We start from the raw sequence: 56,059 nt of genomic DNA on the forward strand, positions 1-56,059 counted from the left end.
CCGCGGCCGGTCCGTCGCGTTGTGCGCGCTGTGGGGATAGGTCTCGTCGAAGATGAAGTCCTGTCCGTCCTTCCACACGCAGTCCACGTCATCCACCTGGATGCGACACGCCGGATCGTTCGGCGTCTGCAACCCCAGGTGATACCGGAACGAGCAGGCCATCGGATCCGCGTGCAGCGACAGCTCCGCGCCCGCCGGCAGGATCGAGAACATCGCCCCGCGGATCTGCGGGACCTGCGCCAGCAGGGCCACCGTGCGCGGGCACAGCCGCTGCGCGGAGCGGTGCGTCGTGCCGTACCACTTCAGGTAGAACTTGCTCCAGCCGCGCTTGTAGAAGGTGCGGAAACCGACGTCGTAGTAGCCTGCCGAACCCGCCGCCTTCGCGGCCTCGAACGCGCCCGCCGCCTCGAGCGCCAGCGCCTCGTCGCGGATCACGCGCCAGTTGGCGCGCAACAGCCGGATGCCGTCGAGGTAGTCGGCCTGCAGCACCGGCTGGCGCGCCGAGGCCCGCGTCGTCATGTACATCAGGCAGTTGAGCGGCGCGAAGAGGGGCCAGCTCTTGCGCAGGTACTGCGTGAAGCTCTCGTAGCGGCGACGGCCGCGCCACCGGTAGACGTAGGCGATGCAGGCGGCGACGTACGCCGCCACGGCCATCAGGCCGAGGGTGCTGAAGCTCATGCTCATGGAACAGGTGTGACGCGTTGGGCGCCGGTGGCGCCCTGGGTAGGGTCGGTGGGATCGGTGCGCTTGGTGTGCCCGAAGTGCTTGATGCGCACGATGAAGCCATCCACCAGGCTGAAGAGAGGAAGCGACTGTCCCGTCGCCCGTCTTTCCGGCTCCTTACCGCCGATGGAGGAGGGGTCAGTCCTTGCCGACCTGCTTCAGAGGGAGCTCAGAGGGAGCTCAGAAGGAGTTCAGAGGGAAACAAGCGGTGTACGGTAAGGAGTCAGTAAGACACCGGCGTCGAGGATGCGGGCTCCAATCACCGCCCCTCTCGGGAACTTCTCATGGCACCGCAGACACGATTCCTCTCGCATGCGCCCCGGGCGCTCATCCGCGCCGTCTTCTCTTCCGCCGCGGTTCTCTGCGTGTCGGCACCGCTGTCCGCGCTGGCCGCGGGAGCGGGCGGTCCCGGCGGTCCTGGCGACAAGGACGGCGATTCGTCCTGGGGCCTGGGCGTCGGCGCGGTGATCTCGCAGAAGGCCTACACGGGTTATGACCGCAAGACCCGGGCGCTGCCGATGATCAGCTACGAGAACCGATGGGTGAAGGTCGCCGGACCGGGTCTCACGGTCAAGCTGCCGAGCTGGACCATCAACCCGTCGCAGCGCGTCGACTTCGGCCTGGTGGCCAGGCTGGACCTGAGCGGCTACGAGCAGGACGACGCCCCCATCCTCAACGGCATGGCCGAGCGCAAGGGCGGCCTGTGGGCCGGCGCGAAGGCGGAATGGAAGACCGACCTGTTCGAGCTCGGCGGTGAATGGACGGCCGACGCCTCCGGCCACAGCAAGGGCCAGAAATTCGCGCTGACGCTGGAGAAATCCTGGCGCGTCGGCCAGCAGGTGATGCTGACGCCGCGCCTGGGCGCGAACTGGGTCGACAAGAAATACGTCGACTACTACTACGGCGTTCGCGCCGCCGAGGTCCGCGCCGGCCGCGCGTTCTACCAGGGCAAGTCGACGACCAATGCCGAGGTGGGCCTGCGCACGATGTACCTGTTCAACCCGCACCACGCGATGTTCCTCGACCTCAGCGTCACGGCGCTGGGCAGCGGCATCAAGGACAGCCCGCTGGTCGACCGTTCGACGGAGAATCGCCTCTTCGTGGGTTACCAGTACCGCTTCTGATGCCCGAGGGACGCCGCGCGGCGGCCGGAGACTGCTCGACGTGAAACCCGGATGGATGAAGAGCCTCGCCTTCAAGGTGATGGTGGCGTACGTCGCCGGGGTCGTGCTCACCGTCGCGACGCTCGCACTCGTCTTCAAAGGGCTGACGAGCCTGCGCGGCCCGCTCTACTTCGACGAGAACATCGCCGAGTTCGCCGAGGAACTCGCCGAGAAGCTGGAGTTCGACGCGTCCGGCGTCCCGGTCGGCTTCAATCAGCAGGAGCGGCAGCGCGACTGGATGTTCGGCGTGCTGAAGGACGACCTGGCGTACCGGCTGCTGGATGCGTCGGGTCGCGTGGTGCTGGCGTCGTCGACGCCGGAGGCCTTCTGGATCGCGAGCGGTCCCGGCGCGCGGCAGCTCAAGCAGGGCAGCTTCGCCTTCGAGTACGCCGGCCAGCCGATGCGCGGCGCCACCGAGGTCGTCGTGCGCCATGGCCGCTCCTGGTACCTGCAACTGGCCGGCAGCGCGCGGCTCTTCGAACTCTTCCACCTGGATTTCGCGCTGCCCTTCATGGGCATCGGGATGCTGCTGTTCGGCTCGACGCTGCTGCTGGTCTTCGGCGTCTGCGCCTACGTGATGCTGCGGCGCGTGCTCCAGCCGCTGCATGAGGTCTCGGCCTCGGCGGCGGCGATCTCGCCGCGCTCGGTGCACGGGCGCCTGCAGGTCGACCGCGTGCCGACGGAGATCGTCCCGCTGGTTGAGAGCTTCAACCGCGCGCTCGAGCGCCTGGAGCGCGGTTATCGCGTGCAGCAGGAGTTCCTCGGCACGGCGGCGCATGAGCTCAAGACCCCGCTGGCGCTGATCCGCGCGCAGGTGGAGCTCATGGCCGCGGGCCAGGGGCCGGACATGCTGCTGCAGGACGTCGAACACATGACGCGGCAGGTGCAGCAACTGCTGTTGCTGGCCGAGGCGAGCGAGACGCAGAACTACGTCTTCGCGCCCACCGACGTGGGCGGCGCGGCGCGCGAGGCCGTGGACTACCTCACCCGGATGTCGACCGCGCGCGGCGTGGTGCTCGATGTCGTGGTCGGCGCCGCGGACCCGCCGGAAGATTCAGGCGAGCCGGGCAGGCTGCATGAGCCGGACAAGTTGGACAAGTCGCAAGCGCCGGTGATGTGGGACGCGGATCGGGCTGCGCTGTTCACGCTGCTCAAGAACCTGCTGGAGAACGCCATCCAGCATGCGCCGGCCGGCAGTCTGGTGAGCGTGGAGATCGAGGCCGACCGGTTGTCGGTCCGCGATCGCGGGCCGGGCGTGACCCCGCTCCAGCTGTCGAGGATGTTCGCGCGCTTCTGGCGCGGTGCGCATCGTCGCGACCACGGCGCCGGCCTGGGCCTGGCGATCTGCCAGGAGATCGCGGAGGCGCATGGGTGGACGCTGTCCGCGCAGCCCGAGGAGCCGGGGCTGCGGATGCTTGTGACAAGAGCCACCGGACTTTAGTTAGCTTCAGACGGATTGCGCTGAGCTTTCTCAAACACAAGCTACTTCAACGTGCCATCAAGCTCATGGATGGCTGCCGCCTGCGCTTTCCGTCGCTTGTCCGAAAGCGACATCGCTCCTGCAGCCATCAACGAAACCATGGCGATTCCGAAGGCAAAACATGCAAGGATGAAAAGCCGGGCAGCGTGCGCTGTGTAGATAGGAAAGTTGACGTCGGAGGTGAACGTAGTTGCCCCGGCCGCCAGAGCCATCGTTCCAAGACCAGCACCGGTAAAAAGCATCGCCGCGATGAGCAGCACCCAGCACGTGATCATGAGATTGACAGGAAAACGCTTTGCGTTCCCAACATCTACGATTTTTTCTGAGAAGGTGATCGACGCCACAAGCACTGCAGTGAGGAGTGTGAGGAATGCTTTTGCGAGGTCTTTAGATTCTGCATAGCTCCTCTCGAAGAATCGATTCACTGCCTGTGGCAAGCAGGCGGCGAAACCAGGCGAGTCGCGATCGTGGCGTACGTGCGCTGCATCAGAGCAAGTGGCCTGTTTCGGTAGGGCTTCCCACCACGGTTGAGTGATGAGGTACGCGATTGCAATGCTCGTGCCGAGGAGGAGCAGAACGATCCCAACTCGGCGCCAGAAAAGACGCATACGTCCTCCCGAACTGCAAGTACGAACAATAGGCCTGGTCGACTTTCTCGACAACTGCTTGCGTCATATCGTTTGTGGATCCCTTCCTGAGCGCGAAGTCTTCCGAACAACAGATTGCGGTAATCCCGTTGTTTCGAAACGCTCAGCCGCCGTAGCATTCCTTCCACAAAAGGGAGGAACTCAAATGCCGGTACAGGCAATCTATAGCTTCTTGACGTACCCGAAGCGAAACAACCCTGACGATCCACTGGCGCCGGGCGTGCAGATTCCGGTGGATGGTGGCAACAAGCTTGTCCGGATGTTGGAGGGGCTCTTTCTTCGGGCGCCTAAAGACTGCGTCGTTCCCATCATGTTCAGGGCCGACGATCAGGTGAACCCCGTCAGGGAGGAGTTGCTTTATCTACTGTCCGGCCCGTCGATCGAAACGGCCGCCCCGCTAGCGTTACGTCTTCAGCAATCGACGGCGGGAACATCCGGGATGGGATTGATGTTCATCAGTTTGGGCACTGACCCAGGGGCAGCCGATGGCGAGATCCGCGTGCTCATCTCTCGCTTCCCCGCCGACGAAGGCGTGGTCGCCGAGCGCTCCGATGTGGCGCTCACCGTGCAATTCGTTGAGCAGGTGTTCCTGAAGAGTGCCTTCTCTTACAAGGCCGCGACCTTCATCGCCAATGGACGCGTTGACCAACTTTGGACTGGAAGCATCGTCGATCGACAGATCAACCATGGGAGCAAGGCCGTCGCTGACTACTGGATCGTGGATTTCCTCTTGGCTGAGTTCAAGACCACAGCCGCCGCGGGAACGAAGCGCTTAGCCGCCGCACTGCGTGAGGCAATTAGCTCGACAGTCAGTGTTTCGATAAAGCAGGAGATCGCTGCAGCCGCGCAACTAGCTGGAAACATCCCGCACCGCGCGATGACGATCACAGGCTTCTGCGAAAGTTTCAGTTTCTCAGACCAGACCAAAGCAGCGGTGGTCGCATGCGTTCGCCCTGCTCGACTTCTCAACGATCGCTTTCGGTTCGATGCGGCAGAGTTCGCGAGGCACCTCGCCTACAAACAGGTCGAGCTGGATAACGGAGCCATTCTGACCGCCCCAGCAGATCGGTTCGACGCAGTCTTCGAGCGAACGCAGCGCCGCCAGCAGGAAACGTATTCGACGACGGGAGCAGTGGTCGATCAGCGGCTAAGGAAGACGAAATGACAACTGACGAAGTGCTCAACGAGTACATAGATCGGCACATCCGGCTATTGACGCCGCTCGCGGAGGCGCTGACCTTGCACCTTCAGGCGAGCCTGCAGGACATTGAGCGCATCGATCGGATTACTGCGCGCGCCAAGAGTCCTCGTCGTTTCTTTGAGAAAGCGATGAAGGCAAACACGGATGGCGGCGCGAAGTACGACCATCCCTTTGAGCAGATTCAGGATCTGGTTGGTGGCCGGATCATCGTGTTCTACAAGCAGGACGTAGAGGTGGTAAGCAGCGCCATCCTGCGCTACTACAAACCGATCGAACAGCGAGTGTTGATTCCTGAGCGAGAAAGCGAGTTCGGCTACTTCGGCAAGCATTTCATCCTCGCCTTGCCTGAGGAACTCTTCGAGGATGAAGCTGACCGCGCGCGATTGCCAGTTTTTTTCGAGCTTCAAGTGAAGACTCTCTTCCAGCATGCTTGGAGCGAAGCAGGGCACGATCTCGCGTACAAGCCCGACGTTGAACTAACGAGTCTTCAAAAGCGGATGGTGGCGCTTACTGCAGCGCAGGCGTGGGGAGCCGATCAGCAGTTCGCACAGCTGCATACGGACCTAAACGGGGCACCACGGCACGACGGGCACTAAGTGAACACGTGTGATTCTGGCGCGGTGCGCATCGTCGCGACCACGGCGCCGGGCTGGGCCTGGCGATCTGCCAGGAGATCGCGGAGGCGCATGGGTGGACGCTGTCCGCGCAGCCCGAGGACCCGGGGCTGCGGATGGTGGTGGCGAAGGGCTGAAGCGCGGAACGATGGCCGCGCGAAAGGACCGCGCCCCCCGACTCAGTTGGCGGCGACGCTGACGCTGTCCTCGTCGCGCAGTTCCCCGGCGGCCATCTCGTCAAACGACGGGCGGTACTCGGGGGCAGGTCTTGCCTGGCGTTCCTCGGCCTGCGACCGGGCGAGCAGGGCGCGACGCGCGGGATCCGCCTTGATCAGGCGTCTGGCGCGGCCGATCTCCGCCGCATGCTCGGGCCGGCGGCGCTCCCAGTCGGCCAGCAAGGGGCCGTGACGTTCAGGGAAGATGCACCACCATTCCACGATCGAAGCCGCGTTGTTGAGGTCGAGCAGCATGCCGGTACTCCGGGAGTTGGATGGCTCGATGATACTGTATTTTCATACAGTAGTGACTCAAAGATGTGGGTTCGTGGCCGCCGCCCCCTGTTGGGAGGGCTTGCGCGGTGGCCTCAGACGGCGCTGGCCCTGATCCGCGATTGGCCGAAGGTCACGGGCGCCTGCGCCAGCACGCTCACCGCCTGGAGCAGTCGCTCCATGTCGTAGGTCTTGTCGTAGAAGCCGGTGATGCCGGCGTCCACGCATCGGGGGCCGTATTCCGCCTCGTCGGCCGAGGTGACCATGTAGGCGATGCCCTCGTACCCCGCGGCGCGGAGCCGCTCCATCATCGCGAAACCGCAGCCTCGTCCGAGGTCCAGTTCCGTCAGCACCAGGTCGGGCGCGCACAACGCCGCCAGGAAGACCGCCTGGTCCTCATCGGAGGCCTGGCCCACCACGGTCGCGGTGGGCACTTCCCGCAGGCGCTCGTAGAGCGTCTTGCGGAAGGCGGCGGAAGGATCGGCGAGCAGAATTTTCATGGCGGTGTCCTTCGCGCATATTGGCACCGCTCCGCCACGATGTCTGCACCGTGGATGCCTCTGCGAGTGTCAGGCGTTGCCCTACTCGGCGGGTCCGCGTGAAGACGTTCACGATCCCTTGATGGGCGAGCATCGCACCGCCACGCCGGGCCGCTTCGGTCCTTCGGTGGCCCAGCGCCACAGCGACTCCGCCATCGCCTGCGCCGAGGCCGACAGCGCGCGGTCGCGCCGGCAGATCAGGTAGATGTGGCGCTGCAGGCCCTCGTCGGCGATCGGGCGCGCGATCAGGTCCGGGTGGTTGAAGTGGAACAGCGTCAACGCCGGCACCAGCGTCACGCCGTGGCCCGCGAGCACCATGCCGGCCACCGAGCTGAGCTGCTCGAACTCCAGCACCGGCCGCAGGGGCTGGAAGGGCATCGCGGCGTCCAGGGCCTGACGGACGCTGCTGGGTCGCGCGGCGTCCAGCGCCTGTCGCACGCTGCTGTGGCGCGCCAGACCGATCACCGCATGGTTCGCGCACTCCTCCAGCCGGGGCCGGCGGCGGCGCGCCATCGGATGGTCCCGCCGGCAGACCAGGTAGAAATCGTCGGACAGGAAGGGCTCGACCGACAGCTCCGGCGCGGTGGCGCGCACGGCGGCCAGCGCCAGGTCGGCGCGGCCCGTGCGCACGCGCTCCACGCAGCTTTCCGACAGCACGTCCGCGAGATTGAGCTCGATGCCCGGGTATTCCTTGCGGAAGGCCGCGAGGTACGGCGGCAGCCAGCCCGCCACGAGCGCGGGCAACGCGGCCAGCGCCACGCGGCCGCGGCGGCGCGCCACGTGGTCGCGCACGTCGTCGGTGGCGAGCCGCATGTCCTGCAGCAGGCGCCGCGCCGGGTCCAGGAACAGCGCCCCTTCGACGGTGGGCTCGACCGCGCGGGTCGTCCGGTCGAAGAGGCGGGCGCCCAGGCTGTCCTCCAGCGATCGGATCAACGCGCTGAAGGCCGGTTGCGACAGGTGACACTGCGCGGCGGCACGCGTGAAGCTGCGCAGCTCCGCCAAGGCGACGAAGGCGGCGAGCTGCCTGGCCGACAGGTTGGCCACCGCGGATCGATAGGTCGAAACGGTCGATGACGGACTCATTCGCTTCTCCGATCAGTTGATCCAAACAATCAAATTCTCCTATAGGCGGGTCAACTCTACAGTCGACGGCATGGAATCCGTCGCTGCGCCCGCTTCAACATCCCCGTCCACCTCTCTGCTTGTCGGCTGCGCCGCCGGCTTCTCCGGCGATCGCACCGACGCGGCACGCCCGGTCGTCAACACGCTGATCCGCCTCGGCGGCCCGGCGGTGCTGATCTTCGAGACGCTGGCCGAGCGCACGCTCGCGCTGGCGCAGCTCGCGCGGCAGCGGGATCCCGAGGGCGGCTTCGAGCCGCTGCTCGACGAGATGCTGCTGCCGATCCTCGCGGACTGCCTCGCCCATCGCATCCCCATCGTGGGCAACTTCGGCGCGGCCAATCCGCCCGCCGCCGCGCGCCGCGTGCAGGCGCTGGCGGCCGAACTCGGCGTGCGGGCGCCGGTCGTCGCCGTCGTTGGCGGCGACGCGCTGGAATCGCCCGAGCAACGTGCGCTGCTGACGCAGACCTTGGCGCGCGAGGGCCACGCGATCGCCGAGGACACCATCGCCTGCGCCAATGTCTACCTCGGCGCGGAAGGGATCGCGGAGGCGCTGCGCCTGGGCGCGGATGTCGTCGTCACGGGCCGCGTGGCGGACCCGTCGTTGACGGTCGGTCCGGCGCTCGCGTACTTCGGCTGGGCGCCCTACGACTGGGACCGGCTGGCCGGCGCGACGATGGCCGGTCATCTGCTGGAGTGCGGCGCGCAGGTCTGCGGCGGCTACTACGCGGACCCCGGGTTCAAGGAAGTGCCGGATCTGCCGAACGTGGGCTTTCCCATCGCCCGGATCCACGCCGACGGCAGTTGCACGGTGTTCAAGGCCGACGGCACGGGCGGCTGCGTCGACGAGCACACCGTCAAGGAGCAGCTGCTGTACGAGCTGCACGACCCCGCGGCCTACCTGACGCCGGACGTCGTCGCGGACATCGGCGAAGCGCAGGTGCAGGGTGTCGGTCTGGATGCGGTGCGGCTGTCGGGCGTGCGGGGTCACGCGCGGCCCGAGGCGCTGAAGGCGAATGTGTTCTTCGCCAACGGCTGGCTGGCGGAGGGCGAGATCTCCTACGCCGGCCCGGGGGCGGAGGCGCGGGCACAGCTCGCCGCGACCGTGCTCCGCGCCCGGCTCAAGGCGTGGGAACGGCAAGGTCCGCTGCGGGTCGATCTGATCGGCGTGACGAGCGTGCTGGGCGACGACCGCGGCGAGGCATTGGCTGGCCTGGACATCGGCGACGCGCGCGACGTGCGGCTGCGCATCGCGGCGAATCACGCGGAGCGCGCCACCGCCGAGCGCCTGACGCGCGAGGTCACGGCGCTGTACACCTGCGGTCCCGCGGGCGGTGGCGGCGTGAGGACGAATCTGCGTCAGCGCCTGGGTCTGAGTTCCTGCCTGTTCCCGCGACAACTGGCCTACCCGACGGTGACGCTCTCGTCGGAAGGCAGCGAGGGGGGCTGGGGCCGGAATGGTGCCTGGGGGTCCAGGAGGGATCCCCCATGCACCGTGGAGAGCCCGCGCTTGGCGACACGCACGACGGCGATGTTCCGCGGCGCCTGCGCATCGACCCCCCGCACCGTTGAACTCCGTCTCGTCGCCCACGGCCGCACCGGCGACAAGGGCAACCGCTCCAACATCAGCGTGATCGCCTGGCACCCGGCGCTCTACCCGCTGCTGGTGGAGCAACTCACCGAGGAGGCCGTCGCCCTCAGGTTCGCGTCCCGCCGGCCGAGCCGCGTGACGCGGTACCTGCTGCCGCACCTGCACGCGATGAACTTCGTGCTGGACGACATCCTGGATGGCGGCGTCAACGATGCACTGAATCTCGACAGTCACGGCAAGGCGCTGGCCTTCGTCGTGCTGGCGATGCCCCTGGAGGTGCCGGAGTCTTTGCTGCCGCTGCTCCGGCGACCGGTCCTGAATCACAACGACATGATGGAGATGACGCCATGACTTTTCCGACGCCGATCAGCCGAAGACAGACCCTGATGATCGCTGCGTGCGCCGCGGCATTCTCGGTGGGCGTGCCGGGTCACGCGCAGGCCCAGACGCAGGCCCAGAATCAGGCATCAGGCGCGGGCGGCTACCCGAGCCGGCCGATCACCTTCCTGGTCCCCTTTGCGCCGGCAAGCGCGACGGACCAACTGGCGCGGGCGCTGGGGCAGTCGGTCACGGAGCAGACGAAGCTGGCGGTCGTCGTCGACAACAAGGCCGGCGCCAGCGGCATGCTCGCGGCGCAGCAGGGCGCGCGCGCCGCGCCGGACGGCTACACGGTGCTGATCACGACCAACACGACGCAGGCCGCCAATCCGCATCTGTACCGGAAGCTGCCCTACGACCCGGTGAAGGACTTCGCGCCGGTGACCGGTCTGGGCAAGGGCGGCCAGGTGATGGTGGTCAAGGCCGACGGCCCGTACAAGTCCGTGGCGGACGTGATCGCGCACGCGAAGCGCGAGCCGGGCAAGGTGAGTTTCGGCAGCGGGAGCGCGTCGAGCCGCGTCGCGGGCGAGCAGTTCCAGCAGCTCTCGCACACGCAGCTGCTGCACGTGCCGTACAAGAGCAATCCCCCGGCGCTGACCGACCTGATCGGCGGGCAGGTCGACTTCATGATCACCGACACGGCGACCGGACTGCCGCAGATCAAGGGCGGGAAGGTGAGGGCGCTGGGCTTCTCGATGACCAAGCGCTCGCCGCTGCTGCCGGAGGTGCCGACGATCGAGGAGGCCGGCGTCAAGGGCTACGACATGAGCTACTGGTTCGCGGCCTACGTGCCGGCGGCGACGCCGGCGCCGGTGGTGCAGCGTCTGCGCGAACTGCTGATCGCCGCGCTGCGCAGCGTGCCGGCGAAGACCTTCTTCGATGGTGCCGGCGTGGACGCCTGGGCCAGCACGCCGGACGAGCTGCGCGTGTTCCAGGAGGCGGAGACCCGCAAGTGGGGGCTGATCATCAAGGCGGCGGGGATCGAGCCGGAGTGACGCCTCCCGGAGTCCGCCCGGCGCTCCTGCGCATGAAGGGACGACGCGCCCGGCCTACTTGCCTTTCTCGGACCACAGCACGCCGCCGGTCGCCCAGTCCTGACGCTTCACGTCGAAGAACAGGACGTCGACGCCGTCAGCGCTACCGCCAAGCACGCGGACGCAGGCCTCGGTGAGTTCCCTGGCCAGATCGGCCTTCTGCTGCGGGGTCCGGCCTTCGAAGAGTTCGACGCGGAGGGTGGGCATGGGTGTTCTCCTGGGAGTGTGGGGGATTCAGTTCCGGAAGCCGGGCGACAGCCGGTCCACGCGGCGCAGCAGCGCGGGCCATTCGGCGTCGCCGTCGCGTTCGGTGCCGTCGCCGATCCATTGGTGGTGGGTGAGCTTTGCAAGTTCGTCGCTGACCTGCAGCACGCGGCCGCCGGTCGCGGCCGCTGCGGCCATCGCGCGCAGCTGCGCCTGCGCGGCGCGCTCGAGGATGTGCATCAACAGGTAGGCCTCGGCCACCGAGCGGCCGACGGTCAGCGTGCCGTGGTTCTCGAGGATCAGACCGTCGAGCGCGCCGAGATTGGCGACGAGGCGGGCTTGTTCATCGGCGCCCAGCGCCAGTCCTTCGTAAGCGTGGCGGCCGAGCCGGCCGTGCAGACGCATCGCCCATTGCGAGGTCGGCTGCAGTCCGCCCGGGAGCATGGCCAGCGCGACGCCCCACGGTGCGTGCAGGTGGATCACGCATTCGACGTCGGGGCGGGCGGCGTGCACGGCGCCATGGATCGCGAAGCCGCTCGGATTGACGCGCCGGCCGGTGCCGTCGACGACGCGGCCGCGCACGTCGACCTTCACCAGGCTGGAGGCGCAGACCTCGTCGAAGCCGAGGCCGAATTCATTCAGCAGGTAGACGCCGGGCTCGCCGGGAACGGCGGCGGACAGGTGCGTGTAGATCGTGTCGTCCCAACCCGCCAGCGCGGCCAGGCGATAGGCGGCGGCGAGGTCGATGCGGACGTCGGATTCGGTGCGGGGGTGGGAAGGAGTGGGCACATTCATTTCTTGGCGGCGCAGAGATGCTTGCTCTTGGGTGACCAGCACGTCACCTTTTCGGCATTCACCGCGATGTAGAGACCCACGGCGATCAGGGGAACACAGACGAAGGCCTTCTTCCATCCCCTGACCACGCCGACCACCGATTCGCCCAAGCTGATTGGAATCCCACGCGCGAAGGCGAACACGATCGCAAAAACCACCGTCGTGCCACCAAGGAAGCGCGTCGCTGCGAACTCCCCAAAGATCATGCCGACCCCGACGCCAGTCACGACCAATGCGATCCCGAGCACCTTCTGAACGAAGGGCTTGCCAGACTGCTCGCGGATGAAACCCAGCAGACTCATCGCCCACCCTCGATATCCCGTGGCCACGCTAGGCCGCGCAGCACGATCTCCGCGAACCGCGCGAAATCGCTGCCGAAGTTGTACAGCCGCTCGTCGACTCCGGTGTAGACCAGGAAATCGCCATGCACGTCCACGATGACGTCGGCGTAGGCGTCATGAGCCTCACCGATCACTATCGCGGCACTGAGCCGCGGCCAGTAGGAAACCCAGTTGGGGTGAACGGGCTCAGGTGCGCGCAGGAAGTCGATGTTGCCGGCTCCGCATTCAATGCCCTCGCCAGACTCGCCCACGTTCAGGCCTCCGAATTCTTCCAGCAGGGCCGTTGCATAGGCCATGGCATTGCCGGCGACGACGAGCGCGGTTCGTGGCTGCGGCTTCCAACCTGCGCGCTTGAACAACTGCCGCACGTACGGATCGAAGGCCCAGCCTCCGGCTTCGGAGTCGGCCTCCCGTGGGTAGTCTTCAACCCAGTCTCCGTGAATCCAAGGCATTGGTGCGTGTAGCGATCGGTGCAATGCGGCGGAGTCTATTCGACGCACGACGCACGACGCACGACGCGCGGGAAGTGCTGGGCAGACTCATTCGTGGCTCGCCGGGCGCCTTCGATCGGCGTGAGATGTCCGAAATGATGGTGAAGGTCCGAGAGAAGCGCGGGAGGTCAAGAGCCCCTCGCGATGAACCTTGTTCGTGCCGATGGACCTCAAACCCCCGGCACGCACACCATCGCAATGCTCGCCCACACCCCGAAGCTGAAGTACGGCGTGAGCCACAGCGCATCGGCCTTCCACGCGACCCAGCTGCCGCTCGGGACGCGGCGGTGCCAGGCGTCGCGCGCGCCTTCGTCCAGGCGCATGTAGACGAGGCCGCGCGCGCGGCCCTCGCGGTAGCGGCGGCAGTACATCGGCACGTCCACGCTGAGCACATACGCGACGAAGCCCATCGCGCCCACGATGCCGAAGAGCGCCACCGCGTGGACCCAGCCGCTGCTGTTCAGCGCGATGACGCCGAGCAGGATCGCCATCCAGCTGAAGCCCGCCGCCCAGAGCGAGGACTCGACCGCTTGCGTGATGTGGTTCAGCGTCAGCACGCTGTGCCAGCAGAAGCCTTGCGCGATCACCATGAACAGCGGGATCGCCCACGCCGCCTTCTGGACCGCCGGCATGCCGGCGTGCCCGGCCAGTTGGTGGACCAGCAGACCCAGTTGGAACGCGAAGCAGATCTCCGCGATCGTGGCCGCGGTGCGGCCCAGGAAGATGCTGGAGAGGTGGGTGTCCACGACGACCAGTCGCTCGAGGTCCACCCGCGGAAACAGCGAGCGGTAGGCGCAGACCAGCACGTAGACGCCGGACAAGGCCAGGTGCAAGTGAGCCTGGAAGCCGTCGATCGGCGCGAATTGCAGCACCGCCAGCCACAGGCAGACGTTGAGCACGGCGATCGCGCGAAGGGCGCGCCACCAGGACAGCACGCCGGGATCGGCGCCGGCAAGTCCTACAGAAGAAATATTGCGAATTGATGACATCTCGCAGTGAGGGTAACCGCGACTCGATGGCCCAGGGAATGGCCCGGATGGCTCATTCGGCGCTATCGAAGGCCGGCCGACGGGCTTGGCGAAAGCGCCGCGGAAAAGGCGCCGGTGAGCCGCCGATGAGCCGCCGATGAGTCTTCGATAGGCCGCCGACAGATGGCGCGATGATGGACACCCCCTTTTCAGGAGAGCTCATGTTCGACCACGTCAAATTCGGCGTCCGCGACTATGCCGCGAGCAAGGCGTTCTATCTGCAGGCGCTCGCGCCGCTCGGCGTGACGATCGGCGGGGAGGGCGTTCCGACCTACGGCATCGAGATCTGCGGCAGCAACAACGCATCGCTGTGTCTGTTCCAGACCGAGGAACGGACGGCGCCGCTCCACATCGCCTTCGTGGCCCAGACCCGCGAGCAGGTCGACGCGTTCCATCGCGCCGCGTTGGCGGCCGGCGGCAAGGACAACGGCCCGCCCGGACTGCGTCCGAAGTACCACGCGAACTACTACGCGGCCTTCGTGATCGATCCGGAGGGGCACAACATCGAGGCGGTCTGCCACGCACCAGGCTGACCGGTCCTCGACGCTGCTTTCAGAGCGCTCTGCTCGAGGCGCGATCGTGGCCAGTCAGCCCCCGGAGAAGCCGCCGCGAAGCGGCGCTCAGAACCCGTACAGGCTCAGCGCGTTGTCGGTGAGCACGACCTCGCTCATCGTGTCCGAGGCCAGCCAGTCGGCGAGCCACCGTGGCGATGCGGACGTCGCCTGCGCCTGCTCATGGGCCGTGCACGGCCAGTCGCTGCCCCACACCAGCCGCATCGGACCCACGCGGTCCAGCCAGCGGGCCGCCAGGTCCTGGGCCTCGCACCCGGCCGCGAGGCGGTAGGGCGCGCTCAGCTTCACGTAGAGCCGGTCGTGTTGTCCGGCGACCAGGCCGCTGAACTCGGTCGGCGACGCCGGCTTGCCGAAGTGGTCGACGACGACCGTCAAGGACTCGGGAAGCTGGCGCAGCACTTCCGCGAGACGCCCGTGGTCCGTGTGGATCTGCAGGTGCCAGGACAGCGCCTCCAGCTGATCGAACAGCGGATGCAGGTCCTCGCCGATCCGGTGATCGGTGCCGACCAGGTTGAGCCGGACGCCGCAGACGCCCAGCGCGTCCATGCGGCGGAGCTCGTGGACCGCGAAACCCGGCGAGACGACGGCCACGCCGCGGAGCTGCGCGGGCCGCTCGGCCAGCAGCTGGAGCAGGTGGCTGTTGTCCGTGACGAGGAAGCTCGGCTGCACCAGCACGCCGTGCGTGATGCCGTTCGGTGCGACCGCCGCGTCCCAGGCCTCGATCGGCGCCGCGTAGTCCGGCACATAGCGCGATCCCGGCGCGCCCGCGGTCGTCAGCGCAAACGCGTGGAAGTGCGTGTCGACCACGCCCGAGAGGGGCTGGCCGGTGACCGCGCCCGAGCCGGGCGTGGCGGCGGCCTCGCTCGGGCCGATGGGGTTGACGGCGGGGTGGGGCGTCGGCATCATGAGCGAATTCTAGTCCTATAGAGGACTACATGAAAGCAGCTTTGCGAACACCGAGCACATCAGGTCCATCGGGCGCCTCCGACAGGGGGCTCGCCTCCACCGCCGGCGTCAGCCGCTATGCGCAGCTCGCGCAGGACCTCCGCCAGCGCATCATCGGCGGCGAGTGGTCCGCGGGCGCGGCCATCCCTTCGGAGACCGAGCTCGCGCAGCGCTTCGGCGTGGCGCTCGGCACGGTCCGGCAGGCCGTCGCCATGCTGGCGGCCGAGGGCATCATCCAGCGCGTGCACGGCAAGGGCACCTTCGTCACGCAGGGCTTGAACGGGCCGTCGCTGCTGCGCTTCTTCCGGTTCCGCGGTCCGGCGGACGGTCCGCCCACGGCGCAGGTCCGGCGCTGCCAGACCGTGCGCCTGCGCGTGGCCGAGGCCCAGGCGCTCGGACAGGAGACCGGCGACGCCGCGCTGCGCGTGAAGCGGGTGCGGCTGCTCGACGCGAAGCCGGTGCTCGCCGAGGACCTCCTGCTGCCGCTCGCCCGCTTCGCCGCGTTGCGCGAGCTCCCGCTCCGCGAGTGGGAGGACCTGCTCTATCCGATGCTGGCCCGCCTGTGCGGCGTGACGGTCGCGCGGGCCGCCGACGAACTGACCTTCGGCCATCTGGACGCCGCGACCGCGGCCCTGCTGGACCTGCCCGAGGGCGCGCCCGGGATCCGCGTCGACCGCAAGGCCTTCGACCTCGGCGGCCAGTGCATCGAGCTGCGCACCACCTGGGGTGACGCCACCGCCTTCCACTACAGCGCCGAGACGCGCTGATCCCCTGCGCCGAGAAGCGCGGGTTCCTTTTTCCCCTGGAGACCCACGATGATCCAACGACGCCATGCCGTGCTGACGGCGCTGGCCCTGGCCGCCCTGACCAGTTTCTCCGGCGGCGCCTCGGCGCAAGCCTGGCCGACCAAGCCGGTGACCTTCATGGTGAGCTACCCGCCCGGCGGCGGCGCGGACCTGATCGCGCGCCTGATCGCGCCCAAGGTCGGCGAGGCGCTCGGGCAGACCATCATCATCGAGAACCGCCCGGGCGGCAGCGGCCAGATCGCCGCCGGCGCCGTGGCGCGGGCGCCGGCCGACGGCTACACGCTGCTGTTCGACGCGTCCTCGTATGCCGTCACGCCGACGCTGTTCCCCAACTCGCCCTACAAGCAGGGCAAGGCCTTCAAGACGGTCGCGGTGACGGCGCTGTTCCCCAACGTCGTGCTGGTGAACGCACAGTTCCCGGCGAAGAACGCCGCCGAACTGGTGGCGGCGGCCAAGGCGAAGACGGATGCGGTGGCCTTCGCCTCATCGGGCAACGGCTCGGCGCAGCACATCGCCGGCGTGCTGTTCGAGCAGTCGGCGAAGGTCGAGATGATGCATGTGCCGTACAAGGGCGGCGGCCCCGCGCTGACCGACGTGATCGGCGGCCAGGTCCCCGTGTTCTTCGGCAACGTGGCCTCGACGCTGCAGTACGTGAAGCAGGGCAAGCTGCGCCCGCTGGCGGTCAGCGGGAAGAAGCGCTCCGCGGCATTGCCGGACGTGCCGACCGGCGCCGAGGCAGGACTGCCCGGCTTCGAGATGTACGAATGGAACGGGCTGTTCGCCCCGGTCGGCACGCCCGCGCCGGTCGTCGACCGGCTGTCCAAGGCCGTGCAGCAGGCGCTGGCCTCGCCGGAGGTGAAGGCGCGGATCGCCGAGCTCGGCGGCGACGCCTTCCACGGCGGCGTGGCCGAGTCGGAGAAGTTCGTCAACGCCGAACTCAAGCGCATGGCCACGCTCATCAAGGAGCGGAGCATCACCGTCGAGTGAGCGTTCCGCGGGGTGTTGCGCGCGCTACTTCGCGTCGCGCAACATGCCCAATCGGATGAGGCTCTCGGCGGTCGCCACGATCGCCTCCTCGTTGGACCGCGGCCGCCAGCCGAGCACGCGTCGCGCCTTGTTGCCCGAGGCGTTCATGTTCCGGTCGAGCAGCCAGGCGACGCTGCGCCCCGCGGGCGTGCCGCGCCCGATCAGCTTCACCAGCCAGCTCGGCAGCACCCGCGTCTTCACGCGGTGCGCGTCGGCGCCGAGCCGCCGCTTGAGCAGCTTCGCGATGTCGACCATCCACAGGCTGTCGCCGGCGGTGGCGAGGAAGCGCTCGCCGTTCGCGGCCGGGTCGACCATCGCGCGCAGATGCAGGTCGGCGACGTCGCGGACGTCGACGACGCCGGTGTTGATCTTCGGACAGCCGGGCTGGCCGTTCATCATCCGCTGGATGAGGCCGATGGAATGGGAGGTGTCGGGACCCAGCGCCGGGCCCAGCACCGCGACCGGGTTGATCGCCGAGAGCTCGAGCCCGCGACCTTCCTTCGCGATGAAGTCCCAGGCGGCGCGTTCAGCCAGCGTCTTGGACTTCTGATACGGCCAGACCTGGCCGGAGAGGTCGCTCCAGTCCGTCTCGTCGAAGGGACGGGACATCGGCCCGTGGCCGGCGCAGATCGCGCCGAAGGCGGAGGTCAGCACGACGCGCTGGACGCCGGCCTCCCGCGCCGCGCGCAGCACGCGCAGGTTGCCGTCCACCGCGGGGCGGATCCAGTCTTCCTCGCTCGCCTGCGTGCCCGAGGGCGTCGGCGAGGCGCCGTGCAGCACGTAGCGGCATCCCGCCACGGCCTCGCTCCAGCCGGCGTCGGCCGACAGGTCGGCGACGACGAAGGACAGGCGATCGCCGGGATCGGCGCCACCGACGCGCAGATGGGCGCGGACCTCGGCTTCTCGCTTCGCGGTGCGCAGGGTGGTGCGCACGCGGTAGCCGCCGGCGAGCAGCGCGAGGATGCAGTGCTGGGCGATGAAGCCGGTGCCGCCGGTGACCAGGACGAGGTCGCCGCGCGGGTCCTTCGGATCGTTCCGATGTCCCGGGTCGTCGAGGTCGTTCGAATTGCTCATGTCGTTCATGCTCTTCAAGTCTTCCACGGGGGTGGCCTCGTCGAGCGGTGCAGTCCGCTGCCCCGAGGCCGAAGACCGGCACGATAGGAGGCGGCGTCCGAACTGTGAATGCTTGAGCGTACGCATCACTTGCGTGATAGTTCGGAAATGCAGGCTGATCCGTTTTCCGACATCCTCAAGTTCACGCGCGCCGAGTCGCTGGTCACCGGCGGCTTCCGGGCCGGCGGGCAGTGGGCGATCCGCTTCCCCGCGCCCGACAAGATCAAGTTCTTCGCCGTCGTGAAGGGCCGCTGCTGGGTGCGCATCGAGGGCGAGCCCGACGCGGTCCTCTTCGAGACCGGGGACGTGGGGCTGCTGGCGGCGAAGCGGGCGTCGGTGCTGGCGAGCGCCCTGGACATCGAGCCCGTCGATGCGATGGGACTCTTCTCCGGCGCCGGCCGCTCGACGGCCACCTTGGGCGACGGCGAGGACTTCGCGCACCTCGGGGGTCATGTCTTGCTCGACCCGGCAAGCGGACGCCTGCTCGAGGGCGTCCTGCCGCCGTGGATCCACATCCGGGCGGCCTCGCCTCGGGCCACGGTGTTCCGATGGGTGCTGGCGCAGCTCGTCGAGGAGCGGGCCCATCCGCTGCCCGGCGCGCAGCTGGTGACGGAGCAACTCTCGCAGCTGCTGTTCATCCAGATCCTGCGCGCGCATCTGGAGGCGTCGGGCCCGATGCCCGCCGGGTGGCTGCGCGCGCTGGCGGATCCGCGCCTCGCGCCGGCCTTGCGCCTGATGCATGGCGACCCCGCGAGAAGCTGGCATCTCGAAGAACTGGCGAGCGCCTGCGCGATGTCGCGGACGACCTTCGCCGTGCGCTTCAAGGACGTCGCGGGCGTCGCTCCGCTGAGCTACCTCGCCGACTGGCGCATGCGACTCGCGGAGCGCGCGTTGAGGGAGGAGGACACGCCGGTGGCGGTGCTGGCGCGCTCGCTCGGTTATGCGTCCGAGAGCGCCTTCAGCAACGCATTCAAACGTGTCACGGGGAAGTCGCCGACGACGTGGCGGAACGCCGTGGCGGACAGCACGCGCTGAATCAGCCGCGCAGGCTCTTCATCACCACACTCGTGATCAAGGCGTGGGCGGCATCGAAGTCGCCCTCCGACAACTGCCGCTTGCCCATCACCACGGCGAACTGGGGGCCCAGGTCGGCATAGGCCTGGGTCGAGGACCAGATCAGGAACATCAGGTGCGTGAAGTCCACGCGCGCCACCAGGCCCTGCTTGGCCCAGCGCTCGAAGGTGCGCACATTGGCGCGCAGATGCGGCACGACGCTCTTGGCGAGCTTGTCGGCGTAGCGCGGCGCACCGGCCATGACTTCGCGCGTGAAGACCGCCGAGCCGCCCGGGCGCTCGCGTGAGAAACGCAGCTTGGCGCGAATGTAGGCACTGATCGCCGACTCGGGCTCGTGCTCCCTGGCCAAGGTGTCCATGCTCTCGAGCCAGGACGCCAGCACGCTGTCGAGCACGGCACCGTACAGCTCCTCCTTGCTCGCGTAGTAGTACAGCATGTTCTGCCGGCTGATCGACAGCGCCGCGGCAATGCTGTCGAGCGAGACGCCCTCGAAGCCGAAGCGCGCGAACTGCTGCTCCGCCTCGGCCAGGATCTGCGACTGCTTCCGGATGCGGGCCGCACTGACCTTGCGCGGCGGTGTCTGCAACTGTTTCTCCATGCACCGATTGTGGGCGGCAACGCCCCAGGACGTCTTCATCGGGTTTTTACGCGATGGTCAATTTTTTACTTCTCAGTAAATATCGCCGCCGTACTGATCGCCAACGGATGAGGTCGAGATGACGAACGTGCCATCGCCACACACATCGGACGACAGCCCTCCGGGCGGGATCCGCGCCGGACGGCTCGATGCCGCCGCCTACGCCCGCAACTTCGGCGACGCCCACCCGGCGCTGACGCGCGTGCAGGCGCTGATCGAGGCCGAGCGCTGCTACTACTGCTTCGATGCGCCCTGCATCGCGGCCTGTCCCACCGGCATCGACATCCCGACCTTCATCCAGCGCATCGCGCAGGACAACCTCCGCGGCGCGGCGCGCGCCATCCTGGAGGCCAACCCGCTGGGCGGCCTGTGCGCGCGGGTCTGTCCGACCGAGGTCCTGTGCGAGCAGGCCTGCGTGCGAGACAGGAACGAGGACAAGCCGGTGGAGATCGGCAGCCTGCAGCGCTACGCGACGGATGCTCACTTCTCGACGCCCGGCGCGCCGCTGTTCACACGTGCCGCCGTGACCGGCCGGCGCGTGGCCGTCGTCGGCGCGGGCCCGGCGGGCCTGGCCTGCGCGCACGGCCTGGCGCGACGCGGCCACGAGGTGGTGCTCTTCGACGCCCAGCCCAAGCTGGGCGGGCTCAACGAGTACGGCCTGGCCACGTACAAGACGGCGGGCGATTTCGCGCAACAGGAGATCGACTGGCTGCTGTCCATCGGTGGCATCGAGCCGCGCTGCGGACAGCAGCTCGGCCGTGACTTCACGCTCGACGAGCTGCTCGCGGGCTTCGACGCGGTCTTCCTCGGCATGGGCCTGGCGGGGGTGAACGCGCTGGGCATCGAGGAGCCGCAGCTGGACGGCCTGCGCGCCGCGGTGGACTTCATCGCCGAGCTGCGCCAGAGCAATCCCGCGCAGGTGCCGGTCGGCCGGCGCGTCGTCGTCATCGGGGGCGGCATGACGGCGGTGGACGCGGCGGTGCAGGCCCGTCTGCTGGGCGCCGAAGAAGTGACCATGGTCTACCGGCGCGGGCCGGCGTCGCTCTCGGCCTCCGACGTCGAGGTGCGTTGGGCCCAGACCAACGGTGTCACGGTGCGTCATTGGGCGAAGCCCACGGCGGTGCTGGGCGACGGCGGGCGGGTCATCGGCGTGCGCTTTGCCGCCACGGCGGAGCAGGGCGGCCAGCTCGTGGAGACCGGCGAGGCCTTCACGCTCGCCGCCGACATGGTGCTCAAGGCCATCGGCCAGACCTTCGTCGCGGAGCCCGTCGGCGCCGCGATCACGCTCGTCGGCGGACGCATCGGCACGGACGACGACGGGCGCACCAGCCACCCGCGGGTCTGGGCCGGCGGCGATTGCCGCCACGGCGGCCGCGATCTGACGGTGGAAGCCGTCGAGCACGGCAAGCGCGCGGCCGTGTCCATCGACGCCGCGCTGCGCGACGAGGCCGGCAGTTCCCAGGCACGCCCCCAGGAGGTCCACCGTGGCTGATCTCACCACCACTTTCGCGGGCATCAAGAGCCCCAACCCGTTCTGGCTGGCGTCCGCGCCGCCGACCGACAAGGAGATCAACGTCACCCGCGCGTTCGAAGCCGGCTGGGGCGGCGTGGTGTGGAAGACGCTGGGCGAGGATCCGCCTGTGGTCAATGTGAGCGGCCCGCGCTACGCCACGCTGATGTCGCAGGACCGCCGTGTCATCGGTCTGAACAACATCGAGCTGATCACCGACCGGCCGTTGCGCACCAACCTCGAGGAGATCGCCCGCGTCAAGCGCGCCTGGCCGGACCGTGCCATGGTCGTCTCGCTGATGGTGCCCGTGGACGAGATGGCCTGGAAGCGCATCCTGCCCATGGTGGAAGACGTGGGCGCCGACGGGATCGAGCTCAACTTCGGCTGCCCGCACGGCATGAGCGAGCGCGGCATGGGCGCGGCCGTCGGCCAGGTGCCCGAGTACATCCAGCGCATTGCCGAGTGGTGCAAGCACTACTCCCGGCTGCCCACCATCGTGAAGCTCACGCCCAACATCACCGACGTGCGCCACCCGGCGCGTGCGGCCAAGGCGGGCGGCGCGGATGCCGTCAGCCTGATCAACACGATCAACTCCATCATGGGCGTGGACCTGGACCGGCTCGCCATGTTGCCCAGCACCGACGGCTGGGGCTCGCACGGCGGCTACTGCGGCCCGGCGGTCAAGCCCATCGCGCTGAACATGGTGGCCGAGATCGCCCGCGATCCGCTGACCGCCGGCCTGCCCATCTCCGGCATCGGCGGCATCACCACCTGGCGGGACGCGGCGGAGTTCATCGCCCTCGGCGCCGGCAATGTGCAGGTCTGCACCGCGGCCATGGTGTACGGCTTCAAGATCGTGCAGGACCTGTGCGACGGGCTGTCCAACTACCTCGATTCGCGCGGCATGCGATCCGTGGAGGAACTGCGGGGCCGCGCCACGCCGACGGTGAAGGACTGGAACGCCCTGAACCTCAACCACGTGGAGAAGGCCGTCATCAACCAGGACAGCTGCATCCAGTGCGGTCGCTGCCACGTGGTCTGCGAAGACACCTCGCACCAGGCGATCAGCGCGACGAAGGACGGCAGGCGCCACTTCGAGGTCAAGGACGAGGAGTGCGTGGGCTGCAACCTGTGCGTCTCCATCTGCCCGGTGCCCGACACGATCACGATGCGCGCGCTCAAGCCCGGCGAGATCGATCGTCGTACCGGCCAGCCGGTCACCGGTACCTACGCCAACTGGACGACGCACCCGAACAACCCGCGCAGCCAGTGCGCGAGCGCGCCCGAGACCGTGCAGGGGGCCGCATGAACACGCCGGGCAACGATCAGCTGTCCAACGCCGACCTGGCGCCCACCCGGCCGGAGCAGCGCACCTGGCGCTGGTACCACTTCGCCGCGCTGTGGGTGGGCATGGTGATGTGCATTCCCGCCTACACGCTGGCGGCAGGACTGATCGAGGCCGGCATGTCCTGGCGGCAGGCCGTGCTGACCGTGTTTCTCGGCAACTTCATCGTGCTGATCCCGATGCTCCTGATCGGCCACGCGGGTGCCAAGCACGGCATCCCGTACGCGGTGCTGGCCCGGGCGTCCTTCGGCACGCGCGGCGCGCGGCTGCCGGCGCTGCTGCGGGCCCTGGTGGCCTGCGGCTGGTACGGGATCCAGACCTGGTTCGGCGGCATGATGATCTACACGCTCATCGGCACGATCCTGGGCCGCCCGCTCGACGCCGATCCGTTGCCGGGCCTGGGCATCACGGCCGGACAGCTTGTGTGCTTCCTGGCGTTCTGGGGGCTGCAGTTCTACTTCATCGTCCACGGCATCGAATCGATCCGCAAGCTGGAGACCTACACGGCGCCGATCAAGATCGCGATCTGCTTCGTGCTGCTGGGCTGGGCGTGGCAGCGTGCGGGCGGCTTCGGACCGATCCTCGACCAGCCCTCGCAGTTCGTCGACGGCGGCAGGAAGGCCGGGCAGTTCTGGGCCGTGTTCTGGCCCTCGCTCACGGCCATGGTCGGTTTCTGGGCCACGCTGGCGCTGAACATCCCCGACTTCACGCGCTTCGCCAGATCGCAGCGCGACCAGTTCGTCGGCCAGGCCATCGGCCTGCCGGCGCCGATGGGCCTGCTCGCCGCGCTGGCGGTGATCGTGACCTCGGCCACGGTGGTCATCTTCGGCAAGGCGATCTGGGACCCGGTGGACCTGGCCAGCCGGATGACGGGCGCTGCCGTGCTGATCGCGCTGATCGTGCTGCTGATCGACACCGTGAGCGTGAACCTCGCGGCCAACCTCGTCGGCCCGGCCTTCGACTTCTCGGCGCTGGCGCCTCGGCGAATCTCGTACCGCACCGGCGGCTTCATCACCGCCGGCCTGGCGCTGGCCATGATGCCCTGGAAGATCCTCGAGTCGACGCAGGGCTACATCTTCACCTGGCTGATCGGCTACTCGGCGCTGCTCGGTCCCGTGGCCGGCATCCTGATCGTCGACTACTACCTGATCCGGCGCACCGAGCTGCAGGTCGACGACCTGTACCGCGAGGGCGGGCGCTACAGCTACGGCTCGGGCTGGAACCGGGCCGCGCTCCTGGCCTTCGTGCTCGGCGTCCTGCCCAATCTCCCGGGCTTCCTGAACGCGGCGCTGCCGGCGCGGTTCGGCGATGTGGCGGAGCCCTTCAAGCTGATCTACACCTACGCCTGGTTCGTCGGCATGGCGATCGCGGCGGTGGTCTATCGCGTGGCCATGGGCGCGCGCGCAACGCCGGTACCGGCCAATGCCTGAGGAGATGTCGAGATGAACAACGCCTTGCTCATCCACGGCGCGACCGTGGTCAACGCCGACTGCGAAACCCGGGCCGACGTGCTCTGCGTGGAGGGCCGCATCGCGGCCGTGGGCGCCGCCGCCGCACGCGAGGCGCCGTCCGGCTGCGAGCGGATCGACGGTGCCGGCCAGTACCTGCTGCCCGGCGGCATCGATCCTCACACCCACATGCAGCTGCCCTTCATGGGCACGGTGACGCAGGACGACTTCTTCAGTGGCACCGCCGCGGGCCTGGCCGGCGGCACCACCAGCATCATCGACTTCGTCATCCCCAATCCGCAGCAGCCCCTGGTGGAGGCCTACCGGCAATGGCGCGAATGGGCCGGGAAGTCCGCCGCCGACTATGGATTCCACGTGGCCGTCACCTGGTGGAGCGAGAGCGTGCATGCCGACATGGGCCGGCTCGTGGCCGAGGAGGGCATCAACAGCTTCAAGCACTTCATGGCCTACAAGAACGCCATCATGTGCGACGACGAGACGCTGGTGAACAGCTTTCGCCGCGCGCTGGAGCTCGGCGCCATGCCCACCGTGCACGCCGAGAACGGCGAACTCGTCTACCTGCTCCAGCAGGAGGTGGCCAAGATGGGCATCACCGGGCCCGAGGGGCACCCGCTCTCGCGCCCGCCGATGGTCGAGGGCGAAGCCGCCAACCGCGCCATCGCGATCGCCGATGTGCTCGGGGTGCCGATCTACATCGTCCATGTCTCCTGCATCGAGGCCGCCGAGGCCATCGCCCGCGCTCGTGCGCGCGGGCAGCGCGTTTACGGCGAGGTGCTGGCGGGCCATCTGCTGATCGACGACAGCGTCTACCGGCACCCCGACTTCGCCACCGCCGCGGCCTATGTGATGAGTCCGCCGTTCCGACCCAAGATCCATCAGGAGTTCCTCTGGCGCGGCCTGCAGAGCGGCCAGCTCCACACCACGGCGACGGACCACTGCACTTTCTGCGCCGGGCAGAAGGCCGCGGGCAAGGACAACTTCGCCAGGATCCCCAACGGTTGCGGCGGCATCGAGGAACGCATGGCCGTGATCTGGGATGCGGGCGTCAACACCGGCCGGCTCACGCCGAGCGAATTCGTCGCGATCACGTCGACCAACTGCGCCAGGCTGTTCAACCTCTATCCGCAAAAGGGCGTGATCGCGGAAGGCGCCGATGCCGACCTGGTGCTCTGGGACCCGCAGGGCACGAAGACACTCTCCGCCAAGACCCACCACAGCCGCAACGACTTCAACATCTTCGAGGGCCGCACGGTGCGCGGCGTGCCGAGTCACACGATCTCCCAGGGCCGGCTCGTCTACGCGAACGGCGATCTGCGGGCCGAGCAGGGGAAGGGCCGCTACCTCAAGCGCCCTCCCTTCGGTCCCAACTTCAAGGCTGTGCAGGCGCGCGCGCAGGATCTCGCGCCGACTGCCGTGGTGCGATGAGAAGGGGGTTTGCGATGGACATGAAGACACCCACCCGACTGGACGCGCTGCGCGTCAACGGCGAGCGCCTCTGGGAGTCGCTGATGGCGCTCGCCAAGATCGGCGCCACGCCCAAGGGCGGCGTGTGCCGCCTGACGCTGACCGACCTCGACCGGGACGGCCGCGACCTGGTCCTCCGCTGGGCGCGAGAGGCGGGCATGACGGTCACCATCGACAAGATCGGCAACGCCTTCATGCGCCGCCCGGGCCGCAACAACGCGCTGGCGCCCATCATGACCGGCAGTCACATCGACACGCAGCCCACGGGCGGGAAGTTCGACGGCAATTACGGGGTGCTGGCCGGGCTGGAAGTGGTGCGGACGCTCAATGACCACGGCATCGAGACCGAGGCGCCGATCGAGGTCGCCTTCTGGACGAACGAGGAAGGCTCCCGCTTCGTGCCCGTCATGATGGGCTCGGGCGTGTTCGCCAAGGCGTTCACGCTCGACCATGCGTACGCCGCCACCGACATCGAAGGCAAGACCGTGCGCGGCGAGCTCGAGCGCATCGGCTACATCGGCGAGCAGGAACCCGGCGACCATCCGATGGGCGCCTACTTCGAGACCCACATCGAGCAGGGGCCGGTGCTGGAGGACAACGACAAGACCATCGGCGTGGTGCAGGGCGTGCTGGGCATCCGCTGGTTCGACTGCACCGTCACCGGCATGGAGGCGCACGCCGGCCCCACGCCGATGGCGCTGCGCAAGGATGCGCTCCTGGCCGCCACGCGCATCATGCAGGACGTGGTGAATGCCGCGCACCGCCATCCGCCGCACGGCCGCGGCACCGTCGGCATGGTGCAGGTCTTTCCGAACAGTCGCAATGTGATCCCGGGCCAGGTGAAGTTCAGCATCGACCTGCGCAATGCGACGGACGCGCTGGTCGACCAGATGGTCGAGGAGGTGAAGTCCTTCGCCGCGCAGGTGGCGTCGGAGCACGGCGTGGAGGTGAAGATCGAGATGGTGTCGAGCTACTCGGCCATCGGCTTCCACCAGGACTGCATCGATGCCGTGGCGCGTGCCGCTGAACAGCTCGGTTATTCCAGCATGCCCACGGTCTCCGGCGCGGGGCATGACGCCGTCTACATGTCGAGACTCGCGCCGACGGGCATGATCTTCATCCCCTGCAAGGACGGCATCAGCCACAACGAGATCGAGGATGCCAAGCCCGAGCACATCACGGCGGGCTGCAATGTGCTGCTGCACGCCATGCTTGAGCGGGCAGTCCCGGTGGACACCGACACCACCCGTTGACGCTTCACGGCCGGGCGGCCGGCTGAGCCTGGTCGAAGAAGCGCACCAGGCTGTGCGGCGCCTCGTCGCCGAGGCAGGCGTCGAGCACCTCGGCCGCCCCCGCCGCCGCCGCGGCGCTGCGGGGGAAGAGCTTCTCCTCATAGGCCGCGAGCGCCGCTTCGAGATCATCGGAATGCCCGGCGATCGATGCACCGAGCTCGGCGCCGTCGAGCATCGCGAGATTCGCGCCATCGCCCGCCGGGGCCATCAGATGCGCCGCGTCGCCGAGCAGCGTCACGCCGGGAAGGCGCGCCCATCGATGATCTGAGGGCAGCGCATGGATCGGCCGCAGCACCGGATCGGTCTCGCCATCGGTGATGAGCGCGGTGAGCGCCGGATCCCAGCCCGCGAATTCCGCGGCCACGCAATGCCGTGCGGCGGTGGGCCCGGCGGCTTCGATCTCGGACACCCAGGCCATCGGCTTGCGCAGCGCCACATACGTGTGCAGCACGCCGTCCGGCTCGCGGTGGGCGAAGAGGCCCTTGCCTGGCACCATCGCGAAGAGGGCACCGCCGCCGACCGCCTGCGCGCTCGCGGGATGGCGGACATCCGCATCGGACAGATGGGTCTCGACGAAGGTCGTGCCGATGTACGCGGGCTTCGCGTCGGAGAGCAGGGGGCGGACTTTCGACCAGGCCCCATCGGCGCCGACGAGCAGATCCGTCATCGTCGTAGATCCGTCGGCGAAGCTCACTGCATGCCGGCCGCCGCCGAGCGCAGTGACCGATGCCAGCTTGCGACCCCATTGCACCGTGCCTGCCGGCAGCGAGTCCAGCAACAGACGACGGAGTTCACCGCGGCGCACTTCGGGCCGCCCGCCGTTGCCGTCGTCGGGTTGGTCGAGCAGCACCGCGCCGGTCTTGTCGAGCACGCGCGAGGCCTGCCCGCCGGGATGGATGAGGCGGACGAACCCGTCACGCAGCCGCGCGGCCTTCAAGGCGATCTGGCCGCTGTCATCGTGGATGTCGAGCATGCCGCCTTGCGTGCGCGCGGTGGCGGAGGCTTCGGCCTCGTAGACGGTCGAGGCGATGCCGTGGACGTGGAGTACCCGGGCGAGCATCAGGCCGCCGAGGCCGGCGCCGACGATCGCGATCGTGCGTGTCATCTGGAATCCTTCAGGCTGGAGTGACATCGCCCGACAAGGAGGGAACAGGCCGATGTGTGGAATGACGTTCCATGATGATGGAGCGACGTTCCAGTTGTGTCAAGATGCGGCATGGTCAAGAAGACACGTGCGCCTCAACGGCGCGAGGATTCCCTCTCGCGCGATCGCATCATCGACGCGTCGATCGAGCTGCTCGACAGCGCCGGGGAGGGCGGGCTGACGTTCCGCGCGCTGTCGGAGCGGCTCGCGACCGGACCCGGCGCGATCTACTGGCACATCGCGAACAAGGGCGATCTGATCGTCGCCGCCTGCGACGCCGTGATCGCCGGTGTGATGGCCGTCCATGCGGAAGCGGAGACGCCGGAGGACACGATCCGCGCGCTGGCGCTCGGCATGTTCGACGCGATGGACGAGCACCCGTGGATCGGGTCGGCGCTGTTCCACTCGGCTGGCGCGCTGCCGACGGTGCGTCTGCTCGAGTGCATCGGACAGCAGGTGAGGGCGCTCGGTGCGCCGCTTGCGGGGCAGTGGTCGGCGACATCGGCGCTGCTGCACTACATCCTCGGCGTCGGCGGACAGAACGCGGCGAACCGGCTCTCGGCGCAGACGCGCGAGCTGGATCGGGAAGACTTCCTCGGCGAGGTGGCGGACGCGTGGTCCGCGCTCGACGAGCGCGACTACCCGTTCACGCGATCGGTGGCGGCGCAGTTGCGGGACCATGACGACCGCGGCGACTTCCTCGCGGGCATCGATCTGATCCTGGGCGGGATCAAGGGGATGTCGAAGGCGACGGGGCGGAAGCGGTAGCTCCCCGCCGAAAAAGTCCGAGGCCTCGGCCCCGGTGATGAATGCAGGCCCAGGCAACGACCGGGCACGCGTGGCGCGCCTTGCGCGCGACGCGTACGCAGCCCGTCGACTTCTGGATTCATCGGAAACCTGCAGGGCCTGTCCCGCCCATCGCTGACGCGATGACGGACTGACAGGGCGCGTCCTTGCCCTCCGGGAGGAGCGGTGGACATCAAACCCGCGACACGGACGGGGACGGCGCATCCAACGCGCACCCCGCCGCGTAAAGGGACCCGGGTGGCGCTGATCCGCGCCCGCCTCCACCACATCGTTCCCTCAACAACGAGGAGCTTTCCATGACCCAGTTCCCATCGACGCCCCTGCGCGTCGGGCTGTTCGCCGCGAGCGCGCTGTGCGCCGGCCTGGCCTTCGCGTCCAGCCACCGCGAGGCGCCGTTCATCACCACCGTCCCCAAGGCGGATGCGACCGACTTCTACCTGTTCATGAGCTACGAGGCCGGCCGCACCGACTACGTCACGCTCATCGCCAACTACCTGCCGCTGCAGGACCCGTACGGCGGCCCTAACTACTTCTCGCTGGACCCGAACGCGCTCTACGAGATCCACGTCGACAACAACGGCGACGCCAAGGAAGACATCACCTTCCAGTTCCGGTTCAAGAACTCCCTGAAGGGCACCGCGCTGACCATCGGCGACAAGAGCGTGCCGATCCCGCTGATCCAGTCCGGCCCCGTGTCCGACGTGAAGGCCGCCACGCTCAACCTCAACGAGAGCTACACCGTGGACGTCGTGCGCGGCGACCGCCGCTCCGGCACGCGCGCGGCCATCGTCAACGCCAGCGGCGGCGGGACGTCCTTCGACAAGCCGGTCGACAACATCGGCAAGAAGACGATCGCCGATTACGCGGCCTACGCGGCCAAGCACATCTACTCGGTCACGATTCCCGGTTGCGGCCAGCCGGCCAAGGTCTTCGTGGGTCAGCGCAAGGACCCGTTCGCGGTCAACCTGGGCACGATCTTCGACCTCGTCAACGCGCCGGTCGGCGTCATCACCGACCCGGCCCAGATCAACGCGGCGCCCAACACGCTGGACGGGAAGAACGTCACCACGCTCGCGCTGGAGGTGCACAAGAGCTGCCTCGTCGCCGGCACCGAACCGGTGATCGGCGGCTGGACCTCGGCCAGCATGCGCCAGGCCCGCATTCTTGATCCCGCGCCCAAGCCCGGCCACCAGAACAGCGACAAGGCCGGCGGCGCCTGGGTCCAGGTCTCGCGCCTGGGCATGCCGCTGGTCAACGAGGTCGTCATCGGCCTGCCCGACAAGGACCGCTTCAACGCCTCCAGGCCGAAGGACGACGCGCAGTTCGCCAACTACGTGACCCACCCGACGCTGCCGGCGCTGCTGTCCACCGTGCTCAACCTGCCGGGCACCGCGCCGACCAACCTGCCGCGCAACGACCTGGTCACGACCTTCCTCACCGGCATCAAGGGCGTGAACCAGCCCGCGAACGTGGTCGCGTCGGAGGAGCTCCGGTTGAACACGTCCATCGCGGCCGTGCCCTTCGCGCAGCAGAACCGGCTGGGCATCGTCGGCAACCTGCTCGCGCAGGGCAACGACAACGCGGGTTACCCCAACGGCCGCCGACCCAAGGACGACATCGTCGACATCTCGCTCGTGGCGGTGATGGGCGGCCTGTGCGTGGCCAACGGCGACACCGACGCGCTGGGCTTCGGCGCGGCGTGCAAGCCGGCCGCGGTGCCGCTGGGCGCCACGGCGTTCAAGCTGCATGACGCGGTCGACCAGGCGGTGGTGCCGCTGCTGCCCGGCTTCCCCTACCTGTACACGCCCCTGGGCGGCACGCAGTGACTGAGGAGACCATCATGAGCGAATCCTCTTCGAGATCGTCCCCGACTGCCGATCGCCACGATCGGACCCGCGTGGCGCGCCTGCGTCGACCGGCGCTCGCGCTGACGGCGATCGCCGCCGCCGCGATGGTGGCCGGCTGCTTCGGCGGCGGCGACGATGGTGACGGCGGCGGGCCGGTCGACGCGACCCCGACGTCGGTGCCCGACAGCGCGCTCGGGTCTTCCGCGGCCTACACGCAGTTCACGCTGACGACCTCCCAGTCGAGCAGCGAGACCGCGGAGCCGCTGACGGCCGACAACGTGACGACGCCGCCCGCCAGCGAGACCGACGAACCGGTGTCCGTCAGTTGAAGGCCGCGCGAGCCCTCGTGCTCGCGTGCGTGGCCCCCTTCGCCGCGGCGGTGTGGGCGGAGCCCTTCACACCTCGTCAGGACGACGAGGTCGTGGAGCGGCTGCCGCTGCGCGCCGGATCGGCGGGAGAGCGCGCGCGCCAGCGCGCCGAGCAGCGGGTGCTGGCGCAGCAACCGCGCGACCTCGGGCTGGCGCTGCGCGCCGCGCGCGAGGCCATCGAGCGCAGCCGGCGCTACGGTGATCCCCGTGACCTCGGCACCGCGCAGGCGTGGTTGCAACCGTGGTGGAACGATCGCGACGCGCCGCCCGCGGCGCGCCTGCTCAAGGCGACGGTGCTGCAGGCGCGGCATGACTTCGATGCGGCGCTGGAGGAACTCGATCGTCTGCTCGGCGCGCGCGGACTGCCGGCCGCGCTCCAGGCCCAGGCGGAACTCACGCGCGCCGGCATCCTGCAGGTGCGCGGCCGTTGGGACGAAGCCAGGCAAGGCTGCGAGCGACTGGCGGCGCCGCCGCTGGCGCTGTCGCACGGACACGCCTGTCTGGCCGAGCTCGACAGCCTGCAGGGCAGGGACGCGGCCGCCACGCAGCGCTTGTCGGCGCTCGATCGCGCGCCGGGTGCGCCGCATGCCTGGATCGCGCTGCTGCGGGCCGAGCTCGCCGAGCGCCAAGGGCTCGCGACGGCCGGGCCGCTGTATGCGCGGGCATTGCAACTGGACGACGAGCTCTATGTCCGCGCGGCGTATGCCGATTGGCTGCTCGATGCGGGCCGTCCGAAGGATGCCGCCGGCGTCGTGCGCACCGGTCAGCCGGAGGCATTGGACCAACTTCCCGACGCGCTGCTGCTGCGCCTGGCCATCGCCTGGAAGCGGTCGGGCGATGCCGGCGCCGCGCGCGCGGCGGTCGAGATGCAGCAGCGTTTCGACGCGGCGGCGTTGCGCGGCGACACCAGCCACGCGCGGGAGCGGGCGCGCTTCGCGCTGGACGTGCAGGGCGATGCGGCGCTGGCGTTGAAGGAGGCCACGACGAACTGGGCTCAACAGCGCGAGCCGGCGGATGCCGTGCTGCTCCTGCGCGCCGCGCGGGCGGCGAAGCGGCCGGACGCGGCGGAGCCGGTTCGAGCCTTCATCCGCGAGCGGTCGATGCAGGACCGGCGTCTGAAGGAGCTCGAATGAACGGCGCTCGAATGAACGGCGCTCGGATGAACGAGGCAGGGACGGCAGGCTCCCGGATGAGCGCGTGGCTTCGATGGGTCGTCGCTGCCTGCGTCGTGCTCGGGGGCGTCATGGGCGCTTCGATCGTGCAGGCCCACAAGGCCAGCGATGCCTACCTGCAGCTGCGCGTGGCGGACACGACGGCGACGCTGCGCATCGACATCGCCCTGCGCGACCTGGATCGCGATCTGGTCCTCGATGCCGACGACGACGGCCTGCTGCGTTGGGGCGAGGTGCGATCGCGGGCGGCGGACATCGAGGCGCTGGTGGATCGCAGCGTGCGCCTGGAGGTCCGCGACACCCAGGGCTTCACCTGCCGACCCGGACCGCTCCCGCCGCTGCAGCTGGAGCAGCACAGCGACGGCCGCTATGCGGTGCTCGTGCAGACGTGGACCTGTGGGCGGGCGCCGGCGGTCGGCACCTTGTCCTATGGGCTGTTCGCGGCGACCGACCCGACGCATCGCGGCGTGCTGGTCTGGCGCCAGGGCGGGGCGGCGAAGACCGCCGTGGTCGCGCCGGGAACGGCGGGCATGACCGTGCCGCTCGGACCGGACCGCGCGACCGCCGCCGGCCTTGCCGGGAGTGACGCCGCGGCGAGCCAGCCCGGCGCTGTCGGAGCGGACAGCGGCCAGACGCAGGGCCTGGCGGGCATCTTCCGCGACGGCGTGCATCACATCTGGATCGGCGTGGACCATGTGCTGTTCCTCGTCGTCCTGCTGCTGCCGGCGGTGCTGCGGCGCGAGGCGGGGCAGTGGCGTCCCGACACCGCGTGGCGGCCGGCGCTGTGGCGCGTGCTCGGCGTGGTCACGGCCTTCACGGTGGCGCATTCGATCACGCTGGCGCTGGCGGTCTTCGACGTGCTCAACCCGCCGTCGCGCTGGGTCGAAAGCCTGATCGCGCTGAGCGTGCTGCTCGCGGCGCTGAACAACCTGCGGCCGGTGCTCATGGAGACGCGCTGGCGGCTCACCTTCGCTTTCGGGCTGGTGCACGGCTTCGGCTTTGCGAGCGCGCTGAAGGACCTGGGACTCGCGCGGTCCGAACTGGCGGCACCGCTGGTGCTGTTCAACCTCGGTGTGGAAGCGGGGCAACTCGCGATCGTCGCCGTGCTCGTGCCGCTGGCGTGGGCCGCGCGGCGCTGGCGCGGTTATCCGCGATGGGTGCTGGGCGCGGGATCCGTGATCGTGGCGCTGATCGCGATCGTCTGGCTGGTCGAGCGTCTCTTCGACCTGCAGCTCCTGGGGGTGGGCGCATGAAGACATCTCACATGGCGACGACCGCGCTGGCCATCGCACAGATGACGTCGTGGGCCTCTGCACTCGCGTCTGAACCGGACGCCACGACCGCGCAGATCCTCGCGCTGCAACGCGTGGAGGTGGAGGGACGCCACTACGACAACGGCGTCGGCAGCAGCGATGCGGCCTCGCAGGGGACGATCCGCGCGGGCCTTCTCAAGAGTCGGCCGGTGCTGCGGCCCGGCGAGGTGCTGGAGTTCGTGCCCGGCCTGATCGTCACGCAGCACAGCGGCGACGGGAAGGCGAACCAGTACTTCCTGCGCGGGTTCAACCTCGACCACGGCACCGACTTCGCGACGACGGTGATGGGGCTGCCGGTCAACATGCCGAGCCACGCCCACGGGCAGGGCTATGCCGACCTCAACTTCCTGATCCCGGAACTGGTCGAGCGCATCGACTACCGCAAGGGACCGTACTTCGCCCGCAACGGCGACTTCGCCGCCGCGGGGTCGGCGGACATCGACTACCTGCGCGAGCTCGACGCCCCCTTCGTCAGCCTGACGCTGGGCGAAGGACGCTACCGTCGCGCGCTGGCGGCGGGATCGACGCGTGTCGCGGAGGGCGTGCAACTGCTCGGCGCCGTCGAGGCGATGGGCAACGACGGTCCGTGGCCGCTGCCCGAGGACTTGAGCCGACGCAACCTCGTGCTGAGCCTGTCCGGCGCGTCGGGCGGCGATCGCTGGCGCATCGGCCTGATGGACTACCGCGCCGACTGGACGTCGACCGACCAGGTGCCCCAGCGTCTCATCGATGCGGGCAGCTTCGACGGCCGGCCGTTCGGCCGCTTCGATGCGATCGATCCGAGCGACGGCGGCAGCACCCGTCGCAGCAGCCTGTCGGGCGAGTGGTCCCGCGACGAGGGCGGCCGCAGCACGCGGGTGGCCGCGTACGCGATGGCGTACCGGCTGTCGCTCTACTCCAATTTCACCTACGCGATGGAGCGCCCCGAGACGGGCGACCAGTTCGCGCAGAAGGACGACCGCAAGATCTACGGCTTCAGCGCCAGCCACGCGGTGGAGACGACGCTGGGCGGGCTGCCGGCGCGCGGTGAAGTCGGCGTGCAGTTGCGCCAGGACCGCGCGCGGGTCGGGCTCTTCGACACGCAGGCGCGGACGACGATCGGCACGACGCGCGACGATCGGGTGCGGGAGACGCTCGCGAGCGTCTACGGCGACCTCGGCGTCGAGCTCACGCCCTGGGCGCGCACCGTCGTCGGCGTGCGGGCGGACCAGGCGCGATTCCGCGTCGACAGCCTCGGCAACGCGATGAACTCGGGCTCCGCGCGGCAGACCCTGACGTCGCCGAAGTGGTCGCTGGTGCTCGGGCCGTGGGCGCGCACGGAGCTCTTCCTCAACGCCGGTCGCGGCTTCCACAGCAACGACGCGCGCGGCGTGACGGCGCGCGTCGATCCGCGCAGCGGCGATCCTGTGGACGCGGTGCCGGGACTGGTCAAGGCCAAGGGCTACGAGCTGGGCGTGCGCAGCGAGATCGTGCCGGGGCTGCAAAGCTCGCTGGCGTTGTGGAAGCTCGATTTCGATTCCGAGCTGGTCTACGTCGGCGATGCCGGCGCGACCGAAGCCAACCGGCCCAGCAAGCGGCACGGCGTCGAATGGAACAACCGTTTCGTGCCGATGCCGTGGCTGTTGATCGATGCCGACCTGGCCTGGACGCGGGCGCGGTTTTCGGATGCCGACCCCGCCGGCGCGCGGATCCCCAATGCCGTCGACAAGGTCGCCTCGTTCGGCGTGACGGTGCGCGATCTGGGACCGTGGTCGGCCAGCCTGCAATGGCGTTACCTCGGCAGCGCGCCGCTGATCGAGGACGACAGCGTGCGGTCCCGCGCCTCGCTGACGACCAACCTGCGCGTGAGCCGGCGCTTCGGGACGAAGACGGAGGTGACGCTGGACGTGTTCAACCTGCTCGATCGCCGGGTCAATGACATCGAGTACTTCTATGAATCCCGACTCCCGGGCGAGGTGGCCGCCGTGGCCGATCGCCACGTGCATCCGGCGGAACCCCGCACGCTGCGCGTGACCTTGCGCCGCAGCTTCTGACGCGGTTCCGAATCCTTTCCGAAGCCATTCCAACGCCGCTCTGATCCCCTTTTTGATCCAGATGCGCATCGCCTGCGTAGAAGGGGCCATGACCACCTCCTCCGACGACTCCGGTCCCGATCCGCGGGCCGATGCGGCGCCGTCCGCCCATGCGGAGCGCGACGAGCGGCTCGCGGCGCTGATGACGCGCGTGGCGTCATCCGACCGCGGCGCGTTCGATGAACTCTATCGGGCCACCAGCGCGACGCTGTTCGGCATGGTGCTGCGCATCAACCGCGACCGCGGTCATGCGGAGGAGGTGCTGCAGGAGATCTACATCACCGTCTGGCGGCAGGCGCCGAGCTTCGATGTCGCGCACGGCAGGGTGCTGACCTGGCTCACGACGATCGCGCGCCACCGGGCGATCGACAGCCTGCGGCGCCGGGCCGCGCAACCGGCGACCATCAGCCGTTTCGGCGCGCTGGACGGCGGCGAGGGCGGCGACGGCGAGCGCGACCTCCTGGACCACATGCCGAGCGAGCAGCCCAGCCCGCTGGACCTGCTGGACGACGCGAACCGTGCCCATGCGCTCGAGCGCTGCATGTCGCAGCTCAGCGGCGAGCAGCGCAGCAGCCTGGCGCTGGCGTACTACCAGGGGCTCTCCCACTCCGAGGTGGCCGAACACATGAGCCAGCCGCTGGGCACGGTGAAGAGCTGGGTGCGGCGCGGGCTGCTGAGCCTGCGCGGTTGCCTGGATCGGGCCACCGGACGCCTGGGCGAGATGGGCCGGGTGATCTGATGGACTACGGACATCCGGAACGCGCCGAGCGGCTGGCCGCCGACTACGCCGTGGGCACGCTGCGGGGCGGCGCGCGCCGCCGTTTCGAACGCCTGCTGCCGGCGCATCCCGCGCTCGCCGCGGCCACGGCGGCGTGGACGGCGCGGCTGCAGCTGCTGGCGGGGCAGGTGGCTCCGGTCGAGCCGCCGCCACGCGTGTGGACGACGATACAGACGCGCCTCTTCGGCGCGGCGGAGGGCGGGGCCGTCGTGGCCTCGACGGCCGCATCGCCGTCGACCTCACCATCGACCTCGCCTTCGACCTCGCCTTCGCCTTCGCCTTCGGAAGTGCGTTCGGAAGTGCGTTCGACCGCACAGGGTCGCTCCGGCCCGCTGCGCTTCTGGCGAGGCCTCAGTGCCGTGGCCCTCGCGGCCTCGGTTGTGCTGGGCGTGATGGTGGCCCGGCCCGTGCCCGAGGCGGCACCCATCGTGGTGGTGCTGCGCAGCACGCCGGAGGGCGTCGAGCTCGTCAAGACGGGCTTCGTCGCCAGCGTGTCCGCGGATGGCCGGGCGCTGGTGCTCAAGCCCTTGGCGCCGGTGGTCATCGACGCCGCTCACGCACTGGAGCTCTGGGCCGTCCCGAAGGCCGGCGCGCCGCGCTCGCTCGGCCTGATCGCGGCGGGCGACGTGCCGACCACCGTGACGCGCGCCAACTTGCTCGACGACACCCAGGCCTTCGCCGTCAGCCTGGAACCCAGCGGCGGCTCCCGCACCGGCAAGCCGACGGGTCCCATCGTCTCTGCGGGAGGCATCTGAGGGCGCGAGGCCGCCAGGTGGGGTGTGTTCTATCGCCGCACAGCGACCGTGTCCCTCATGCGGAGGACCGTGTCGAAAATGCGGCGCACCGCTCGTCGTGCATAGGATGTCCCACCAACCCCAAGGAGACCCTCATGCAAGCGAAGAACACGATCTGCGTCTGGTACGACCGCGATGCCGAGGAAGCCGCGCGCTTCTACGAGAAGACGTTCCCGGACAGCAAGGTGGGCCGCATCGCCCGCGCGCCGGGCGACTACCCCTCCGGTGTGGAAGGCGACGTGCTGGTCGTCGAGTTCACGGTGATGGGCATTCCCTGCATCGGCCTCAACGGCGGCCCGGCCTTCAAGCACAGCGAGGCCTTCTCGTTCCAGGTCGCGACCGATGACCAGGCGGAGACGGACCGGCTGTGGAGCGCGATCGTTGGCAACGGCGGGCAGGAAAGCGATTGCGGCTGGTGCAAGGACAAGTGGGGCGTCTCGTGGCAGATCACGCCCCGCGTGCTGTCCGAGGCGCTGAACAGCCCTGACCGCGCCGCTGCCAAGCGGGCCTTCAACGCCATGATGGAGATGAAGAAGATCGACGTGGCGAAGATCGAGGCGGCGCTGAAGGGCTGATCCCTCGGCGCCGCCGGGCGATCAGGCCGGCGAACAGGCTGGCGTGACCCCGGCCGGTTGCGTCGCACTGGCGCGCCGGCGACGCACCAGCAAGGCGCCGATACCGGCGACGGCCATCCAGGCGGCAGAGGGCTCAGGCACCGCGGCGGCCGGCGCGAAGGACCGGGTCCAGTCCGTGCCCGAATCGGACGTCAGCGTGTAGTCCACCAGACTGCCGTCGGCGCGGGTGACCGACGAGATGCCACCCCAGTAGATCCCTTGCGTGAACAGCGATCCGCCGTTGCCCGACACGGCGTAATTCAGCATGTTCAGCGCCACTCTGCTCTGGAGGGACAGTTCGATCATGCTGCGCGCGCCCGAGCGGATCATGGTCTCGAAGGTGAAGACCTGGCCGATGGTCGACGAGGGCTGGCCGGGCGGCAGCTGGGTGGGCGTGGTGCCGTCGTAGAAGACCCACGTGTATGCGCTGGCGCGCGAGGTGCTCTGACCGAAGGTCTGGGACGCCTGCCAGAAGGTCTCGCCACCGAAGTTCGAGTTGCCGGGTTGCGCATCGATCGTGCTCCCGGTCCCGCCGAAGATGGCCACGCTGTAGCGCACCTTCAGGAGCTCCGACGGCGTACCGCTGTCGATGCTCACGAAATCGTAGAGGCTCGCCGATGCGGTGGCCGACACCGTTCCCGGGCCGTCGAACGAGGCAAAGGTCGATGCGGTCACCGCACCGGGACTGACCGACGTGGCAGCCCAGGACTCGGTCTTGAAGGGCACACCGCCGGCGCCGGTGCCGGACTGGGTGCCGTGATCGGCCAGCGTGCCGAACGCGCTGGACGAGGTCGTCCGATCCAGACCTTCCGACACCAGCCGGGTCGATTGATCCTGTCCCGCTTGGGCGCCTGCCACGACCGCCGACAACCCGACGGCAAACCAGATCTGCTTCATGTGTTTTCTCCCTGGATGGGATGCGCACTCGCGCATCGCGGGCGCGAGCATACCCAGACAATCTGTATGAAGCGGTGACATTGCATGTCAAACCGCAGGCTGCTCAGCGGCCGCCGCGCTCGGCGCCTGGCAATCACCTTGTCGGCCCTCTTCTCCAGCAGAGTCAACAGCTTTGCTCCGATCGCTCATGACATGCGATTATCCGAGCGCATCCCTGCGGCCCATTCGAATCCTCGGGGGAGACGCACGCCCTCTCGCGGGGGAATCGTGCAGTGCAAATCGACGGACTTCTGAACATGAGTGACAAGAACGAGTGGGACGACCTACCCACAGCACTGAGTCAATTGCTGAATCGCCGTTTCGAGCACATCGTCGTGTTCAGCGGCGCCGGCATGTCGGCCGACAGCGGCATTCCGACATTCCGTTCAGGCAGCAACGGGCTGTGGGGCGAGTTCGATCCCCAGCAACTGGCAACACCTGACGCTTGGCAGCGCGACAAGGAGACCGTCTGGGGCTGGTATGAATGGCGCCGCGGTCATGTGATGGCCGCGACACCGAATCCGGGCCATGTCGCCGTCGCTCGCTTGCAGCGCGAATTCGGCGCGCAGGTCGTGACGCAGAACGTCGACGACCTGCATGAGCGCGCGCGCGTCGAAGGCGCCTTGCACCTGCACGGCAGTCTCTTCGCCGCACGATGCGACCGCTGCGGCGCACGCGCGACCTTGAACGCTCCGCCGCCTGAAGCGCAACGCCGACTGGCGCCGCCGACCTGCGCGGTGTGCGGCAAGGGCTCGATCCGTCCGGGCGTCGTGTGGTTCGGCGAGCAGCTCGACGACGAGGTCGTGAACGCGGCGGCGCAACGCATCGCCGACTGCGACCTGCTGCTGATCGTCGGCACCTCCGGCGTCGTTTATCCGGCGGCGGGCATGGTGCGGCTCGCACCGGAGGATGCGGTGATCGTCGAGATCAATCCGCAGCCGGGCGACGTGGCCGCGCGGGTGGATTTCCGTTGGCAGACGACCGCGGCGGCCGGACTGCCGGCCGTGGCGGCGTGGCTTGCTGCACGGCACTGAGCGAACGTCGCTGCCGACGACGTATCGCGGCACACGGCGCGCAGGCGCCCGCGCGAGCGGCGCTCACTGCGGCGGGCGTCCCGTCTTGTAGATCTGATCCAGGCTGTTGTCCGAGTCCTCGGGCTTGATCAGCGTCGTCTGCGACCGCGTGTCGTCGATCCCGTTGCCGAACTGGATCAGCGAACGCGCGAAGAAGGCCTGGCTCGGCGTCTCGCCGGCCACGCAGCGCGCGCTCATCAGCACCTTGTCGGGATTGAGTACCGCCACGCCGGCCTCGTACGGGCAATTGCCGCCGACGCATTCGGTGAGCAGATAGCGGATGTCGCCGCGGTTGAACCAGAGCTGGTGCACCGATGCGCCCGGCGCCGCCGGGGAGGCCGTCGCGCCGAAGCTCCTGCCGTTGTCCGCCGAGGCGACGTACTCGAGCTCCACCTTCTTCGCCGTGCCGTAGCGGTAGGTCAGCGTCCTGGCGCCCGGACCGGCCTCCGGCTTCGCGCACAGCGACACGACCTTGGTCGCCGTCGGGCACGAGAAGGCCACCACTTCGTCGGGCTGGCACAGCGTCGCGTTAGCCGCGTTAGCCGCGTTAGCCGCGTTAGTCGCGCTAGCCGCGGTACCTGCGTGCGCCGACGCGCAGGCCGCGAGGGTCAGCAGTGCCGCCAGGCCGCCGTGACGCCCCCGGCCATGGCCGGGGGCGTCATTCGAATGCCTTGTAGGCCGTATTGAGGTGCGTGCGCCGTTGTGCATGGCTCTCGGTGGAGATTGACTTTGGTCCATCCGCCCCGCCGTCCGCGTTCAGGCCTTGGGCGGCCGTTTCACCCCGTAGCGCGGTCCCATCTCCGTCCACAGGAACTGCGCGTCGTAGACCTTCTCCGGCGCGACACCGGCGGGCTTGTCCGCGAAGCACTGGATCGTCAGCGTCGTCGCCGGCTGCTTCTGCGTGACCGTCTTGGCCTCGTTGTAGGTGGTCGTCGAGACCGACTTCGTCTCATTACCTTCGACCTTGCTCGTGGTCTCGGTCGTCTGCGTCGCCGGCACGGTGTAGCTGCTGGTCAGCACGTCGTTGCGCTCCTCGACGACGACGAAGTAGCGGTAGCCCTTCGTCAGCGTCACCTCGGCGCTGCGCAGCAGGGCCTGATCGGCCGCCTTGGACGGCACGTCGCCCTGGTAACCGGCGAAGGTCACGCGGTACCGGTCCGGCGAGAGCGGCGCGTCGCTGTAGCCGTAGCCGCCGAACATGCGGGTGTAGGACGTGAAAGCGCAGGCATTCAGAAGCGCCAGCGCGCCGATGGCGATCCATTTCTTCATTCAGGGTTCCTCCCGGGAATCGACTGTCCGAAAGCGCCGTGACCGTCTCATTGCGGTCATGTTGCGAAACGCTTCGGAGTCGTCAGCAATTGCTCGTTCGAATAACGCGGCGGTTCGTCGCTCGTTGACTGCCGAGTCCGCTGGCCCTCGAACCGCGCAGTGCGGACTGGACCATTGGTCCAGGCAAGACCTGTCACCGCTCGAAACGGTAGCCCACGCCGTAGATCGACCGGATCCGGTCCGTGCCGGCGCCCGCACGCTCCAGCTTGCGCCGCAGGTTCTTGATGTGGCTGTCGACCGCGCGCTCGGTGACCTCGCGGCCGTCGACGTGCAGCAGGTCCAGCAACTGCGTGCGCGCGTACACGCGCCCCGGCTGCGCGGCCAGGATGTGGAGCAGGCGGAACTCGATCGGCGTGAGGTCCAGCGGCTCGCCGCGCCAGCTGGCGGTCCAGCCGGCCTCGTCGATGGACAGCGCCTCGCTGCCCGCCGCGAAGGCAGCTACCGCGGCGGCCGTCGCCATCTCGTGCGCGCGGCCGCGGCGCAGCGCCGCCTTGACCCGCGCCATCACCTCGCGCGGACTGAACGGGTTCTTCGCGATGTAGTCGTCCGCGCCGGTCTCCAGGCCCGCCAGCCGGTCCGACTCGTCCGCCCGCGCCGTCAGCATCAGGATCGGCACGCTGCTCATCGCGCGCAAGCTGCGGCACAGCGTCAGTCCGTCGATGCCCGGCAGCATCAGGTCCAGCAGGATCAGGTCGTGCCGGCGCGCCGTCCACGCCGGGATCACGTCGCGGCCATCGGCCACGCACTCCGGCTCGTGCCCGGCCGCGCGCAGGTAGTCCGCCAGCAGCGCCGCGAGCTTGGGCTCGTCCTCGACCACCAGCACCCGCGACGGACCCGGCTCCATCGGCATCGGCGCCAGACCCGATGCCGCGCCAGCGCCCGATCCTCCGCTCGATCCCGCATTCGATCCCGCGCCCGATCCCGCGCCCGATCCCGCGCTTGATACCGCGCTTGATACCGCGCCCGATCCGGGGGGCGATCCCGTGCCGTTCTCAGACATGGACCGGCAGCTCCACACGCATCCAGAGACCGCCCAGCGGCGAGGGGCGCGCCTCGATGCGACCCTCGTGCGCCTCCGCGATGCGCTGGCAGATCGACAGCCCCAGGCCCGATCCGCCGCCGCGCCGGCTGCGCGAGGCGTCGACGCGGAAGAAGCGTTCGAACAGGCGCGGCAGATGCTCCGGCCCGACGCCCGGCGAGGTGTCCTGCACGTCGATCACCGCGTGTTCCCCGCTGCGGCGCGCGCTGATGCTCAGCGCGCCGCCCGCGTCGGTGTAGCGGCAGCTGTTCTCGACGAGGTTGCCCAGCAGTTGCCGCAGGCGGCGCTCGTCGCCGAAGACGCGCAGCGGCTGTTCCGGCAGGTCTAGCTGCAGCTTCAGGCCGCTGCCGTGCAGCCGCTCCCCGAAGGCGCCGGCCGTCACGTCGATCAGCTCGCGCAGGTCGACCTCCGACTTGCGGTAGGCGAGGGCGCCGACGTCCGCCATCGAGAGCTCATGAAGATCGTCGACGAGCTTGTGCAGGATCGCGACCTCGCCCTGCAGCGAGCGCAGCGCCTGCGCGTCGAGCTTGCGCACGCCGTCCTCCAGCGCTTCCAGCTCGCCATGCAGCACGCCCAGCGGCGTGCGCAGCTCATGCGACACGTCGGCGAGGAACTCGCGCCGCATCGCCTCGTTGCGCTGCAGGGTCAGCGCGAGCTGGTTGAAGTCGCGGCCCAGGCCGGCGATGTCGTCGTTGCGGCGCGTCTCGGGCACGCGGACCTCGAAGTCGCCCGCCGCCAGCCGGTGTGTCGCCACGGCGACGCGTCGCACCGGGCTCAGCAGCCGGCGCGAGATCCAGTACGCCACCGCCCCCGCGAGCAGCACCGCCGCGCCGCCGACCACCCAGGCCGAGCGCAGTTGCGCGTCGTAGAAATGCTTCTCCGCGCCGGGGCTCACCGATTCGATCGGGGTCAGCGTCAGCCAGCCGACGGTCAGGCCGTCGACGATGATCGGCCGCTCCACGGTCGGCTCCACCGGACCCGCATAACCGGCCACGCGCTCGCGGTTCTCGTCGAACAGCGTGAAGCGCCGCGTCGCGCCCGTCAGCTCGGCGGGGCCGTGCTTGACCGCGGGCATGTCCGCCTCCGGCACCAGCGGGCGCAGCAGCCGCCCCCAGAGTTCCGGCTTCTGGCGCAGGAAATCCCAGCTCCTGCCGTTCTCGCGATAGCCGGCGGTGACGCTGGTCCGGGCCAGTTCCAGCCGGTTCACGCCCTGTTCGTTGAGGTAGCCGATGAAGTCCCGGTTCAGGTTGATGTGCGAGAACACGCCCATCGCCAGCGCCACCGCCATGGCGGTGCTGAAGACGGCGGCGAAGAGCCGGGCGGTGAGGGTGAACGAGAGCTTCATCCGGAGGAGCGGGGCAAGGACGGACAACAGGCCGCGAAGAGAGGGTGGCGTGGAGCGACGGGGTGCCGAAAGTGATGGCAATCCCTCGACGCAGCGGATCATGGCGCCGCCGCCGTGCGGCCGGCAAGCCCTCTGGGCGGAGGCCGCGCGCCCGACGCGATCTTCAAGGTCTCTCCACATTCATGGCCGAGCATCCCCCGCCATGCCGAAGAAGATTCTGACATCCGCGCCCCTGGCGTCGTCGACCGCCTCGCTGCTGCCGTCGCGCACGCCGCGCGCCCCGACCCTGGGCCCGATCGCCGCGGCGCTGGCCGCCCTGGCCGTGCTCGTGCTCGCCGGCTGCGGCGAGAAGAAGGACGACGCCGCCAAGCGCGCGCCGCCCGAGGTCGGCGTGATCGTGGTCACGACGCAGGACGCTCCGCTGTCGTTGGAGCTGCCGGGCCGGCTGTCGGCCAGTCAGGTCGCCGAGATCCGTCCGCAGGTGACCGGCATCGTGCAGAAGCGGCTCTTCGAGGAAGGCAAGCTGGTCCGCGCCGGCCAGCCGCTGTACCAGCTGGACGCCGCCACGTACGAGGCCGAGCGCGCCCGCACCGCCGCCGCGCTGCAGAAGGCCGAGGCCCAGGTGGCCGTCGCCCGCAGCCGCGCCGAGCGCGACGCCGAGCTGCTCAAGGCCGACGCCCTCAGCCGCCAGAGCGCCGACGACAGCGCCAGCGCGCTGCGCCAGGCGCAGGCCGACGTGGCCGTGGCCCGTGCCGCGCTGGACGCCGCGCGCGTGCAGCTGGACCGCACCCGCATCACGGCGCCGATCTCCGGCCGCATCGAGGTCTCCACGGTGACCGCCGGCGCGCTGGTCACCGCCGCCCAGACGCAGGCGCTGACGACGGTGCAGCAGCTCGATCCGATGCACGTGGACATCGTCCAGAGCAGCGCCGAGATCCTGCAGCTGCGCCGCCAGCTCGACGCTCGCAGCGGCAGCAGCCAGGTCAGGCTGATGCTCGAGGACGGCACCGAGTACGCCCGTCGCGGCACGCTGCAGTTCAGCGGCGTGACCGTGGACCGCGGCACCGGCGCGGTGACGCTGCGCGCGATCGTCCCCAACCCCGACGGCACCTTGCTGCCCGGCATGGTCGTCCGCGCGAAGCTGATGGCCGGCATCGACAGCGGCGTGATCCTCGTGCCGCAGCAGGGCGTGACGCGCTCGCCCACCGGCGAGGCGACCGCGTTGGTCGTCGGGCCGGAGAACAAGCTGCAGCTGCGCCAGCTCGTGCTGACCCGCGCGGTCGGCAACCAGTGGCTGGTCGCCAGCGGCCTCAAGGCGGGCGACAAGCTCGCCATCGAAGGCCTGCAGCGCGTGCGCGCCGGTCAACCGGTCACGCCGGTGCCGGCCGGGGTGAAGAAGGGCGCGCCGGGGGCCCAGGGCCCGACGGGCGCCACCGGCACCGCCGCTTCGGCGGCGGCGTCCGCCACGGCCGCGGTCGCGGCGGAGATCGGCGGCCCGGCCGCTTCGGCGGCCACCACCGCCTCCGGCGCGGGGCGCTGACACCATGGCCTCGTTCTTCATCGACCGGCCCATCTTCGCGTGGGTCATCGCCATCGTGATCATGCTGGCGGGCGCCGCCGCGGTGCGCATCCTGCCGCTGGAGCGCTACCCGGACATCGCGCCCACCCGCATCTCGATCAACACCAGCTATCCGGGCGCCGCCGCCAAGGCGATCGAGGACTCGGTGACGCAGGTCATCGAGCAGAACCTCAAGGGCATCGACGGGCTGTTCTCGATCGAGTCCAACAGCAACGCCTCCGGCGGCGCGAGCACCGTGCTGAGCTTCGTCGCCGGCACGGATCCGGACCTGGCGCAGATGCAGGTCCAGAACAAGGTCTCGCAGTCGCTGTCGCGGCTGCCGCAGGCGGTGCAGGCACAGGGCGTGCGCGTGACCAAGGCCGGCACCGAGAACCTGATGGTCATCATGCTGACCAGCGACAACCCGGCCGTGACCTCGGCCGACCTGGGCGACTACCTGTCCAGCACGCTGGTCGACATCATCAGCCGCATCGAGGGCGTGGGCGACATCAACGTCTTCGGCTCCGGCTACGCGATGCGCATCTGGCTGGACCCCGCGCAGCTGCAGCGTTACGCGCTGGTGCCGGGCGACGTCCGCAACGCGCTGCTGGCGCAGAACACCGAGGTCTCGGCCGGCCAGCTCGGCGCCCAGCCGGCGCCTGAAGGCCAACGCCTGACGGCCATCATCACCGCGCGCGCCAAGCTCACCACGGCGGAGCAGTTCCGCAACATCGTGCTGCGGGTGCAGCCGGACGGCTCCGCACTGAAGCTGGGCGACGTCGCCCGCGTCGAGCTGGGCCGCGACAGCTACACCACCAACGTCAAGAGCACCGGCCAGACGGCCGCGGGCATGGCCATCCTGCCGGCCAGCGGCGCCAACGCGCTCAAGACCGCGGAGCTGGTGAAGGCCAAGCTGGCCGAGCTCGAACCCTTCTTCCCGCACGGGATGAAGTCGACCATCACCTACGACACGACGCCGTTCATCAGCGTGTCCATCGAGAGCGTGGTCCACACGCTGATCGAGGCGATGGTGCTGGTGGTGGCGATCATGTACCTGTTCATGCAGAACCTGCGCGCGACGCTGGTGCCGGCGATCGCCGTGCCGGTGGTGCTGCTGGGGACCTTCGGCGTGCTGGCGCTGGCGGGTTACTCGATCAACTCGCTGACGATGTTCGGCCTGGTGCTGGCCATCGGGCTGCTGGTGGACGACGCGATCGTCGTCGTCGAGAACGTCGAGCGCCTGATGCGCGAGGAGGGCCTGAGCCCCCGCGACGCGACCCGCGAGAGCATGAAGGAGATCAGCGGCGCGCTGGTCGGCATCGCGGTCGTGCTGTCGGCGGTGTTCATTCCGATGGCCTTCTTCGGCGGCTCGACCGGCATCATCTACCGCCAGTTCTCGATCACCGTGGTGAGCGCGATGATCCTGTCGGTGCTGGTGGCGATGAGCCTGTCGCCGGCGCTGTGCGCGACGCTGCTCAAGCCCGTGCACAAGGGCGAGCACGCGGCCCACGGCGGCCCGTTCGGCAAGCAGCTGGACTGGTTCTTCGGCGGCTTCAACCGCCAGTTCGACAAGTTCACCGAGCGCTACGTCGTGCGCGTGCGCTGGCTGACGGCGCGCGGCGTGCGCAGCTTCCTCGTCTACCTGCTGCTGATCGGCGGACTGGCGGCGCTCTACAAGACGCTGCCGACCTCGTTCCTGCCCGACGAGGACCAGGGCAGCCTGCAGATGCAGGTCCGCATGGCGCCCGGCGCCACGGCCGAGCGCATGGAAGCGGTGGCGCAGGCGATGGAGACCTACCTGGCCGAGCAGAAGGAAGTGCAGTTCTACAACCTCGTGCGCGGCGCCAACGGCGACCAGGGCTCGGGTCAGGGCTTCATCCGGCTGACCGACTGGAAGGACCGCCCCGAGAAGCAGCAGGGCGCCGCGGCGCTGGCCGAGCGCTTCAGCCGCGAGCTCGGCAAGAAGGTGCGCGACGCCAACATCTTCATCGTGCAGCCGCCGACGGTGCGCGGCCTGGGCGGCAGCGCCGGCATCCAGCTGTTCCTGCAGGACCTGGGCGGCGTCGGCAACGCCGCGCTGGCCGAGGCGCGCGAGCGCCTGATCGACGAGGCCAACAAGCATCCCGAGCTGGCGCGCGCGCGCATCAACAGCCTGACCGAGACGCCGCAGCTGCAGATCAACATCGACGACCAGAAGGCCGGCACGCTGGGCGTGGCGACGACGACGATCAACGACACGCTGTCGATCGCGCTGGGCAGCAGCTACGTCAACGACTTCATCGACCGCGGCCGCGTCAAGCGCGTGCTGGTGCAGGGCGAGGGCGCGTACCGGGCCGATCCCGACGCGCTGCGCCACTGGTACGTGCGCAACGCCGCCGGCACGATGGTGTCGTTCAACGCCTTCGCCACGGCGACGTGGCAGAACGGTCCGCGCCAGCTGGTCCGCTACAACGGCAGCGCGGCCTATGAAATCCAGGCCGACGTGCCACCGGGCGTCAGCTCCGGCGCGGCGATGAAGGCGATGGAATCGATCCTGCGCGAGATGCCGCCCGGCATCGGCTTCGAATGGTCGGGCCGCAGCTACCAGGAGCGGCTCTCGGGCGACCAGGCGCCGATGCTCTATGCCGTGTCGGTGCTGTTCATCTTCCTGTGCCTGGCGGCGCTGTACGAGAGCTGGTCCGTGCCCTTCAGCGTGATGCTGGTCGTGCCGCTGGGCATCATCGGCGCGCTCGCGGCCAGCCACCTCGGCGGGCAGCAGAACGACGTGTTCTTCCAGGTCGGCTTGCTGACGACCGTGGGGCTCTCCGCGAAGAACGCGATCCTGATCGTGGAGTTCGCCGAGACCTTGCGAGGGCAGGGGATGAGCGTGCTCGACGCCACCTTGAAGGCGTGCCGGCAGCGCTTGCGGCCGATCCTGATGACCTCGCTCGCCTTCATGATGGGCGTGCTGCCGCTGGCCTTCGCGAGCGGCGCGGGCTCGGGCTCGCAGCGCGCCATCGGCGTCGGCGTGCTCGGCGGCATGGGCAGCGCGACGCTGCTGGGGATCTTCTTCGTGCCGCTGTTCTATCTGTGGGTGAAGCAGCGCTTCAGCCGCGACAAGCCGAAGCCGGCACCCGACGATGCGGCTGAGCCGTCGGAGGTGAAGCCATGAAGCCGGTCGTCCTGCTTCCTCTGCTGCTGGGCCTGAGCGCCTGCGGCAGCCTGGTGCCGAACACCGACGCACCGCGTCCGCCGATGCGCGAGGACTTCCGTCCGAACGCAGCCGCTGCGTCATCGACGGCGGCCTCCACGGCAACGACACCCGCGGCCTCGCATGAATGGCGCGGCTTCTTCGCCGATGCGCGGCTGGACGAGGTCGTCGCCACGGCGCTCGACCAGAACCGCAGCCTGCGCGCGAGCGCGGCCGCCGTCGAACGCGTGCGGGCGCAGTACCGCGTGACCGCCGCGGATCGTCTGCCCGAGATCGGCGTCGGTGGCTCCGTCACGCGCCAGCGCACGATCAACGGCGAAGGCGCGACGACGGCCTACGGCGTCAACCTCGGCCTGGCGAGCTACGAGATCGATCTGTTCAACCGCCTCGGCAGCCTCGAGGGCGCGGCGCTGTCGCGCTTCCTCGCGGAGCAGGAGACGCAGCGCAGCACGCGGCTGAGCCTGGCCGCGGAAGTCGCGACCGCGTGGCTCGCCCTGGCGGCAGCGCAGCAACGCCTGACCCTCGACCAGGAGCTGCGCGACAGCCAGCAGCGCTCGCTGGATCTGGCCGAGCGGCAGTACGCGCTCGGCGCGGCGTCGGGGCTGGATCGGGCGCGGGCGCGCGCGGCCTTCGAGTCCGCACGCGGCGACGCGGCCGAAAGCGTCAGCGCGGTGACGCAGGCGCGATTGCAGCTGGAGCTGCTCGTCGGCCAGCCGCTGCCGGATCGGCTCCTGCCGACCGCGCCAGGCACGTCGTCCACGCCGGGCGGCGTCGACGTCACGGTGCTGCCGGCGGTGCCGGGCGGTCTGCCCGCCGACGTGCTGCTGCAGCGGCCCGATCTGCGCGCGGCCGAGCAGCGTTTGCGCGCGGCGGCCTTCGACGTCGGCGCGGCGCGCGCGGCGCGATTCCCGCGCCTGACGCTGACGGCGAGCGCCGGCACGCGCAGTCCGGACCTGGACGGCCTCTTCAAGAGCGGCAGCGGCGTGTGGAGCATCGTGCCGCAGATCGACCTGCCGATCTTCGACGGCGGACAACGCCGCGCGCAGGTCGAGGTCAGCGAGGCCAGCCGGCAGGAAGCGCTGGCGAACTACGAGTCCGCCTTGCAGACCGCGTTCAGCGAAGTCGCGGATGCGCTGGCGGTGCGCGATCAGCTCGCCGAGCGGCTCGACGCGCAGCAGGCGCAGGTCGATGCGGCCGAGCAGTCGCAACGCCTCGCCGAGCGCAGCTACCGCCTGGGCGGCAGCAGCCAACTGGAGCTGCTCGATGCTCAACGCCAGGCGACGACGGCGAAGCGCGCGCTGGTGACGCTGCGACAGACCGAGCAGGCCAATCGCGTGACGCTGCTCAGGGCGCTCGGCGGACGCTGGACGCAGTGATTGGACGGTGCGCCCGGTCCCGAGATGACTTTCGCTTTCGTATAAATCGAAAATAAAACTTTCGATTTATGTTGTAAGGAAAGAAAAAAACGTGGCGTAAACCATATTCGAAAGAATTCGATGGATTCCTAGACTCCGTTGGTCATTCACCACGACCAGGGGATCTCATGAAGCAAGCCACACGGCTGACCGCGCGTCCGACCACGCTTTTCAACACGTTCTCCCGACTTTCTGCCGTCGTCGCGCTCGCGGGCGCGGCGGCCGGTGTCGCGACCACGGCCACGGCGGCGCCGACCGGTTTCGGGCTGATCGCCTACTGGGGCGAGACCGCCAGCACCTACGGCGGCCAGGTGCCCTCGGGCAGCTATGTCGTCATCAATCCCAACAGCGGCGCGCAGGGCCTGAGCGCGAGCCAGATCACCAACTGGAAGGCGGTCATCGCCAACATCCGCGCGCAGGGCGGCAAGGTGCTGGGCTATGTGCCGACCGGCTACGACCGCAACACCGCCGACGAGCTGACCCGCTACAACGCGATCCCGACGGAGCTCTCCGCCTACAAGAACACGCTGGGCGGCGTGGACGGCTTCTTCTTCGACGAGGCCGCGCACGACGACGCCGCGCTGACCGACGCGCAGAAGTGCAGCGGCACGCCGACGAAGTGGGCCAACGTGCGCTCGATGGTGTCGGGCTCGGGGGCAGGCGGCATCAAGGTCTGGAACGCGGGCTGGCCGGGCGCGAGCGGCTGCTTCGTCAGCGCGGCGCAGTCCGGCGAGCACATCGTGATGTACGAGGCCGCGTACGCGGACTACCTCAGCGGCGCGAGCTGGCTCAACGGCGACGTGCAGAACCTGGCGACCTCACTCAACGTCAAGACCTGGCTCCTCATCCACTCCGCGACGCAGGCGCAGATGCAGGCGACGCTCAAGGGCACGACGGCCAACTACGTCTACGTGACCAGCATGACCTACAACCCCAGCCTGCCGTGGGGCGGTCCGATCTGGAACTACACGCCGACGTATTGGGGCAATGACACGACCAGCGGGGCGGAGAGGTGGTGTCTGAAGAGCCTGAAGAGCGGCGGGAGCTGCTGAGCGGCAGGCAGCCCATCAACGCGTCTTGAACGCCGCCCGCTGCATCGACAGGGCGGGCGGCCACGCTGCTGATGGCATCCGTCGGTGTTTCCCCGACACCCTCCGAGGAGGGGTTTGTCCACCTCGGTTCATCCCCGTAGCATCCCGACCGCAATGAATAAGAGCCGCTAAAGACGGCAATCGGGATGATTTCAAATCAGGGAATGGCGGACGCGCACGAGGGTGCGTCCGGTTCGGCTGCCGCATTGGCGGTCGGGCGTGGGACCGACGAGACATCGTCGGAAGTGGACCGGGACGGTGCGCTGCGCGCGTTGTGCATCGTGGCGCGCATGCATCACGTGGCGGCGGATGCGCCGTCGCTGCGGCACGCACTCGGCCTGGGCGCCAGCGATGGGCCGACGACGCAAGACCTGCTCCTCGCCGCCAAGCGGCTAGGGCTCAAGGCCAAGCGCTCGCAGACGACGATCGACCGTCTGAGCCTCGCGGCGCTGCCCGCGCTCGCGACGTTGCGGGACGGTCGCACGGTGGTTCTGGCGCAATGCGACGGCAAGCGCGTGCTGTTCATGGATCCGACCGGCGACGAGGCGTCGGCACGGCCCACGATCGAGCCGGTCGAGACCTTCGCCGCCGAATGGACCGGGGAACTGATCCTCGTCACCAGCCGCGCGAGTCTGGCCGGCGATCTCGCGAAGTTCGACTTCTCCTGGTTCATCCCGAGCATCGTCAAGCACCGCCGCCTGCTGGGCGAGGTGCTGTCGATCTCGCTGTTCCTGCAGCTATTCGCGCTGGTCAGCCCGCTGTTCTTCCAGGTCGTGATGGACAAGGTGCTGGTGCACCGCGGCCTCACCACGCTGGACGTGCTGGTGATCGGCCTGGTCGTGATCATGGTGTTCGAGAGCGCGCTCAACATCCTGCGCTCCTACGTCTTCAGCCACACGACCAGCCGCATCGACGTGGAGCTCGGGTCGCGGCTGTTCCGGCATCTGCTGAGCCTGCCGCTGGCCTACTTCCAGGCGCGGCGCGTGGGCGACTCGGTGGCGCGCGTGCGCGAGCTCGAGAACATTCGCCAGTTCCTGACCGGCAACGCGCTGACGCTGGTGCTGGACGTGCTGTTCTCGGTGATCTTCATTGCGGTGATGTTCAGCTACAGCGCGACGCTGACGCTGATCGTGCTGATCTCGCTGCCGCTGTACCTGATCCTGAGCCTGTCGATCGTGCCAGTGCTGCGCGGGCGCCTGAACGAGAAGTTCGCGCGCGGCGCGGAGAACCAGAGCCTGCTCGTCGAGACGGTGACCGGCATCCAGACGGTCAAGGCCAGCGCGCTGGAGCCGCAGATGGCGCGCAAGTGGGACGAGCAGCTGGCGGCCTACGTGTCGGCGTCGTTCCGGACGCAGACGCTGGCGCAGTACGGCAATGAAGGCATCAACCTGATTGGCAAGCTGGTGAACGCCGCCACGCTGTGGTGGGGCGCCCACCTGGTGATGCAGGGCGATCTGAGCGTGGGTCAGTTCATCGCCTTCAACATGTTCGCCGGTCGGGTTGCGCAGCCGATCATGCGCATCGCGCAGATGTGGACGGACTTCCAGCAGACGGGCATCTCGATGGCGCGGCTGGGCGACGTGCTGAACACGCGCACCGAACTGCGCTCGCAGAGCGCCGGCGCGATGCCGCGCGTGCGGGGCGACGTGACGCTGGAGAACGTCACCTTCCGCTACCGGCCCGATGCGCAGCCGGTGCTGCACGGCGTGGACCTGTCGGTGCAGGCGGGCGAGGTCATCGGCATCGTGGGCCGCAGCGGCTCGGGCAAGAGCACGCTGACCAAGCTGCTGCAGCGGCTGTACGTGCCCGAGTCCGGCCGCGTGCTGGTCGACGGCCAGGACATCGCGATGGCGGACGCGACGCAGCTGCGTCGCCAGGTCGGCGTGGTGTTGCAGGAGAACATGCTGTTCAACCGCTCGGTGCGGGAGAACATCGCGATCGCCGACCCGGCCGCGCCGATCGAGGCCGTGATGCAGGCGGCCAAGCTGGCCGGCGCGCACGACTTCATCGCCGAACTGCCGGAGGGCTACGACACGGTGGTGGGCGAGCAGGGGACGGGCCTGTCGGGCGGCCAGCGGCAGCGCATCGCGATCGCGCGGGCGCTGTTCGGGCAGCCGCGGGTGCTGATCTTCGACGAGGCCACGAGCGCGCTCGACTACGAGAGCGAGGCCATCATCCAGAAGAACATGCGGGCGATCTGCCAGGGGCGGACGGTGTTCATCATCGCCCACCGCCTGAGCGCGGTGCGCCATGCCCACCGGATCATCGCCATGGAGAAGGGCCGCATCGCGGAGATGGGCAGCCATGACGAGCTGATCGCCAAGCCGCAAGGGCTCTACGCGCATCTGTGGCGCATGCAGGGCGAAGGAGGCTCGGAATGAGCGCCGAAGTGATCGAGGGGGCGGGGACGCCTGACATGCGGGCGACGCGCGACGGTGCGGATGCGCCGCAGGCGCCGCGACACCCGCTGCGCGAGCTGCTGGGGCGCTACGCCGCGGTGTTCAAGGCCGCCTGGGAGCGGCGCGAGGAACTCGCCGGACCGCGCCGCATGGCCGACGAGCGGGCCTTCCTGCCCGCCGCGCTGGAGCTGCAGGAAACGCCGCCGCATCCGGCGCCGCGCCGCATGGCGATCGCGATCTGCGCGCTGTTCGTGATCGCGCTGGTGTGGGCCATCGTCGGACAGATCGACATCGTCGCGGTGGCGCAGGGACGGATCATCGTCAGCGACCGCAGCAAGACGATCCAGCCGCTGGAGACCAGCGTCGTGCGCGAGGTCTTCGTCAAGGACGGGGACAAGGTGAAGGCGGGGCAACTGCTGATCGCGCTGGACTCGACGATGACGGAAGCGGACAGCCACCGCGTCGACAAGGAACGCGTGGCGGCCTTGTCCGAGGTGCTGCGATCGCGCGCGCTGCTGCAGGCGTTGACGGGCGGGGGCTCACCGCAGCTCGCGGAGGCGTCGATGACCTCGATGCCGCGCGAGGATGCCAACAGCGCACGCTTCCAGCTGCAGAGCGAGTGGGCGGACATCTCCGCCAAGCTCGCGAAGCTGCAGGCGGAGCTGGAGCGCCGCGATGCGGAGATCGCGACGGCCAAGCAGGTCGTCGAGAAGCTGCAGAGCACGGTGCCGATGGCGCAGCAGCGCGAGCGCGACTACAAAGCGCTGAGCGACCAGGGCTTCGTTGCGGGCCATGCGGGGCAGGACCGGACGCGGGAGCGGATCGAGCAGGAGAAAGACCTCGGCACGGCCATCGCGCGTCAGCGTGAGACGCAGGCGGCGCTGGCGGAGTCGCGCGGATCGACGGCGTCGTTCAAGGCGGAGACGCTGAGGACGCTGCGGGATCGCGAGGCGCAAGCGGACCTGAAGCTCAAGCAGCTCGCCGAGGAAGGCGCGAAGGCCAACAAGCGCAACCAGCTGACGAAGCTGACCGCGCCGGTCGACGGCACGGTGCAGCAGCTCGCGGTGCACACGGCGGGCGGCGTTGTGACCGAGGCGCAGGTGCTGCTGGTGCTCGTGCCCGAGGAGGCCGAGGTGACGGCGGAGGTCGTGCTCGAGAACAAGGACATCGGCTTCGTGCGCGCCGGCCAGGAGGCGGAGATCAAGCTCGAGACCTTCCCGTTCACGCGCTACGGCACCGTGCCGGCGAAGGTGAAGAGCGTCAGCGCGGACGCGGTCAACGATGAGAAACGCGGGGCGATCTTCCCGGTGACGCTGGTGCTGGGGCAGGGCGCCATCGACGTCGATGGACGCCCGGTGCGACTGACGCCGGGGATGAACGTGACGGCGGAGATCAAGACCTCTCAGCGACGCGTGATCCGCTATCTGTTCGACCCCGTCAAGCAGCACGTCGACGAGAGCCTGAAGGAACGTTGATGCGCGTGCTGATCATTCATCAGAACTTTCCAGGGCAGTTCCGGCATGTGGCCAAGGCGTGGTCGGAGCGGCCGGGTTGGCAGGTGGTCGGCATCGGCCGGGACACGGCGCCCGGCATGCCCGAGCTCGAACGCAGCGGCCGCCTCACGCTGATCCGCTACAAGCCGCATCGCGACGTGGGCAAGGACCAGCATCACTACCTGCGCCGGATGGAGGAGGCCGTGCTGCACGGCCAGGCGGTCGCGCGGGTGCTGCTGAAGCTGAAGGCGAAGGGTTTCGTCCCCGACGTGATCCTCGCGCATCCCGGCTGGGGCGAAACGCTCAACGCCAAGGACGTGTTCCCCGACGCGCGGCTCGTGCACTTCTGCGAGTGGTTCTACAACGCGCCGGCCAGCGGGAACGGGCTTGACCCGGGCTGGCAAGGCGCGGACATCGGCTTCGATCCCGAATTCCCGGTGAGCTTCGACGACCGGGCGCGCATCCGTGCGTGGAATGCGCTGCACCTGCTGAACCTGGAGAACTGCGACGTGGCGATCAGTCCGACGCAATGGCAGAAGGCGCAGCATCCGAAGGCCTACCTCGACAAGATCACGGTGGCGCACGAGGGGATCGATCTCGACGGGCTGAAGCCGGATCCCGAGGCGCGGATGACGATGCCCAACGGCGCGGTGCTGAAGGCGGGTGATCCGGTGATCACGTACGTCGCGCGGAACCTGGAGCCGTATCGCGGCTTCCATCAGTTCATGCGGGCGCTGCCGGCCATCCAGCGGGAGCACAAGACCTGCCACGCGGTGATCGTGGGCGGCGACGAGGTGAGCTACGGCAGGGCGCCCGCGGCAGGCAAGACCTGGCGCCAGGTGATGCTGGAGGAGGTCGGTGAGCGGCTCGATCCGGCGCGCACGCACTTCCTCGGCAAGGTGCCCTATGCGGACTACAAGCGCGTACTGCAGCTGTCAGCGGCGCATGTGTACTTGACGTATCCGTTCGTGCTGAGCTGGTCGATGCTGGAGGCGATGGCGACGGGGTGTGTGGTCGTCGGGTCGGATACGGCGCCGGTGCGAGAGGTGATCGATGACGGCGTCAACGGCATGTTGGTCGGCATGTTTGATCAGGCTCGTCTGTCGGAGCGGACGCTGGACGCGCTGACTCTGTCGGCGGCGGAACGTCAGCGG

51 protein-coding genes and 1 pseudogene (2 of these 52 cut by a window edge) are annotated in these 56,059 nt (G+C 69.0%); 33 read left to right on the plus strand and 19 right to left on the minus strand.

The genetic code is table 11. The features are described 5' to 3' along the window. Positions 1-678 carry the 5' portion of an aspartyl/asparaginyl beta-hydroxylase domain-containing protein gene (locus AC07PR_RS00265; RefSeq protein WP_495133973.1) on the minus strand. The gene continues 297 nt to the left of window position 1, outside the view, so 678 of the gene's 975 nt are visible here — the first part of the coding sequence; its start codon is at positions 676-678; the stop codon falls past the left edge of the window. Between the two features lie 329 nt (positions 679-1,007). Between AC07PR_RS00265 and AC07PR_RS00270 the strand changes: the two genes are divergently transcribed. Both AC07PR_RS00270 and AC07PR_RS00275 read left to right on the plus strand, forming a co-directional pair. Then, positions 1,008-1,847, plus strand: coding sequence for a MipA/OmpV family protein (locus AC07PR_RS00270; protein WP_495133974.1), 840 nt, complete (start codon positions 1,008-1,010; stop codon positions 1,845-1,847). 55 nt (positions 1,848-1,902) lie between these two features. After that, the gene (locus tag AC07PR_RS00275) at positions 1,903-3,327 is read left to right on the plus strand and encodes a HAMP domain-containing sensor histidine kinase (protein ID WP_495133975.1); all 1,425 of its coding nucleotides are present in this window, start codon (positions 1,903-1,905) and stop codon (positions 3,325-3,327) included. Between the two features lie 41 nt (positions 3,328-3,368). Here the strand turns inward: AC07PR_RS00275 and AC07PR_RS00280 are convergent, their stop codons facing one another. Beyond that, complete coding sequence (locus AC07PR_RS00280) at positions 3,369-3,974, minus strand: hypothetical protein (protein WP_495133976.1); 606 nt, start codon at positions 3,972-3,974, stop codon at positions 3,369-3,371. A 184-nt stretch (positions 3,975-4,158) separates the two neighbouring features. On the opposite strand from AC07PR_RS00280, the gene AC07PR_RS00285 reads away from it, so the two are divergent. Both AC07PR_RS00285 and AC07PR_RS00290 read left to right on the plus strand, forming a co-directional pair. After that, complete coding sequence (locus tag AC07PR_RS00285; RefSeq protein ID WP_495133977.1) at positions 4,159-5,178, plus strand: hypothetical protein; 1,020 nt, start codon at positions 4,159-4,161, stop codon at positions 5,176-5,178. Next, positions 5,175-5,810 (plus strand): GTP pyrophosphokinase, encoded by a 636-nt coding sequence (locus AC07PR_RS00290; RefSeq protein WP_495133978.1) that lies wholly within the window; start codon positions 5,175-5,177, stop codon positions 5,808-5,810. Before AC07PR_RS00285 ends, AC07PR_RS00290 begins: the two co-directional genes overlap by 4 nt. A gap of 197 nt (positions 5,811-6,007) precedes the next feature. On the opposite strand, the gene AC07PR_RS00295 is transcribed toward AC07PR_RS00290, so the two are convergent. From AC07PR_RS00295 to AC07PR_RS00305, 3 genes are all read right to left on the minus strand, one after another. Then, a complete protein-coding gene (locus tag AC07PR_RS00295; RefSeq protein WP_483106675.1) occupies positions 6,008-6,298 on the minus strand; it encodes a hypothetical protein in 291 nt (96 codons plus the stop codon). A gap of 113 nt (positions 6,299-6,411) precedes the next feature. Next, positions 6,412-6,816 (minus strand): response regulator, encoded by a 405-nt coding sequence (locus AC07PR_RS00300; RefSeq protein WP_377154667.1) that lies wholly within the window; start codon positions 6,814-6,816, stop codon positions 6,412-6,414. Positions 6,817-6,924: 108 nt separating this feature from the next. Beyond that, positions 6,925-7,938 carry a LysR family transcriptional regulator gene (locus tag AC07PR_RS00305; RefSeq protein ID WP_377154669.1) on the minus strand — a complete coding sequence of 338 codons (1,014 nt, stop codon included), beginning with the start codon at positions 7,936-7,938 and terminating at the stop codon, positions 6,925-6,927. Positions 7,939-8,008: 70 nt separating this feature from the next. Between AC07PR_RS00305 and AC07PR_RS00310 the strand changes: the two are divergent. The 3 genes and pseudogenes from AC07PR_RS00310 to AC07PR_RS00320 form a co-directional block, all read left to right on the plus strand. After that, a pseudogene (locus tag AC07PR_RS00310) lies at positions 8,009-9,388 on the plus strand (acyclic terpene utilization AtuA family protein); the annotation flags it as partial. A gap of 117 nt (positions 9,389-9,505) precedes the next feature. Further along, positions 9,506-9,916: an AtuA-related protein gene (locus AC07PR_RS00315; protein ID WP_377161879.1), complete on the plus strand. Its 411-nt coding sequence runs from the start codon at positions 9,506-9,508 to the stop codon at positions 9,914-9,916. Next, a complete protein-coding gene (locus AC07PR_RS00320) occupies positions 9,913-10,938 on the plus strand; it encodes a Bug family tripartite tricarboxylate transporter substrate binding protein (protein ID WP_495133979.1) in 1,026 nt (341 codons plus the stop codon). The genes AC07PR_RS00315 and AC07PR_RS00320 overlap by 4 nt, the downstream gene beginning before the upstream one ends. A gap of 54 nt (positions 10,939-10,992) precedes the next feature. Here the strand turns inward: AC07PR_RS00320 and AC07PR_RS00325 are convergent, their stop codons facing one another. The 5 genes from AC07PR_RS00325 to AC07PR_RS00345 form a co-directional block, all read right to left on the minus strand. Further along, on the minus strand, positions 10,993-11,184 hold the full coding sequence (locus tag AC07PR_RS00325; RefSeq protein ID WP_377154671.1) for a 4-oxalocrotonate tautomerase: 192 nt from the start codon (positions 11,182-11,184) through the stop codon (positions 10,993-10,995). 27 nt (positions 11,185-11,211) lie between these two features. Continuing rightward, positions 11,212-11,970 (minus strand): class II aldolase/adducin family protein, encoded by a 759-nt coding sequence (locus AC07PR_RS00330; protein ID WP_495133980.1) that lies wholly within the window; start codon positions 11,968-11,970, stop codon positions 11,212-11,214. A gap of 2 nt (positions 11,971-11,972) precedes the next feature. Then, a complete protein-coding gene (locus AC07PR_RS00335; RefSeq protein ID WP_495133981.1) occupies positions 11,973-12,317 on the minus strand; it encodes a hypothetical protein in 345 nt (114 codons plus the stop codon). Next, entirely contained in the window at positions 12,314-12,808 is a 495-nt protein-coding gene (locus tag AC07PR_RS00340; RefSeq protein ID WP_495133982.1) for a hypothetical protein, read from the minus strand. The genes AC07PR_RS00335 and AC07PR_RS00340 overlap by 4 nt, the downstream gene beginning before the upstream one ends. Before the next feature lie 209 nt (positions 12,809-13,017). Beyond that, the gene (locus tag AC07PR_RS00345) at positions 13,018-13,836 is read right to left on the minus strand and encodes a hypothetical protein (protein ID WP_495133983.1); all 819 of its coding nucleotides are present in this window, start codon (positions 13,834-13,836) and stop codon (positions 13,018-13,020) included. A 200-nt stretch (positions 13,837-14,036) separates the two neighbouring features. On the opposite strand from AC07PR_RS00345, the gene AC07PR_RS00350 reads away from it, so the two are divergent. Beyond that, positions 14,037-14,408: a VOC family protein gene (locus AC07PR_RS00350; RefSeq protein ID WP_495133984.1), complete on the plus strand. Its 372-nt coding sequence runs from the start codon at positions 14,037-14,039 to the stop codon at positions 14,406-14,408. An 87-nt stretch (positions 14,409-14,495) separates the two neighbouring features. On the opposite strand, the gene AC07PR_RS00355 is transcribed toward AC07PR_RS00350, so the two are convergent. Beyond that, positions 14,496-15,353 (minus strand): amidohydrolase family protein, encoded by an 858-nt coding sequence (locus AC07PR_RS00355; RefSeq protein WP_495133985.1) that lies wholly within the window; start codon positions 15,351-15,353, stop codon positions 14,496-14,498. Between the two features lie 29 nt (positions 15,354-15,382). On the opposite strand from AC07PR_RS00355, the gene AC07PR_RS00360 reads away from it, so the two are divergent. Further along, positions 15,383-16,159, plus strand: coding sequence for a GntR family transcriptional regulator (locus AC07PR_RS00360; protein WP_495133986.1), 777 nt, complete (start codon positions 15,383-15,385; stop codon positions 16,157-16,159). A 48-nt stretch (positions 16,160-16,207) separates the two neighbouring features. Further along, on the plus strand, positions 16,208-17,185 hold the full coding sequence (locus tag AC07PR_RS00365; protein WP_377154685.1) for a tripartite tricarboxylate transporter substrate binding protein: 978 nt from the start codon (positions 16,208-16,210) through the stop codon (positions 17,183-17,185). A 24-nt stretch (positions 17,186-17,209) separates the two neighbouring features. On the opposite strand, the gene AC07PR_RS00370 is transcribed toward AC07PR_RS00365, so the two are convergent. Next, complete coding sequence (locus AC07PR_RS00370; protein ID WP_495133987.1) at positions 17,210-18,298, minus strand: SDR family oxidoreductase; 1,089 nt, start codon at positions 18,296-18,298, stop codon at positions 17,210-17,212. Positions 18,299-18,445: 147 nt separating this feature from the next. On the opposite strand from AC07PR_RS00370, the gene AC07PR_RS00375 reads away from it, so the two are divergent. Continuing rightward, positions 18,446-19,372: an AraC family transcriptional regulator gene (locus AC07PR_RS00375; RefSeq protein ID WP_495133988.1), complete on the plus strand. Its 927-nt coding sequence runs from the start codon at positions 18,446-18,448 to the stop codon at positions 19,370-19,372. Position 19,373: 1 nt separating this feature from the next. Here the strand turns inward: AC07PR_RS00375 and AC07PR_RS00380 are convergent, their stop codons facing one another. Next, positions 19,374-20,009 carry a TetR/AcrR family transcriptional regulator gene (locus AC07PR_RS00380; RefSeq protein WP_483106666.1) on the minus strand — a complete coding sequence of 212 codons (636 nt, stop codon included), beginning with the start codon at positions 20,007-20,009 and terminating at the stop codon, positions 19,374-19,376. A 118-nt stretch (positions 20,010-20,127) separates the two neighbouring features. Here AC07PR_RS00380 and AC07PR_RS00385 point away from each other — a divergent pair, with 118 nt between their 5' ends. From AC07PR_RS00385 to AC07PR_RS00405, 5 genes are read left to right on the plus strand one after another with little or no spacing between them, the layout of a single operon-like run. After that, on the plus strand, positions 20,128-21,540 hold the full coding sequence (locus AC07PR_RS00385) for an NAD(P)-dependent oxidoreductase (protein ID WP_495133989.1): 1,413 nt from the start codon (positions 20,128-20,130) through the stop codon (positions 21,538-21,540). Then, the gene (gene preA, locus AC07PR_RS00390; RefSeq protein ID WP_495133990.1) at positions 21,533-22,867 is read left to right on the plus strand and encodes an NAD-dependent dihydropyrimidine dehydrogenase subunit PreA; all 1,335 of its coding nucleotides are present in this window, start codon (positions 21,533-21,535) and stop codon (positions 22,865-22,867) included. Before AC07PR_RS00385 ends, preA begins: the two co-directional genes overlap by 8 nt. Further along, positions 22,864-24,333, plus strand: a complete 1,470-nt coding sequence (locus AC07PR_RS00395) for an NCS1 family nucleobase:cation symporter-1 (protein ID WP_483106663.1) — start codon at positions 22,864-22,866, stop codon at positions 24,331-24,333. The genes preA and AC07PR_RS00395 overlap by 4 nt, the downstream gene beginning before the upstream one ends. 12 nt (positions 24,334-24,345) lie before the next feature. Then, positions 24,346-25,797 (plus strand): dihydropyrimidinase, encoded by a 1,452-nt coding sequence (hydA, locus tag AC07PR_RS00400; protein ID WP_495133991.1) that lies wholly within the window; start codon positions 24,346-24,348, stop codon positions 25,795-25,797. A 14-nt stretch (positions 25,798-25,811) separates the two neighbouring features. Continuing rightward, entirely contained in the window at positions 25,812-27,089 is a 1,278-nt protein-coding gene (locus AC07PR_RS00405) for a Zn-dependent hydrolase (RefSeq protein WP_495133992.1), read from the plus strand. Between the two features lie 4 nt (positions 27,090-27,093). Here the strand turns inward: AC07PR_RS00405 and AC07PR_RS00410 are convergent, their stop codons facing one another. Beyond that, positions 27,094-28,233 carry an FAD-dependent oxidoreductase gene (locus AC07PR_RS00410; RefSeq protein WP_495133993.1) on the minus strand — a complete coding sequence of 380 codons (1,140 nt, stop codon included), beginning with the start codon at positions 28,231-28,233 and terminating at the stop codon, positions 27,094-27,096. 111 nt (positions 28,234-28,344) lie between these two features. Between AC07PR_RS00410 and AC07PR_RS00415 the strand changes: the two genes are divergently transcribed. The 9 genes from AC07PR_RS00415 (at position 28,345) to AC07PR_RS00455 (ending at position 37,998) form a co-directional block, all read left to right on the plus strand. Next, positions 28,345-29,040, plus strand: coding sequence for a TetR/AcrR family transcriptional regulator (locus tag AC07PR_RS00415; protein ID WP_495133994.1), 696 nt, complete (start codon positions 28,345-28,347; stop codon positions 29,038-29,040). A 335-nt stretch (positions 29,041-29,375) separates the two neighbouring features. Further along, positions 29,376-30,905, plus strand: a complete 1,530-nt coding sequence (locus tag AC07PR_RS00420; RefSeq protein WP_495133995.1) for a DUF4331 domain-containing protein — start codon at positions 29,376-29,378, stop codon at positions 30,903-30,905. Between the two features lie 14 nt (positions 30,906-30,919). Next, a complete protein-coding gene (locus AC07PR_RS00425; protein ID WP_483106658.1) occupies positions 30,920-31,255 on the plus strand; it encodes a hypothetical protein in 336 nt (111 codons plus the stop codon). Between the two features lie 29 nt (positions 31,256-31,284). After that, positions 31,285-32,427 (plus strand): hypothetical protein, encoded by a 1,143-nt coding sequence (locus AC07PR_RS00430; RefSeq protein ID WP_495133996.1) that lies wholly within the window; start codon positions 31,285-31,287, stop codon positions 32,425-32,427. A 56-nt stretch (positions 32,428-32,483) separates the two neighbouring features. Next, positions 32,484-33,719, plus strand: a complete 1,236-nt coding sequence (locus tag AC07PR_RS00435) for a HupE/UreJ family protein (RefSeq protein ID WP_495133997.1) — start codon at positions 32,484-32,486, stop codon at positions 33,717-33,719. After that, complete coding sequence (locus tag AC07PR_RS00440) at positions 33,716-35,812, plus strand: TonB-dependent receptor (RefSeq protein ID WP_495133998.1); 2,097 nt, start codon at positions 33,716-33,718, stop codon at positions 35,810-35,812. The genes AC07PR_RS00435 and AC07PR_RS00440 overlap by 4 nt, the downstream gene beginning before the upstream one ends. Before the next feature lie 88 nt (positions 35,813-35,900). Next, entirely contained in the window at positions 35,901-36,590 is a 690-nt protein-coding gene (locus AC07PR_RS00445; RefSeq protein ID WP_377154715.1) for a sigma-70 family RNA polymerase sigma factor, read from the plus strand. Next, entirely contained in the window at positions 36,590-37,384 is a 795-nt protein-coding gene (locus AC07PR_RS00450; protein ID WP_495133999.1) for an anti-sigma factor, read from the plus strand. Before AC07PR_RS00445 ends, AC07PR_RS00450 begins: the two co-directional genes overlap by 1 nt. Positions 37,385-37,518: 134 nt before the next feature. Beyond that, positions 37,519-37,998, plus strand: a complete 480-nt coding sequence (locus tag AC07PR_RS00455) for a VOC family protein (RefSeq protein WP_495134000.1) — start codon at positions 37,519-37,521, stop codon at positions 37,996-37,998. 21 nt (positions 37,999-38,019) lie between these two features. Here the strand turns inward: AC07PR_RS00455 and AC07PR_RS00460 are convergent, their stop codons facing one another. Then, entirely contained in the window at positions 38,020-38,934 is a 915-nt protein-coding gene (locus AC07PR_RS00460) for a hypothetical protein (protein ID WP_495134001.1), read from the minus strand. A 296-nt stretch (positions 38,935-39,230) separates the two neighbouring features. Here AC07PR_RS00460 and AC07PR_RS00465 point away from each other — a divergent pair, with 296 nt between their 5' ends. Then, entirely contained in the window at positions 39,231-40,007 is a 777-nt protein-coding gene (locus tag AC07PR_RS00465; RefSeq protein ID WP_495134002.1) for an NAD-dependent protein deacylase, read from the plus strand. 63 nt (positions 40,008-40,070) lie between these two features. Here the strand turns inward: AC07PR_RS00465 and AC07PR_RS00470 are convergent, their stop codons facing one another. The 4 genes from AC07PR_RS00470 to AC07PR_RS00485 form a co-directional block, all read right to left on the minus strand. Next, positions 40,071-40,547 (minus strand): hypothetical protein, encoded by a 477-nt coding sequence (locus AC07PR_RS00470; protein WP_495134003.1) that lies wholly within the window; start codon positions 40,545-40,547, stop codon positions 40,071-40,073. 255 nt (positions 40,548-40,802) lie between these two features. Next, on the minus strand, positions 40,803-41,315 hold the full coding sequence (locus AC07PR_RS00475; RefSeq protein ID WP_377154725.1) for a CC0125/CC1285 family lipoprotein: 513 nt from the start codon (positions 41,313-41,315) through the stop codon (positions 40,803-40,805). Between the two features lie 193 nt (positions 41,316-41,508). Further along, on the minus strand, positions 41,509-42,219 hold the full coding sequence (locus AC07PR_RS00480) for a response regulator (protein ID WP_483106647.1): 711 nt from the start codon (positions 42,217-42,219) through the stop codon (positions 41,509-41,511). 148 nt (positions 42,220-42,367) lie between these two features. Continuing rightward, on the minus strand, positions 42,368-43,759 hold the full coding sequence (locus AC07PR_RS00485; protein WP_377154729.1) for an ATP-binding protein: 1,392 nt from the start codon (positions 43,757-43,759) through the stop codon (positions 42,368-42,370). A gap of 202 nt (positions 43,760-43,961) precedes the next feature. Between AC07PR_RS00485 and AC07PR_RS00490 the strand changes: the two genes are divergently transcribed. The 7 genes from AC07PR_RS00490 to AC07PR_RS00520 form a co-directional block, all read left to right on the plus strand. Continuing rightward, positions 43,962-45,299: an efflux RND transporter periplasmic adaptor subunit gene (locus AC07PR_RS00490; RefSeq protein WP_495134004.1), complete on the plus strand. Its 1,338-nt coding sequence runs from the start codon at positions 43,962-43,964 to the stop codon at positions 45,297-45,299. A gap of 4 nt (positions 45,300-45,303) precedes the next feature. Then, positions 45,304-48,468 carry an efflux RND transporter permease subunit gene (locus AC07PR_RS00495; protein ID WP_495134005.1) on the plus strand — a complete coding sequence of 1,055 codons (3,165 nt, stop codon included), beginning with the start codon at positions 45,304-45,306 and terminating at the stop codon, positions 48,466-48,468. Further along, positions 48,465-49,883 (plus strand): efflux transporter outer membrane subunit, encoded by a 1,419-nt coding sequence (locus AC07PR_RS00500; RefSeq protein ID WP_495134006.1) that lies wholly within the window; start codon positions 48,465-48,467, stop codon positions 49,881-49,883. The genes AC07PR_RS00495 and AC07PR_RS00500 overlap by 4 nt, the downstream gene beginning before the upstream one ends. 167 nt (positions 49,884-50,050) lie before the next feature. Beyond that, the gene (locus AC07PR_RS00505) at positions 50,051-50,974 is read left to right on the plus strand and encodes a spherulation-specific family 4 protein (RefSeq protein WP_495134007.1); all 924 of its coding nucleotides are present in this window, start codon (positions 50,051-50,053) and stop codon (positions 50,972-50,974) included. A gap of 203 nt (positions 50,975-51,177) precedes the next feature. Then, positions 51,178-53,394, plus strand: coding sequence for a type I secretion system permease/ATPase (locus AC07PR_RS00510; protein ID WP_495134008.1), 2,217 nt, complete (start codon positions 51,178-51,180; stop codon positions 53,392-53,394). Then, positions 53,391-54,887, plus strand: a complete 1,497-nt coding sequence (locus tag AC07PR_RS00515; protein WP_495134009.1) for an HlyD family type I secretion periplasmic adaptor subunit — start codon at positions 53,391-53,393, stop codon at positions 54,885-54,887. The genes AC07PR_RS00510 and AC07PR_RS00515 overlap by 4 nt, the downstream gene beginning before the upstream one ends. Next, positions 54,887-56,059 carry the 5' portion of a glycosyltransferase family 4 protein gene (locus tag AC07PR_RS00520; protein ID WP_495134010.1) on the plus strand. It continues 111 nt past the right edge of the window, so only the first 1,173 of its 1,284 coding nucleotides appear in the window; its start codon is at positions 54,887-54,889; its stop codon lies beyond the right edge, outside the window. Before AC07PR_RS00515 ends, AC07PR_RS00520 begins: the two co-directional genes overlap by 1 nt.

The organism is Roseateles sp. GW821-FHT09H11 (assembly GCF_059415845.1).

Excerpts from the sequence above, each read along its gene's own strand:
- AC07PR_RS00270 (WP_495133974.1), top strand. The coding sequence starts at position 1,008 with ATGGCACCGCAGACACGATTCCTCTCGCATGCGCCCCGGGCGCTCATC.
- AC07PR_RS00440 (WP_495133998.1), top strand. The coding sequence starts at position 33,716 with ATGAAGACATCTCACATGGCGACGACCGCGCTGGCCATCGCACAGATG.
- AC07PR_RS00505 (WP_495134007.1), top strand. The coding sequence starts at position 50,051 with ATGAAGCAAGCCACACGGCTGACCGCGCGTCCGACCACGCTTTTCAAC.
- AC07PR_RS00465 (WP_495134002.1), top strand. The coding sequence starts at position 39,231 with ATGAGTGACAAGAACGAGTGGGACGACCTACCCACAGCACTGAGTCAA.
- AC07PR_RS00350 (WP_495133984.1), top strand. The coding sequence starts at position 14,037 with ATGTTCGACCACGTCAAATTCGGCGTCCGCGACTATGCCGCGAGCAAG.
- AC07PR_RS00425 (WP_483106658.1), top strand. The coding sequence starts at position 30,920 with ATGAGCGAATCCTCTTCGAGATCGTCCCCGACTGCCGATCGCCACGAT.
- AC07PR_RS00405 (WP_495133992.1), top strand. The coding sequence starts at position 25,812 with ATGGACATGAAGACACCCACCCGACTGGACGCGCTGCGCGTCAACGGC.
- AC07PR_RS00415 (WP_495133994.1), top strand. The coding sequence starts at position 28,345 with ATGGTCAAGAAGACACGTGCGCCTCAACGGCGCGAGGATTCCCTCTCG.
- AC07PR_RS00475 (WP_377154725.1), bottom strand. The coding sequence starts at position 41,315 with ATGAAGAAATGGATCGCCATCGGCGCGCTGGCGCTTCTGAATGCCTGC.
- AC07PR_RS00485 (WP_377154729.1), bottom strand. The coding sequence starts at position 43,759 with ATGAAGCTCTCGTTCACCCTCACCGCCCGGCTCTTCGCCGCCGTCTTC.
- AC07PR_RS00290 (WP_495133978.1), top strand. The coding sequence starts at position 5,175 with ATGACAACTGACGAAGTGCTCAACGAGTACATAGATCGGCACATCCGG.
- AC07PR_RS00335 (WP_495133981.1), bottom strand. The coding sequence starts at position 12,317 with ATGAGTCTGCTGGGTTTCATCCGCGAGCAGTCTGGCAAGCCCTTCGTT.
- AC07PR_RS00385 (WP_495133989.1), top strand. The coding sequence starts at position 20,128 with ATGACGAACGTGCCATCGCCACACACATCGGACGACAGCCCTCCGGGC.
- AC07PR_RS00455 (WP_495134000.1), top strand. The coding sequence starts at position 37,519 with ATGCAAGCGAAGAACACGATCTGCGTCTGGTACGACCGCGATGCCGAG.
- AC07PR_RS00375 (WP_495133988.1), top strand. The coding sequence starts at position 18,446 with ATGCAGGCTGATCCGTTTTCCGACATCCTCAAGTTCACGCGCGCCGAG.
- AC07PR_RS00495 (WP_495134005.1), top strand. The coding sequence starts at position 45,304 with ATGGCCTCGTTCTTCATCGACCGGCCCATCTTCGCGTGGGTCATCGCC.
- AC07PR_RS00280 (WP_495133976.1), bottom strand. The coding sequence starts at position 3,974 with ATGCGTCTTTTCTGGCGCCGAGTTGGGATCGTTCTGCTCCTCCTCGGC.
- hydA (WP_495133991.1), top strand. The coding sequence starts at position 24,346 with ATGAACAACGCCTTGCTCATCCACGGCGCGACCGTGGTCAACGCCGAC.
- AC07PR_RS00515 (WP_495134009.1), top strand. The coding sequence starts at position 53,391 with ATGAGCGCCGAAGTGATCGAGGGGGCGGGGACGCCTGACATGCGGGCG.
- AC07PR_RS00300 (WP_377154667.1), bottom strand. The coding sequence starts at position 6,816 with ATGAAAATTCTGCTCGCCGATCCTTCCGCCGCCTTCCGCAAGACGCTC.
- AC07PR_RS00360 (WP_495133986.1), top strand. The coding sequence starts at position 15,383 with ATGAAAGCAGCTTTGCGAACACCGAGCACATCAGGTCCATCGGGCGCC.
- AC07PR_RS00340 (WP_495133982.1), bottom strand. The coding sequence starts at position 12,808 with ATGCCTTGGATTCACGGAGACTGGGTTGAAGACTACCCACGGGAGGCC.
- AC07PR_RS00285 (WP_495133977.1), top strand. The coding sequence starts at position 4,159 with ATGCCGGTACAGGCAATCTATAGCTTCTTGACGTACCCGAAGCGAAAC.
- AC07PR_RS00410 (WP_495133993.1), bottom strand. The coding sequence starts at position 28,233 with ATGACACGCACGATCGCGATCGTCGGCGCCGGCCTCGGCGGCCTGATG.
- AC07PR_RS00370 (WP_495133987.1), bottom strand. The coding sequence starts at position 18,298 with ATGAGCAATTCGAACGACCTCGACGACCCGGGACATCGGAACGATCCG.
- AC07PR_RS00480 (WP_483106647.1), bottom strand. The coding sequence starts at position 42,219 with ATGGAGCCGGGTCCGTCGCGGGTGCTGGTGGTCGAGGACGAGCCCAAG.
- AC07PR_RS00490 (WP_495134004.1), top strand. The coding sequence starts at position 43,962 with ATGCCGAAGAAGATTCTGACATCCGCGCCCCTGGCGTCGTCGACCGCC.
- AC07PR_RS00275 (WP_495133975.1), top strand. The coding sequence starts at position 1,903 with ATGAAGAGCCTCGCCTTCAAGGTGATGGTGGCGTACGTCGCCGGGGTC.
- AC07PR_RS00435 (WP_495133997.1), top strand. The coding sequence starts at position 32,484 with ATGAGCGCGTGGCTTCGATGGGTCGTCGCTGCCTGCGTCGTGCTCGGG.
- AC07PR_RS00305 (WP_377154669.1), bottom strand. The coding sequence starts at position 7,938 with ATGAGTCCGTCATCGACCGTTTCGACCTATCGATCCGCGGTGGCCAAC.
- AC07PR_RS00345 (WP_495133983.1), bottom strand. The coding sequence starts at position 13,836 with ATGTCATCAATTCGCAATATTTCTTCTGTAGGACTTGCCGGCGCCGAT.
- AC07PR_RS00325 (WP_377154671.1), bottom strand. The coding sequence starts at position 11,184 with ATGCCCACCCTCCGCGTCGAACTCTTCGAAGGCCGGACCCCGCAGCAG.
- AC07PR_RS00510 (WP_495134008.1), top strand. The coding sequence starts at position 51,178 with ATGGCGGACGCGCACGAGGGTGCGTCCGGTTCGGCTGCCGCATTGGCG.
- AC07PR_RS00500 (WP_495134006.1), top strand. The coding sequence starts at position 48,465 with ATGAAGCCGGTCGTCCTGCTTCCTCTGCTGCTGGGCCTGAGCGCCTGC.
- AC07PR_RS00460 (WP_495134001.1), bottom strand. The coding sequence starts at position 38,934 with ATGAAGCAGATCTGGTTTGCCGTCGGGTTGTCGGCGGTCGTGGCAGGC.
- AC07PR_RS00445 (WP_377154715.1), top strand. The coding sequence starts at position 35,901 with ATGACCACCTCCTCCGACGACTCCGGTCCCGATCCGCGGGCCGATGCG.
- AC07PR_RS00380 (WP_483106666.1), bottom strand. The coding sequence starts at position 20,009 with ATGGAGAAACAGTTGCAGACACCGCCGCGCAAGGTCAGTGCGGCCCGC.
- AC07PR_RS00355 (WP_495133985.1), bottom strand. The coding sequence starts at position 15,353 with ATGATGCCGACGCCCCACCCCGCCGTCAACCCCATCGGCCCGAGCGAG.
- AC07PR_RS00395 (WP_483106663.1), top strand. The coding sequence starts at position 22,864 with ATGAACACGCCGGGCAACGATCAGCTGTCCAACGCCGACCTGGCGCCC.
- AC07PR_RS00365 (WP_377154685.1), top strand. The coding sequence starts at position 16,208 with ATGATCCAACGACGCCATGCCGTGCTGACGGCGCTGGCCCTGGCCGCC.
- AC07PR_RS00295 (WP_483106675.1), bottom strand. The coding sequence starts at position 6,298 with ATGCTGCTCGACCTCAACAACGCGGCTTCGATCGTGGAATGGTGGTGC.
- AC07PR_RS00320 (WP_495133979.1), top strand. The coding sequence starts at position 9,913 with ATGACTTTTCCGACGCCGATCAGCCGAAGACAGACCCTGATGATCGCT.
- AC07PR_RS00420 (WP_495133995.1), top strand. The coding sequence starts at position 29,376 with ATGACCCAGTTCCCATCGACGCCCCTGCGCGTCGGGCTGTTCGCCGCG.
- AC07PR_RS00315 (WP_377161879.1), top strand. The coding sequence starts at position 9,506 with ATGTTCCGCGGCGCCTGCGCATCGACCCCCCGCACCGTTGAACTCCGT.
- AC07PR_RS00450 (WP_495133999.1), top strand. The coding sequence starts at position 36,590 with ATGGACTACGGACATCCGGAACGCGCCGAGCGGCTGGCCGCCGACTAC.